This is a genomic window from Thermus tenuipuniceus, assembly GCF_002964845.1.
Taxonomy (GTDB): domain Bacteria; phylum Deinococcota; class Deinococci; order Deinococcales; family Thermaceae; genus Thermus; species Thermus tenuipuniceus.
The window spans coordinates 54781-108637 of the sequence record NZ_KZ672956.1; the positions used below are offsets into that span (position 1 = coordinate 54781).

The following is a 53857-nucleotide window of genomic DNA, read 5'->3' on the forward strand; positions in this document are numbered from 1 at the left end:
TTTGAAGGCCGTCCTGGGCCTCGTGCCCTTCCGGGGCGAAGTCAGGGTTTTTGGGCGTTCCTTGACAGAAACCGATCCCCTGTGGTTCGGCTACGTGCCCCAGATCAAGACCTTTGACCGCTCCTTCCCGGCGCTTTCCCTGGAGCTGGTGGCCACGGGTCTGAGGCGGCGCTGGCCCTTCCGCCTGTCCCCCCGGGAAAGGGAGGACGCCCTTTCCGCCTTAAGGCGGGTGGGGGCGGAGGCACTGGCCTTCCGCCCCTTGGGCTGGCTTTCTGGGGGGCAGCTCCAACGGGTCTACCTGGCCCGGGCCCTCATCCGTAGGCCCAGAATCCTCCTTTTGGACGAGCCCGCCACCGGGGTGGACCGGGTGGGGGAGGTGGACCTCTACCGGTACCTGGAGGCCTACCAGGAGGAATCGGGGGCCACGGTGCTCATGATCACCCACGACTGGGAGGCCGCCCACCATGCCAGCCACGTCCTGGTGATGAACCGCAGGGTGGTGGGGTTTGGTCCGCCGGAGCGGGCCCTCACCGAGGAGTGTCTGCGCCAGGCCTTTGGGCACCTGGGTCATGCCCACGGGCTGTACCTAGGGGGTGGGCATGCTTGACGCCCTGGGTTATCCCTTTTTCCAGAGGGCCCTCCTTGCAGGGCTTTTGGTGAGCCTTCTTTCCGGATTGCTCTCCCCCTTCGTGGTGCAAAGGCGGCTTTCCTTCCTGGGGGATGGGCTTGCCCACGCCGCCTTCGCCGGGGTGGCCTTGGGGCTTTTCCTAAGGGGGGAGCCCCTTTGGTTTGCCCTGCCCTTCACCTTTCTGGTGGCCATGGCCATCACCCTGGTGAAGGAGAAGACCGAGCTTTCCGAGGACACGGCCATTGGGGTCTTCTTCGCCCTCTCCGTGGCCCTGGGGGCGGTCTTCCTCTCCAAGGCCCGGGGGTACGTGGGGGACGCCATGGGCTACCTCTTCGGCTCCCTTCTGGCGGTGGGGCCCGCGGACCTTTGGGCCATGGCCCTCCTCCTCTTCCTGGCCCTTTTCCTCCTTCCCCTGTGGGGGCCCTTGGCCTACGCCACCTTTGACCGGGAACTGGCCCTTTCCGACCGGGTGCCGGTGGTTCTCCACGACTACCTCCTTTCCGGCTTCCTTGCCGTGAGCCTGGTGCTGGCGGTAAAGGTGGTGGGGATTATTCTGGTGGCGGCCTTTTTGGTGATCCCCGGGGCGGCGGCCAGGCTCTTGAGCCGCACCTTTGCCGGGCTCACCCTTCTTTCCCTCCTCCTGGCCTCCTTTTCCACGGTGCTTGGCCTTTTCCTCTCCTTCCTCCTGGACTGGCCCAGCGGGGCCAGTATCGTGCTCCTGCAGGCGGCTTTGTTTGGCCTGGCTTTCGTGAAAATCGTATTTTCCGTGAGGAAATAAAGCCTTTGCGCTATACTGGGGGCATGTGGGTGTCCACGAAGGCCCAATATGGCCTCAGGGCCCTGGTGGAGATCGGCCTCAAGGCCCCGGAGGCGGTGCCCCTTAAGGAGGTGGCGGAGGCTCAGGGCATCAGCCAGCACTACCTGGAGCAGATCGCGGCCCAGCTTAGGCGCTCTGGGTTCATCCGCTCCGTGCGGGGGGCCAGGGGGGGCTACCGCCTGGCCCGTCCCCCCGAGAGGGTGACGGCCCTCGAGGTGGTGGAGGCCCTCGAGGGCAGCCTGGCCCCGGTTTCCTGCATCGAGGACCCGGAGTCCTGCGCCAAGGTGGGGCAGTGCTCCACCGAGCTCCTCTGGAAGCGGGTGGATCTGGCCATGCGCCAGGTCCTGGGGAGCACTACCTTGAAGGACCTCATCGAGGAGCGGAAGCTCATCGAGGCCAAGCGCTTGATCCAGCTCCAGCCCGCAGGCTAGGCAAGGGGTCTTAGAAAGGGCTGCTAGGGCTTGCCCTTGGCAAAGGGAATGGAGGGCAAGGAGGAAACCTTGGCTTTGGTCTATCTGGACTACGCGGCCACCACGCCCCTGGACCTCGAGGTCCAGCAGGCCATGCGCGAAGTGGAGGGAATCTTCGGCAACCCCAATAGCATCCACCGCTTTGGCCAGGAAGCCAGAAGGGTGCTGGAGGGAGCCCGGGAGCGGATCGCAAGCCTCCTGGGGGTGCGCCCCAGGGAGGTGGTCTTTACCGGTTCGGGTTCCGAGGCCGATGCCCTGGCCCTCTTGGGGGTGGCCTTGGCCAAGGGGAAGGGGCATGTGGTGAGCACGGAGGTGGAGCACTCCGCGGTCCTGGGGGCCTTGCGGCTTCTTGAGCGCCTGGGTTTTGCCGTGACCCGGCTCAGGCCCGACCGCTTGGGCCTGGTTTACCCGGAGCAGGTGGAGGAGGCCCTGAGGCCCGATACCATCCTGGTGAGCGTCATGGCCGCCAACAACGAGCTTGGCACCCTCTACCCCATCCGGGAGATGGCCGGGATCGCCCACGCCCACGGGGCCCTTTTCCACACGGATGCCGTACAGGCCGTGGGCCAGGTGCCTTTCCGGGTGGATGAGGTGGGGGCGGACCTGGTCTCCTTGAGCGCCCACAAGTTCTATGGGCCGAAGGGGATTGGAGTCCTTTTGGTGCGCCAGGGGGTGGACCTCTTCCCCCTGGTGCCGGGCAAGCAGGAGGGAGGAAGACGGGGGGGCACGCAAAGCCCAGTCTTGGCCCATGGAATGGCGATAGCCCTGGAGAAGGCCTTAAGGCTCTTGCCGGAGGAGTCCTCCCGGCTTCTCGCCTTGAGGCGGCGCCTCGAGGCGGGCTTGCTTTCCGTGGAGGGGGTGGAGCTCAACGGCCATCCCGAGCGGCGCCTTCCCAAGCTGGTAAACGTGACGGTGAAGGGTGCGGATGGGGAGGCCTTGCTTCTCGCCATGGACCTCATGGGGGTGGCGGTTTCCTCGGGGTCGGCTTGCTCCGCGGGGAGCCTCGAGCCCTCCCATGTCCTCCTGGCCATCGGACGCTCTCCGAGGGATGCCCGGGCCTCCTTGCGCTTCTCCCTGGGACGCTACACCACGGAGGCCGAGGTGGACCGGGCGGTGGAGGTCTTCAGGGAGGCGGTGGCCCGGGCGCGGGCCTAAAGCTAAGGCTGCCTTTTGGCAAACTCTTCGCGGAGTTCCCGCCTGAGGATCTTCCCCACGCTGGTTTTGGGCAGGCTGTCCCGGAACTGGATGATGCGGGGAACCTTGTAGGCGGCGAGGTTTTGCCGGCAGAAGGCTTCGATGTCCTTTTCCGTGACCCTGCCCCTGTAGGCTTCCTTGAGGACGATGAAGGCGGCCACGGTTTCCCCGCGGTAGGGGTCGGGTACGCCCACCACGGCGGCTTCCTGGACGGCTTCGTGCTGGTAGAGGACCTCTTCCACCTCGCGGGGGTAGATGTTGTAGCCGCCGGCGATGATCATGTCCTTTTTGCGGTCCACGATGTAGAAGTAGCCGTCCTGGTCCATTCGGGCCATGTCGCCGGTATAGAGCCAGCCGTCCTTGAGGGCCTTTTGGGTTTCCTCGGGGCGGTTCCAGTAGCCCTTCATGATGTTGGGGCCTTTGACGACGAGTTCGCCCACCTCTCCCATGGGGACCTCCTGGCCCTCCTCGTCCACCACCTTGGCCTCCACGCTAGGCAGGGGCATGCCGATGGAGCCCTTTTTGATCTCCCCCTGGACAGGGTTGGAGTGGGTCACGGGGCTTGCCTCGGAGAGGCCGTAGCCCTCGATGAGCCGGGCCCCGGTGATCTCCTCAAAGCGCTTGGCCACCTCCACCGGCAGGGGAGCGGCTCCGGAGAGGCAGATGCGGATGCTCTTTACGTTTCGTTTCTCGATTCCCGGGAAGTGGTTAAAGGCCACGTACAAGGTGGGCACCCCGGGGAAGTGGGTGACCTGGTGCTTTTCTATAGCCTCCACGATGGCGTGGATCTCCGGCCTGGGCAGGAGGACGATCTTGTAGCCGGAGTAGATGCCGTAGTTCATGGCCACGGTCATGCCGTAGACGTGGAAGAAAGGCAAAGCCCCCAGCATCACCCCCTTTCCCACGAGCTCCCGGGCGGAGGAGTCCCAGGCGTCGATCTGCAGGACGTTGGCCACCAGGTTCCGGTGGGTGAGCATGGCGCCCTTGGAGATCCCCGTGGTGCCCCCCGTGTACTGCAAAAGGGCCAGGTCCTCGGGATCAGCGGGATGGGGGGTGGCGGGGGGATGCTTCAGGAGGTCCAAGAAGGCGTGGAATCCTTCCCGTTTGGGAAAGCCCAGGGGGAGCTTGTCCCGCTTCGCCTTTAGGGGATAAAGGAGGTTTTTGGGGAAGGGGAGGAAGTCCTTGATGCCCGTGACCACGGTGCGCTTCACCGGGGTTTCCCCCTCCACCTCTAAGAAGCGGGGTAGGAGGTGGTCCAGAATCACCAGGGTTTCCGCACCCGAGTCCTTGAGCTGGTGCCTTAGCTCCCTTGGGGTGTAGAGGGGGTTCACGTTGACCCCCACGCCCCCCGCCAGAAGGGTGCCAAAGAAGGCGATGACGAACTGGGGGGAGTTGGGGAGCATGATGGCCACCCGGTCGCCCGGCTTCACCCCCAGGGCCTTGAGCCCCTCGGCGAAGCGTCGGGATTTCTCCCATAGCTCCGCATAGGTAAGGGTTTTGCCCAGGAAATCCAGGGCCACATGGTGGGCGTAGCGGCTGGCGCTGTTTTCCAGGAAGCGCCACAAGGGGATGGGGGGAACCTCCACCTCTGGGGGAACCCCAGGATCGTAGTGGGTGAGCCAGGGTCTAGAGCCTACGTGGTCCATACTGACCTCCTTGGGGTCCAAGGTTACCAAAACTTTATACCGCGTTCAAGACCTTGGTCCAGTGTAGCATGAATGGGGAGGTTTCCTATGCGCTTCCGCGACCGCAGGCACGCTGGGGCTCTTCTGGTGGAGGCCCTGAAGCCCTTGGGTCTAGAACGCCCCGTGGTCTTGGGCATCCCTCGAGGCGGGGTGGTGGTGGCGGATGAGGTGGCCAAAGGCCTGGGGGGGGAGCTGGATGTGGTCCTGGTGCGCAAGGTGGGGGCCCCGGGAAACCCGGAGTTCGCCCTGGGGGCGGTGGGGGAAAAGGGGGGCATGGTCTTGAAACCCTATGCCCTCCAGTACGCCGACCAAAGCTACCTGGAGCGGGAAGCGGCCCGGCAGAAGGACGTGATCCGCAAGCGGGCCGAGCGCTACCGTAAGGTGAGGCCAAAGGTACCCCTTGCGGGCCGGGTTGTGGTGCTGGTGGACGACGGCATCGCCACCGGTTCCACCATGGAGGCAGCCTTAGCCGTGGTCCTCTCGGAAAAACCCCGGCGGGTGGTGGTGGCAGTGCCCGTGGCCAGCCTGGATGCGGTGGAGAGGCTGAAGGATCAAGCCGAGGTGGTGGTGCTCTCCACCCCACCGGACTTCGCCGCCGTGGGGGCCTACTTCATGGACTTCGGCGAGGTCACCGATGAGGAAGTGGAGGGGCTTTTGCTACAATGGTCGGCATGAAGCCCGTGGTCAAGCAGGGGGCCAGCGTGGAGGCCCGTCCCGTGGAACGGGGGGAGAAGGCCTTTATCCAGGTGCTCATCGGCCCTGAGGATGGAGCCCCCCACTTCATCACCCGCAAGTTCACCCTCCTTCCGGGGGGAAGGATTCCCAAGCACAAGCACCCCAGCATCGAGCACGAGCAGTACGTGCTCTCCGGGCGCATGAAGATCTATCTGGGCGACGAGGTGAGGGAGGTGGCGGCCGGGCAGGCGGTCTACATCCCCCCGGACACGCCCCATGCCTATGTGAATGAGGGGGATGAGCCGGTGGAGTTCCTGTGCGTCATCCCAAAGACCAACGCCTACGCCACCGAGTGGCTGGAGGACTAGGGTTTCTGGGGTCCCCGCTGGGGTGCTTAGCCCCAGCGGGGTTTTCTAGGCGCGCACCTCTTGCCGCTGGAAGGCCACGTAGGCCAGGGTGAAGAGGAGGATCACCAGGGCCATGAGCCCGGTGAGCTGGGGCCAGATCAGGAGGAGGCTTTGGGAGAGGGGAAGGGGGGTTCCCAGCACCGCTCCCTCCAGCTGGGTGATGAGGATGGGGCCCAAGGAGCGCACCGCTGGGTTAAGGACAGCGGTGAGGGTCTCCGCATAGAGGGTGTTGGGGGAGAGGCGGGAGATCCAGAGGGCCAGGCTCGCCTGCCTAAGCTGGCTTTCCGGGTCCAGGGGATCGGCCTGGAGAAGAAGTGCGTTTGCCGCCAGGTCGGTGAGGATGGGGAAGAAGACGGCGAAGAAGAGCCAGACCCCGATGGCGGCTAGGGCGGCGGTGGCCGGCTGGCGGAAGAGGACGGAGAAGAGAAGGCCCAAGGCCAGCCAGAAGCCCGCATAGGCCAAGGTAGCCAGGAGGAAGAGGAAGGCCCGGGCCATCTCCTCGCCTCCGGGGGGCACTCCCAGGGTGAAGAGGCCCAGGCCCACCACCAGGAGGAAGAGGGCGGTGAGGAGCACGGCCAGGGTGCCGAGCCCCGCCAGGAACTTGCCGAAGAGGAGGGCATCCCGGTAGATGGGCTGGGAGAGGATGCGGGAAAGCGTGCCTCTGGCGTACTCCCCGTTCACCGCATCGAAGGCCAGGGCGATGGCGGCCAGGGGTACGAAGAAGGAGAGGAAGCCCACGAAGGAGGGCAGGGGGTCCTGGGCGGTGGTGAGGAGCCTGAGGTACAGGTACGGGTCCTCCCCCACGGTCTGGCGCAGGGTCTGGGTGCCGGTGTACACGGCGGCCAGGGCAGAAAGGAGGATCAATCCCTCCAGAATGCGCATCCTCAAGCCCGTGAGATGGTCGGCCATCTCCTTGAAGAAAACCGCCCAAAGCCCGGTCCAGGGGGAGCCCTCACGCCGCATGGGCCACCTCCTTGAAGTAGTGGGCGTAGACCTCGTCCAGGCTGGGGCGGCGGAGGGAGAGGCTTAGAAGCTCCCCCTGTTCCACGGCTATCCGGGCCAGCTCCGGCCGGAGGTCCCGGCTGGAGAGAATCCGGTACCGCCCTCCCTCCGCTGCCACCCGGGCCACGCCTTCCAGGCGGCGGAAGGCCTCCTCGAGGCCCGGGCTGGCCTCCACCAGGATCTCGTACCCACCCCCTAAGACCCTTTGCGCCAACTCCTCCACGGTGCCTAAAAGGGCGAGGTGCCCTTTATGGAAAAGCCCCACCCGGTCGCAGACCTCCTGCACCTGGTGTAGGAGGTGGCTGGACAGGAGGATGGTGATGCCCTCCGCCCTCAGGCCCTTGATGAGCTCCAGAAACTCCCGGGCGGCCTCGGGGTCCAGGCCCAGGGTGGGCTCGTCCAGGATGGCCACCTTAGGCCTCTTCAGGAGCACCTCCGCCAGGCCCAGGCGCTGCCGCATCCCCCGGCTGAAGGCCGAGACCTTCCGGTCCCGCACCTCCCATAGGCCCATGCGCTTGAGCACCTCCTCTATGCGGGCCCTAGCCTCGGCCTCGGGGAGGCCCAAAAGGCGGGTGGTGTAGCGCAGGTTCTCCCAGGCGGTGAGCTCCCCGTAAAACCCCACCTGGTCGGGAAGGTAGCCCACTTGGCTCTTCACCTTTAGGGGCTCCCGCATGGGGTCCAGGCCCAGAACCCGGGCCTCACCCCGGGTGGGCTCGGTGAGGCCCAGGAGCATGAGGATGGTGGTGGTCTTCCCCGAGCCGTTGGGGCCCAGGAGGCCGAAGACCTCCCCCTCCTTAACCTCCAGGTTCAGATCCTCCACGGCCACCACCCGGCCGTAGCGCTTGGTGAGGCCATGGGTTTCGATGACCGCCATGCTACCTCCGGCCGAAGCGGTTCACGGCGAAGCCCAGGACCAGAAGGGCCACGGCCATGATGCCCACCCCCACCAGGCCCCAAAGGCTGGAGCGCACCACGGTGGCCCGGTAGTCCAGGCTCTCGGAAAGGCCATCGGACCCGGAAAGGCTGAGGGTCACCATATAGTCCCCCGTCACCGCCTTGGGGGAGGGCTTGATGCGGGCGGTTACCTCCTGCTCCTGGCCGGGGTCCAGGGCGTCCAGCTTATCCGGCTCAAACTTCACCTCCCAGCCCGAGGGCTCCATGGCGCTGAAGGACAGGTTCTTGGCCGGGGCGCTACCCTCGTTCTTCACCACAAGCTTCACCGCGTTTTCCCGGCCCGCCACCACCTGTCCGGAAAGCCGCCCCTCCTTGGTGGTGAAGCGCACCTCGGGCCGGCCCGTGACCTCGAGGGTCAAGGCCAGTTCCGCCTTGGCTTCCCCGGCGGCTGCCCTCAAGGTGAGGCCATAGGTGTCCGCCTTGGTGTCCTTGGGCAGGGAAACCTCCACATCCAGGTCCTTGTTTTCCCCGGCCTTGATGGGCAGGCTGGTCACCTGCTGGCTGGAGAAGGCGGGGGTGAAGGTCACCTGCCAACCCTTGGGGGCCTCGTACTCCAGGGAGACCAATAGGTCGCGGTCGGACTCGTTTTTCAGGGTCACCCGGTAGCGGAAGGAGCTGGTGGGGGGACCTTTGAGGATGGGGAGCTCCGCCTCGAGGCTGAGCCTCTGGGGCAGGCCCTGCCCCACCACCAGGCCGATGGGAAGGCTGGCGGTATGGCCCAGCCCCTCGGCCCGCACCAGGAAGCGGTAGGTGCCGGGTTTCACCTCCTTGGGGGGCTGGAGGCGGAGGCTAAGGGTAGCCTCCCCGTCGGGGGCCAGGTAGACCGCCCGCACCAGGCGACCCCCGCCGATGAGGCTGGCCTGCCAGCCTTGCGGGGCCTCGGCCACCTGGACCCGCACCACCCCGGGGGGAAGGCCATAGTTCTTGAGGGTGAGGGTCAGGTTGACGCTCTCCCCGGGTTGAACCCCGATCTCCGGATAGGAGGTACCTAGGGAAAGACCGCGAAAGCCCTGGGCTAGGGCCACGCCGAATCCCAGAAGAACCAGGGTGAGTAGCTTGCGCACCATACCTAAGCCTCCTCCTATAAGCTAGAGAGGAAGGATGAGTCCAAAATGAAAACCCCGGGGCAAGCCCGGGAAAGGGGGGCAGTTTTCCTAGCTCACCCGGGCCTCGAGGTACTCCCGCTCCCCCAGGACGATCTTCCGGGCCAGCTCGGGGTCCTTGGGAAACTCCTTGCCCCGGTTGATCATGTAGGTTTCGTAGCGGCCGATCTCGAAGACCGCGGTGAGCTTCCTCAGCACCTGGGCCATGTCAAAGGCCTTGCAGGAGAAGATGTCGATGGAAAGGAAGCGCTTTTTGGGGAAGGTGTGGATGGCGATGTGGCTTTCGGCGATGATCACCACCCCGGTCACCCCGTCCTCCCCCTCGGGGCCGTAGCTGTAGACGAAGGGGGGAAGCACCTTGGTCATCTCCATCTCCTCGGGGAGCTCGTCCAGGACACGGCGCACCAGCTCAGCGTCCCGGAGCTTCTCGGGATTGGCGTCGTAGCCGTCCACCATCAGATGCGGTCCGAATCCAAAGAGTTCCGTCCTGACCACCTCCTTCCCGTGCCCCCCGGGGTATCCTCCCGCGGCACGCCCCCCATTATGCCCCCCCTCCCCCCCCTGTCAATACCTTGTCCCCTGGCGGGAAAACCCCTTTTGCTTCCCCCGGGGGTGGCCCCGGGAAGGAGGAGGGGGGGAAGTGGGAAGAACCTCCCTTGTCTACGCCCATCATACGGGGATGGGGTATGTGGGGGCAGAGATAAGCTCCAGACGGTGGTTTCCTTAATAAAGGTGGTATGATATCCCCGGCAAGGAGGCGCCATGTACAGGGGAAGAGAAGGGCAGTGGGCGTTTTACCTGCACCGGATCTCGGGCCTGGGCATTCTGGTCTTTCTCATGCTCCACGTGGCCAACATCGCAAGCGCCATGTGGGGCCCGGAGGTGTCCAACGCTCTCATGAAGTTCTACCACCAACCGGTTTTCCAGATAGGGCTTCTCCTTCTCATCGCTGGGGTGCTTTACCACGGGTTCAACGGGCTCAGGATCATCCTCATGGACTTCACCGCCTGGGGGGTGCGCTACCAGCGGCAGCTTTGGTACGGGGTTTGGGTTCTTTTCGTAGTCTTCTACCTCCCCTTCCTTTTGAAGATCGGAGGGGGCATCCTGGGGGGTAGCCATGGCGATTAAGTCCAAGCGCTATGAGGAGGCGAGGCTCGAGGCCAGTACCAACCTGGAGCTTTACTGGTGGGTCTTCATGCGCATCTCCGGGGTGGTGTTGGTCTTCCTGCTCATTGGCCACATGTGGATGAACGCCGTCATCACCGACCTCAACAGCATTGACTACGAGTACGTGGCCAAGAGACTTTCCCAGACCACCTGGAAGATCTACGACCTTTTGATCCTAGCCTTGGGCCTCTTGCACGGGGCCAACGGGCTTAGGTACGTGCTGGACGACTGGATTCGCAACCCGTCCAGGCGCTTCTGGACCAAGGTGGTGCTCTACAGCCTGATCGGCTTTCTTTTCTTCCTGGGGAGCCTTTCCCTGTTCAACCACGATTTCGGGGTGAAGTGATATGGCGCACAGACACGAGGTCATCGTGGTAGGCGCAGGTGGGGCGGGCCTGGCTACGGCCCTTTATGCGGCCCGGGAAGGTGCGGACGTGGCGGTGGTCACCAAGCTCTACCCCACGCGAAGCCACACGGGGGCGGCCCAGGGAGGGATAGGGGCGGCCTTGGGCAACGTGGAGGAGGACCACTGGGAGTGGCACATGTTCGACACGGTGAAGGGAGGGGACTACCTCACCGACCAGGATGCCGCCGGGGTCTTCGCCAAGGAGGTGATCGAGGCGGTCCTGGAGCTGGAGCACATGGGCCTTCCCTTTGACCGGCTCCCCAACGGCAAGATCGCCCAGCGCCGCTTTGGCGGCCACACCAAGGACTGGGGCAAGGCCCCGGTGCACCGGGCGGCCCACGCCGCCGACCGCACCGGGCACATGATCCTCCAGACCCTTTACCAGCAGTGCGTGAAGCACAACATTACCTTCTACAACGAGTTCCACGTCACCGATGTCATCGTTGAGGACGGGGTGGCCAAGGGGCTGGTGGCCTACGAACTGGCCACGGGAGAACTGCACCTCTTCCAGGCCAAGGCCATCGTCATCGCCTCGGGGGGGTTTGGCCGCATCTACAAGGTGACCTCCAACGCCTACACCCTCACCGGAGACCTGCAGGCCATCCTCTACCGCAAGGGGCTTCCCCTCGAGGACATGGAGTTCTACCAGTTCCACCCCACGGGGCTTTACCCCCTGGGCATCCTCCTCACCGAGGGGGCCAGGGGGGAGGGGGGCATCCTGAGGAACGCCCTGGGGGAGCGCTTCATGGAGCGCTACGCCCCCACCATCAAGGACCTGGCCCCCAGGGACATGGTTTCCCGGGCCATGTACCTGGAGGTGCGGGAGGGCCGGGGGGTGGGTCCCAAGAAGGACCACGTGCTCTTGGACCTCACCCACCTGCCTCCCGAGGTCATCGAGAAGAAGCTTCCCGACATCACCGAGTTCAGCCGCATCTACCTGGGGGTGGACCCCTTGAAGGAGCCGGTGCCGGTGATGCCCACCGCCCACTACGCCATGGGGGGGATTCCCACCACCCTTTGGGGCCAGGTGATCCGGGACGAGAACAACACCGTGGTGCCCGGGCTTTACGCCGCCGGGGAAGCGGCTTGCGTAAGCCTGCACGGGGCCAACCGCCTGGGGACCAACTCCCTGGGGGATCTGGTGGTCTTTGGCCGGCGCGCGGGGATCCATGCCGCCCGCTTCGCCAAGGATGCCGACTACCACGAGCTCACCGAGGAGCACCTGGGCGAAAGCCGCGAGCGCATTGAGCGCATCAAAAACTCCACGGGTAGGGAGAAGGTGGCGGCGCTCCGGGCCGAGCTCCAGCAAACCATGATGGACAACGCCTCCGTTTTCCGCACCGGGGAGCTCTTGGCCAAGCAGGTGGAGATCCTGAAGGAGCTCATGGACCGCTACCGGAACATCTCCATTGACGACAAGGGGGATGCCTACAACACCGAGCTGGTGGAGGCCCTGGAGCTTGGGTATCTCCTCGAGGTTTCCGAGGCCCTGGTGCACTCCGCTTTGAACCGCACCGAGTCCCGCGGGGCCCATGCCCGGGAGGACTACCCCGAGCGGGACGATGCCAACTGGCTCAAGCACACCCTGGCCTACAAGGTGGCCGACGGCAAGGTGACCTTCCGCTACAAGCCCGTGGTCCTGGGCCGCTTTGAGCCCAAGGCCCGCACCTACTAGGAGGCGCCATGCAGGTGACCCTGAAGATCCTCCGCTTTGACCCCGCCAAGCACGAAAAGCCCACCTGGCACACCTACCAGGTGGAGGCCGAGCCTTGGGACCGGGTTTTGGACCTACTCCACAAGGTGAAGTGGGACCAGGACGGCACCCTGGCCTTCCGCCGCAGCTGCGGCCACGGGATCTGCGGCTCCGACGCCATGCTCATCAACGGCAGGAACCGCCTGGCCTGCAAGACCCTGGTGAAGGACCTGGGGAACGTGATCACCGTGGAACCCATCCGGGGTCTGCCGGTGGAGAAGGACCTCATCGTGGACATGGAGCCCTTCTTCGCCGCCTACCGGGCGGTGAAACCCTACCTCATCAACAACGAGCCCCCCCCGGCCCGGGAGCGCCTGCAAAGTCCTGAGGAACGGGAGCGGTTTGACCACGGCACCAAGTGCATCCTCTGCGCCAGCTGCACCACCAGCTGCCCTGTCTTCTGGGTAAACGGGACGTATCTGGGTCCTGCCGCCATTGTGCAGGCCCACCGCTTCATCTTCGACTCCCGCGACCGGGGAAAGCGGGAGCGGTTCAAGGCCCTGGGCTCGGGGAGCGGGGTATGGCGCTGCCGCACCGCCTACAACTGCACCGAGGCCTGCCCCCGGGATATCCCCGTAACCCAGCTCATAGAGGAGGTCAAGCGGGCCATCCTCTTTGACCGCTTCTAGAAGGAGTCCTCTCCTTGGGCTCCCACCCTGGCTTCGCCAGGGTGGGGTGGCTTCAGGGGGTGAGCCGGTGCCGGTCCCTGGGGAAGGCCCGGGCGTAGCGCACGTTGGGAAGGCCGAGAAGCTTTTGCGTGAGCCTTTCCGCCCCGATGGCGAAACCCCCGTGGGGGGGCATGCCGTACTTGAAGACCTCCAGGTAGCCCTTAAAGCCCTCGAGGTCCATACCCTTGGCCTTTAGGCTTTCCACCAGGTCCTGGTGGCGGTGGATGCGCTGGCCGCCCGAGGTGATCTCCAGGCCCCGGAAGAGGAGGTCAAAGCTCCGGGTGGTGCCGTCCTCCTGGGGGTAGGTGTAGAAGGGACGAAGGCTTCGGGGGTAATGGGTGATAAAGAGCCAGTCCGAGGCCCAGCGCTCCTTGGCATACTGGCCCAGGAGGCGCTCCGCTTCCTCGGAAAGGTCCTGGCCTACGGGGTAGCCCAGTTCTTCCTTGAGGATTCTCCTGGCCTCGGCGTGGGTCAGGCGGGGAATTTCCTTGGGGAAGGAGGGCCACTCGGCTTCCAAAAGCCGGATCTCGTTTCCGGCGCTGGAAAGGGCTTCCTCCAGCATCTCCTGAAGGAGGTTTTCCTCAAGCCGCATGAGGTCCTCCTCCCCCCCGATGAACCCCATTTCCACGTCCAGGGACAGGTACTCGTTCAGGTGGCGGCTGGTGTTGTGCTCCTCCATGCGCCAGACCGGGGCCACCTCGTACACCCGCTCAAACACCCCCACCATGATCTGCTTGTAAAGCTGGGGGGACTGGGCCAGGTAGGCCCGGTACTCAAAGTAGTCCACCCCGAAAAGCCCCGAGCCCCCCTCGGCCCCCGCCCGCACCACCTTGGGGGTGAAGATCTCCGTGAAGTCCTGCCGGTCTAGGTAGCGCCTAAAGCCCCGCACCAGGGCCGCCTGTACCCTAAGGGGGGCGCGGGCCTTCTCCCCCCTTAGGGTGACGTAGCGGTATTCCAGAAGGGTGTCGGGGCTTGCCCGCCATTCCTCCTTGGGGATCTCCACCGGGGTGGGCTCCAGGGCAGGGGAGAGGATCTCTATTTCCTTTGCCTGCACCTCGAGGCCCCCCGGGGCCTTGGGGTTTTCCACCACCTGGCCCCTTACCCGCAGGCTGCTTTCCGGCAAGGGGAGTTTCTGCCCCCCGGTCACCACCTGCACGATGCCGCTTCGGTCCCGTAGCAGTAGGAACTGCACCTTTCCCAGGTCCCGCCGCCAGTGGAGAAAGCCCAGCATCTCCACCTCTTCGCCCACATGCTTCCTCAAGTCCCTTGCCAGAACCCGCATGCTCCCTCCTCCTAAGGTTTGGCCCCCCCGGCCATGGGGGACCGGGGGGGCGGATGGCCTTGCCCCCCATCTAGGCGTCATTACCCTGGGGCAGACGCATATTGCCCTTGAGTTTAGGGGGTTTCTCCCCCTAGGTCAAGGCGCTCAAAGGCCAGGACCAGGCTGGGGAGGTCCTGAGGGTCCGCCACGGCGAAGAAGTTCTCCTCCACCTGGTACCGGGCCGCCCACTCCCCTGCCACCCCGGCCAGGTTTAGGGGCTTTGCCTCCTCCCTCAGGAAGCGGAGGCGTCTTAGGCGCACGTCCCCCGCCTCGGAGTAGAAGACCTGGTAGACCAGGCCCCCCAGGCGCTTCTCCCCGTAGAAGCCCCCTTCTATGGGGCTTATCTCGTAACCCAGGGCCTTAAGGGCTTCCATCCAGCACCTCGAGGGCCGAGGGATCCTCCAGGACGATCTCGTAGTAGCCGGCGTAAAGCACGATGCGCCCCCTGGCCCTGACCTTTTTCCCTAGGTAGCTCTGGGGGAAGGGTTGTTGGAAAAGGCCATAGCTCCTTGGGAAGACCACCAGCCTCAGGTCGCTTTCCCCAGGGCCAAACCGGAGGAAGGCCACGGTGCCCCGGTCTTCCACCTGCTGAATCACCCCTTCCACCGTGGCTATACGGCCAAAGTACTTAGGGGCCTCTTGCCAGGGAATGACCCCTTCCAGGGGCGGTAGGGCGAAGGGGTTTTCGGTAAGCCCTGCCTGGAAATCCCTTTCCATCACGGAAAGGAGCCGAGCGAAGGCCTCAGGTGCTTCTTGGCGGGTGAAGCGCACGGCAAGCTCCCGGTTGGCGTTTAAGGAGTTGGCGCTGAGGTTCAGGCTTCCCACAAGGGCCACCTCCCCGTCCACCACCAGGGCTTTGGCGTGCACGTAGGGATCGGGTAGGAAGCGAAGGTCCGCCCCGGCCTGCCTTAGCTCCTCCGCTCCCGCCAGGAAGTAGGTGTCCCCGGGCTCCTGGGGGCTTCCCACCAGGCGGACCCGGACCCCTCTGGCCAAGGCTTCCTTGAGGGCGGCCACCACCTCGGGATCGGCCATGGCCTGGTGTTCCAAGAAAACCTCCCTCTTGGCCCCGCGGATCAGGGCGAGGAGGGTTTCCCGGGCGTTGCCCTCCTTGACCCCGCTCAAAGTACGGCTTGGAGCCCAGACGAGGAGCGCCCGGGAGAGGTCCAGCCTTTTCCCCTCCCAGTCCGCTTCAAAGGCCTTGACCACCTCTGCCACCTGCCTGGGGTCGTCCAGGATGAGGGCGTATTCCCGGTTGGCGGTGAAGGAGCTTCCCGTGAGGTTCATGGTGCCCACCCAGGCCAGCTTCCGGTCCACTACCAGGCTCTTCTCGTGCACGAAGACGAAGCGGAAGGGGGTGGTGAGCCGGACCTCCACGCCCCGGTCTTTGAGGGCTTGGTAGACCGAGAGGTCCACCCTTCCTCCGGAAGGCTCCCGCTCCAGGAGGACCCGCACCTTCACCCCCCGGGCCACGGCCTCCCCCAGGGCCTCCACCACGTCCAGGCGGCTTGGGGTCCAGAGGTACATCTTCACCAGGATCTCCTTTTGGGCCGAGGCGATGAGGTCCAGTAGCGGCTTGACCCCATCCTCCGGCTCCACCACCAGCCTGGGGGCGGCCAGGGCGGTTAGGAGGAGGAAGGCGAGGGCTAAAAGGAGCTTTCTCATACCTCCCCCATTCTGCCTCAGGGGGATCAGGCAGGAGTCAGGAAGCCCGTAAGCGGAGGGCGGGCCCTACGTCCACCGGAAGCAGGTTACCGCGTTCTGGTCGGTGATGGACTCCATTTCCTCGAAGGCCATGCCCCGCACCTCCGCAAGCTTGTCCAGGGTGTGGCGCACGTAATGGGGAAGGTTGCGCTTTCCCCGGTGGGGCTCTGGGGGGAGGTAGGGGGTGTCGGTTTCCACCAAAAGCCGGTCTAGGGGAAGCCTTTGGGCGGCCTCCCGGAGGGCCTGGTTTTTTTTGTAGGTAAGGGGGCCTGCGAGGCTAAAGTAGGCATCCACCTTTAGGCCTGCGGCCTCGAGGGCCGGGTGCCCGCCAAAGGCATGGAGGACCACCCTTTTGGGTCGGTGGGCGAGGAGCCAGGCGGCCAGGTCTTCCTCCGCTTGCCCGTCCTTGCTCCGCACGTGGAGCACCAAGGGAAGCCCCAGCTCCTCCGCCAAGGCGGCTTGGAGATCCAGGGCCTTGAGCTGGGCAGGCTTGCTCTCGGGGGTCCAGTAATAGTCCAGGCCGCTTTCCCCGATGGCCCGCACCCGGGGGTGGCAGGCGTAGTGCCTCAGGGCCTCTTCCACTTCGGGGGAGAGGAGGTGGGCCGAGGTGGGGTGGAGGCCCACCGCGGCGTACACGTTGCCCTGGGCCAGGGCCAGGGTTCTTTCCCAGCGGCTTGGGTCCACCCCCAGGGTGAGGATGGCCCTAAGCTCCGGAAAGTGGGCCTTGGCCTCTTCCAGCTCGGTTTCTTCCAAGAAGTCTAAGTGGGCGTGGGTGTCGGTCATGGGCTCTTCACCTTTTCCCTGTCCGCACGAGCCAAAGGGCCATGTCGCCAATCTAACATGGGAAATGACCTACAGTGGGTGGAAGACCTGGCTGGGTAGATTGAAGTCATGCGGTGGCTTTGGTCCCTTACCCTCTTGCTGGCGGCTTGTGCTCCAGTCCTCATGGGGGTGGATCCCCAAAGGCTTCCTGACCCCAAGGACTGGGACCCCAAGCCGGCCCAGTTGGAATGGTGGTACGCCTCGGGCTGGGTGGAGCCTTTTGCCTTCCACTTTGCCTTCTTCAAGGCCTACGCCCCTCCTGCTTACCGCATCCTGGGCCTTCCGGGAAGCTGGTTTGGTGCTTTTCATGCCGCTCACCTGGCCTTGACCGACTTGCGCACGGGGGAAAGGGTGTTCTTAGAGGTTTCCGACCAGGACCTCTTTGCCCCCAGGGGCCGCGCGGAGCCGGGCCCCTACTTGGAGGTTTCCGGCTGGCGGTTTTACCGGGAAGGGGAGGGTTTTCGCCTCCTGGCGGGCCCGGTGGACCTCCGCTTCCATCCCCTGAAGCCCCCGGTAGTCCACCCTCCGGGCTTCTCGGGCACCGAGGAAACAGGGCGCATGTACTACCAGTCCTACACCCGGGCTGAGGCCTGGGGACGCATCCAGGGAGAGGAGGCCCGGGGAGAAACCTGGCTGGATCACCAGTGGGGGGAGCAACTTTCGGGGCTTGCGGCGACTTGGGACTGGATCAGCCTCCATCTTTCCGACGGCTCGGAGCTCATGGCCTACCAGGTGAAGGACGCCAAGGGTGAGGTGGTCCAGGTCTTGGGTAGCCGGGTGGACCCCTTAGGGCGGGTGGAGGGGGTGGACCTCCGCTTCCTTCCCCTGAACCGCTGGCAAAGCCCCTCGGACCGCACGTATACCCTGGCCTGGCGCCTCCAGGGGCCGGGGTTGGACCTGGAGGTGCGCCCCCTCTTTCCGGAGGGGGAGATCCTTTCCCGCACCACCCGGGTGGCCTACTGGGAGGGGCCGGTGGTGGGGGAAGGGGTCCTCGCAGGCTACCCCGTCCGGGCCCGGGGGATGGGGGAGTTCGTGGCGGGGCCTTGGCGGCCTTAGGATGCGTCTGCTATGCTAAAAGAGGTTTAGTGCTTGGGTGATATTTATGGGTTTACGCGTGCTCGGCGTCAACGCATCGGCACGGACGGATGGGTTTACAGCGGAGTTGTTGGACGAGGTTTTGGAGGCCGCTAGGCGCCAAGGGGCCACCACCGAGCGCCTGGACCTGGTGCGGTACCCCTTTCCCTTCTGCGTGGGGAACTACTCCCAAGACCCTACTTCCTGCGGCCCGGAAGCCTGCGTGCAAGGACCCTGGGACGGATTCGGCAAGGTGGCGGATAAGCTGATCCAAGCGGATGCGGTGGTTTTTGCCACGCCGGTCTACTGGTTTAGCGTATCTGCCCGGATGAAGGCCCTATTAGAGCGCATGACCTCCATGGAGAACCAGGGCCTCTTAAACCTGGGGAAGCCTATGGTCCTGTTGGCGGTGGCCGAGGAGGAGGGGGCCAGCCAGGCGCTTTCGCAAATGCTCCTGCCCCTTTCCTACATGGGGTTTGTCCTGGCGCCCCTGGGTTTGGTCTACGCCCATCACCGGGGGGCCGTGAGCCTAAAGGAGAACACCGAACTCATGGAGGATGCCCGCATTGCCGGGGAGAACCTGGTGCTGATGGCGGAAAAGCTTAGGGGCGCCTCTTTCCGGGAACCCCTTCCCAGCTATCAGTACCGTCTTCCGCGGCCCCCTCAGGTGGTCGCCGACTGAGGCCTCAGAGATAGAGGGGATCCACCCCCTCGCGGGCGAAGGGCCGGAGTTCGTAGAGGCCTCGAGGGTCCGGCGGGGGGTCCAGGAGGAGCCCCTCTTGGGGCAGGAGGGCCTCTTGGAGCTTTTGGGGAGGCATGAGTTCCTGGGGCCTGCCCTCCCGTTTGGCGTAGGTGGCCCCGTAGTAAAGGCGGTTACGGGCGGTGAAAAGGGGGGTGAGGGGAGGGCCGCCTTCCTCCAAAAAGGGCCAGCAGGCGGCGAGGAGGGAGCTTACCCCATAGACCCTGGCCCCCTGGGCCAGGGCGATGCCCAGCCCCGCGGCCAGGGCGATGCGAAGGCCGGTGTAGGACCCCGGGCCTTCCCCCAGGACCAGGGTGCCGATCTCCTCCCGCCTGGCGCCCACTTCCCCTAAGAGCTCATCCAGTAAGCCGAACAGGGCTTCCTCGTGCCTACGGCCCAGCCGCACCACCCTTCCCAGACCTTCCCCCTCGCGGAAGAGGCCCAAGGAGAGGTAGGGGGTGGCGGTGTCCAGGGTGAGGGTCCACACCCTTCCATCCTATATACTCCGGCACGGGATGCGGACCTTTCCCCTTCATGCCCTTCTGTCCTTGGGGGCGCTCCTTGCCCTGGGTGTGTACGCTTCCCGGCTTGGCTTTCTCCCGGGGGCCTGGGTGGGGGCGGGGCTTGGGCTTTACGCCCTTCTCATCCTGTGGGGGCTTCGTTTCGGTCGGCACCATGCCCTTTTGGGGCTTGGGCTTTTTGCGTACTGGTTCCCACCCCTGGCCTTTCTGGCTCCTCTCTTGTTCGCCCTCTTGTTTGGCCGGGGCCTGAGGGAAAAGGAGCAGGCAGCCCTCTACGGCTGGGCCTTGGTTTGGCCGGCCTTAGCCCTCCTTCTGGTCTGGCATGTTTTCCCCACCTTTTACGCCTTTTACCTGAGCCTCTTTGAACGGGTGAACTTCCTGCGCCCCGCGGCCTTCTCTGGCTTGGAGAACTACCGCATCCTCCTCCAGGACCCTCTTTTCTGGAAGGCCTTGGGGAACACCTTTTGGTACGTGGTCTTTACCGTGCCGGTGGGTCTTCTCCTGGCCACAGGGGTGGCCATCCTCCTGAACACCCAGGTGGCCTTCCTGGGGTTCTACCGCACCCTTTACTTTCTCCCCTACATCACCGCCCTCACGGCGGCGGCGGCGGTGTGGCGCTGGATCTACCACCCGGAGTTCGGTTTTCTCAACTGGCTTCTTCGCACCCCGGGCCTCGACTGGCTGAACACGCCCAAGGGTGTCTTCGCCCTTCTCCTCGAGCCCCTGGGAGTGCAGCTCCAGGGTTTTTGGGCGGGTCCCAGCCTGGCCTTTGTGGCCATCATGGTCATGAGCGTGTGGCACTTTCTGGGATACCAGGTGGTGATCCTCCTGGCCGGGCTTCAGGCCATTCCCAAGGAGTACTACGAGGCGGCGGAGCTGGATGGGGCGAGCTTTTGGCAGAAGCACCGGCTCATCACCTGGCCCCTTCTTTCCCCCACCACCTTTTTCCTCTTTACGTTAGGGCTTATCGGGGCCTTCCAGGTCTTTACCCAGGTCTACGTGCTTACCCCCACGGGCGGGGTGTTGCAGGATACCCTTACCCTGGCTTTCTACCTCTACAACAAGGGTTTCCGCGACTCGGATTTCTCCTACGCCAGCGCCATCGCCATGGTGACCTTTCTCCTCATCCTGCTCCTCACCCTGATTCAAAGGCGGGTTTTGGAGAGGCGGGTGAACTATGAGATTTAGGCCCGGTGTCCTGTTCGTGCACTTGCTCCTCCTCCTGGGGGGGCTCGTCATGGCCTTTCCCTTCTACTGGATGCTGGCCACCAGCCTGAAAAGCCCCCAGGAGGCCCTGCAGGCCAAGCCCGTCTGGGTTCCGGAGCGCATGAAGCCGGCCAACTGGCTCAAGGCGGCCCGGCTGGGGGATAGCCCCCTATGGGGAGGCTTGGCACCTGGAAGGAGCGTGGAGCTGGTTTTCCCTGGGAGGGAAGGGCATCCGCCCAGGGCCTTGGTACCCCGCACCCCGGGGGCCTTTTTTGACCCCCGGGCGGAGGGCACCCGGGTGGAGGTGGTGTATCGGAAGGGGGCTTGGCGGGTGCGGCTGACCAACACCACGGAGGAAGCCTTCCGCTTTTTGCCCCTGGTGGTGCTTTGGCCCAAGGAAGTCCCTCTGGAGGCACCCTTGCCCCCCGACGCCATCCGCTCCCAGGGGGAGTACTGGCGGCTGGAGTGGGTGAATGCGGTGCCCGGGGCCTTGGGCTACGTGTTCCACAACTACCTGGAAGCCTGGCATGCGGCTCCCTGGGGGCGCTACTTCTTCAATAGCTTCTTCACCGCCTTGACCCAGGTGGCGGTAGGGCTTTTCCTGGCGGCCCTGGCCGCCTTTGCCTTGGCCCGCATCCCCTTTCCCGGCAAGGAGGCGGTGTTTGTGCTCATCCTGGCCACCATGATGGTGCCGGGGGAGGTGCTCCTCATCCCCAACTACGTGCTCTTGGCCAGGCTGGGCTGGCTGGACACCTACTACGCCCTTATCGTTCCCTGGCTGGCCTCGGTGTTTGGCATCTTCCTCCTTAGGCAGTTTTACCTGTCCTTGCCCCAGGATCTCTTTGATGCCGCCCGTATAGACGGGGCTGGGTACCTGACCCAGCTTTTCCGCATCGCCTTGCCCTTGAGCCTTCCTGGGCTGGTATCTTATGGGATCTTCACCTTCCTGGGGGCCTACAACGCCCTCCTTTGGCCCTTGATCGTAACCCAAAGCCCGGAGATGCGCACGGTGCAGCTGGGCCTGCAGGCCTTTGTTTCCGAAGCGGGGTCGGATTACGGGGCCTTGATGGCTGCCAGCACCTTTGTGATCCTGCCGGTTATCCTGGGGTACTTCTTCGCCCAGCGCCAGTTCATCCAAGGCATCGCCCGCTCAGGGCTCAAGTGAGCCTGAAGATCTTCTGACAATAGACGCGGTATACTCCCCTTGGAGGTGTGAGGGCATGAAAAGAGTCCTGTTGCTGACCGCGGCCTTGGGCCTGGCCCTGGCCCAACAGGCTAAACCGGAGGACGTCATCAAGGAACAGTGCGCCAAGGCCAAGGTGGTGGCGGAGCTCTGGCACGGCTTCACTGGAGGGGCGCCCAAGGCCGCCTTGGAGAACCTGGTGGTGGAGTTCAACAAGGCCCAGCAAGGCCGGTGCGTGCGCCCCGTGCCCCAGGGGGGGTACCGGGACCTCTCCACCAAGATCAAGGCGGCCTTCGCCGCAGGGAAGGTGCCGGCCATGGCCCAGGCCTACGAGAACAACATCGCCTTGTACCTCGAGGCCAAGGCCCTTCTGCCCATTGAGTCCTTGGGGGTGAAGCTCCAGGGGGTGAACCTGGCCTTCCTGAACGCCGTGCGCTTTGGGGGAGTGGTCTACGGGGTGCCCTTCAACAAGAGCATCCAGGTCCTCTATTACAACAAGGACCTCCTGAGGAAGCACGGGGTTAAGGTGCCCACCACCCTGGAGGGGTTCGTGGCCGCCAGCAAAAAACTCTCCCAGGCCGAGGGCAGCCCCGTTTACTGGTTCCAACCGGACGCTTCCACCTTCGCCTACTTCTTCTTCAACCTGGGGGGGAGCTACCTGAAAAACGGCAAGCTGGTCCTGAATTCCAAGGAGGCGGTGGAGGCCCTTACCCTCCTGCAAAGCGGGGTGAAGGAGGGGTGGGCCAAGGCCATCACCTCCGGCTACATCAACCAGAACCTGGGCTCCGGCCCCTACGCCTTCAGCGTGGATACCTCCGCGGGCTACACCTACTACCGCCAGGGGGCCAAGTTTGACCTGGGGGTGGTCACCCTGCCGGGCCGCACCTCCGGCCAGGCGGGCTTCGGCCTGGTCCAGGGCACCAACCTGGTGGTCTTCCGCCAGGCCTCCAAGGAGGAGCAGGGGGTGGCCAAGGACTTCCTGCAGTTTGTCCTCTCCCCCAGGGCCCAGGCGGTCTTCGCCACCGCTACCGGGTACGTGCCGGTGACCGAGGGAGCCCTGAAGGATGCGGTCTACCAGACCTACGCTACCGAGAACCCCGACTTCGCCACCATCGTGCGCCAAAGCCGCTACGCCAAATTTGAGCCGGCTTTGGCGGAGTGGGAGCAGATCCGCTTTGACATCCTGGGCCAGGCCATCAAGGAGGCCATTTTGAACAAGGCGGATCCCAAGGCCGCCTTGGACAAGGCCCAGAAGCTGGCGGAGGACCTCCTCGCCGGCAAGACCCGCTGAAGGCCTATGCCCCCCGCCGGGGGTCTTCCCCTGGCGGGTTAGACTTTGGGTATGCCCAAGGGTTACCACGACCGCGTGGCCTTCGTGGACCTTTCCACGGGACGGATCTGGTATGAGAGCTACGGCGAGGCTTTCTGGCGCAGGTTTCTTGGGGGTAGGGCCCTTTCCGCTTACCTCCTTCTGAAGCATGTGCCCAAAGGAGCGGATCCCCTGGGCCCGGAAAACGCCCTTATCTTTGCCCCCGGCATCCTTACCGGCACCCCCATCTCGGGGTCGGGCCGCAACACCGTGGCCGCCAAAAGCCCCCTCACCGGGGGGTATGGGGACGCGGAGGGTGGGGGTTTCTTCGGGGCCGAGTTAAAGAACGCCGGCCTGGACGCCCTGGTGGTCCTGGGTCAGGCGGCGGAGCCCGTGTACCTGCACGTGGAAGGGAAAGAAGTGTCCCTCCATCCCGCCTTCCACCTTTGGGGCAAGGACCCTCTGGAGGTGGAGGCCCTCCTCAAGGAGGCCCATGGGGGCCAGACCCGCGTGGCCCAAATTGGGCTTGCCGGGGAGAACCAGGTCCTCACCGCCAACGTGATCCACGACCTGGCCCACTTCGCCGGGCGGGGGGGCTTGGGGGCGGTGATGGGGGCCAAGGGGCTCAAGGCGGTCTCCGCCCGGGCCAGAAGGGATACCCGTCCCACTTATCACGATCCCGCCCTCCTCTCCACCCTGGCCCGGCGTATGGCGGGGGAACGCATGGAAAGGGCCGCGGGCCTGGTCACCATGGGCACCGTGGGCACAGTGAAGCCCTTCAATCTCCGGGGGGTGCTCCCGAGCCACAACTTTCTGGATGGCTTCCTAGAAGGAGCCGAGGCCTTGGACGGCACCAGCTTGGACGCCCTGGGCATCCGCATCGGTCGGGATACCTGCTACGCCTGCGCTATCCGCTGCAAGCAGGTGGTGCGGATCGAGGGCACCGGCAAGTACGACGTGCGCCCGGAGTACGGGGGGCCGGAGTACGAGGGGCTTGGGGCTTTGGGTTCCACCTGCGGGGTCACGGATCCCTATGCGGTCACCAAGGCCAATACCCTCTGCAACCAGTACGGTCTGGACGTGATCGGGGTGGGGGTGACCATCGCCACGGCCATGGAGGCAGTGGAGCGGGGCTACCTGGACGACGAGGGTCTGGGGCTTCGGTTCGGCAACGGGGACGCCTTGATCGCTGCCATAGAGAAGCTGGCCCGGAGGGAAGGGCGGCTTGGGGAGCTCTTGGCCTTGGGGTCCAGGCGGCTTTCGGAGGCCATCGGCCATCCGGAGCTGGCCATGCAGGTGAAGGGCCAGGAGGTGCCCATGCATGACCCCCGGTACAAGCGGGCCCTGGGGGTGGGGTATGCGGTGAGCCCGACGGGAGCCGACCACAACCACAACCTGCACGACACCGCCTTCGCCAAGGAGGGGAAGGCCCTGAAGGAGCTCCGCTTCTATGGGGAAGACTTCCAGCCCCTGCCCCTGGAGGACTTTTCCGAAGCCAAGGTGCGCATGCTTTGGGCCAAAACCAGGGAGCGGGGCTTCGTGAACAGCCTGGTGATGTGCGACTTTGTGCCCTGGACCCCAGAGGAGTGGCAGGAGGCCATCTACGCCACCACAGGCTGGCGGCTTTCCCCTAAGGAGATGCTGGAGGTAGGGGAGAGGACGCTTCAGCTCACCCGGCTTTTCAACCTCCGGGAGGGGATCGGTCCGGAGGAGGACCGCCTGCCCGAGCGCTTCTTCCAGCCCTTCCGCAAGGGCAGTCCAGAGGCCTATTTGCATAGGGAGGCCTTCCAGGAGGGCGTGCGCACCTACTGGCGGCTTGCGGGGTGGGAGAAGGGGAGCGTGGACCCCGGAAGGCTAAGGGCCCTGGGGCTTGAGGAGTTTACCCAGGCGTACTAAAGGGGCTCCACCACTCCCTGGCGGAGGAGGGCGGTAAGGGGAGGTTCTCCCACCTTCAAGAGGGCGTAGCGGCCCCGGAGAAGGGCGAAGAGGCGGAGGGCTTTTAGGTGCCCCTCGAGGGCCTTTTGGTACGCCCTTACCTCCTCCGGCCCCACGGGGAGAGATACCCCGGTTTCCACGTCTTTGAGGAAGGCTTCCTCGAGGGGCGGGGCCAGCTCCAGGGGTGCCAGGACCTGGACCAAGACCAGCCGTTTCGGAAGGATCCTGGGCCAGGGCAAGGGGTCTAGCCCGTCGGTGATGAGGACCAGGGTGCCCCGGCCCGGGCGAAGGGCTTCCGGTCTGCCCCGTTCCAGCCGGGCCAGGGCGTCCTCCTGGCGAGCGATTCCCAGGAGGAGCCTCGCCACCTCCTCCCCGTAGGCCAGCTTGCCGAAGAGGCGCATGCTTTCGCTTTCGTCCAGGTAGATGCGGAAACGGCTTCGCTCGGGTGCGGTTTCCAGGCGGGTGTAGAGCCTTCCCGTCTTGGCGTAAGCCCGCCAGTGGACCCGCCTTATTTCGTCCCCAGGGGCATAGGGGCGGAGCTCGTAAAACTCGCCTCCCAGGCCCTTCCTGCGGGCCAGGCGTTCTCCCGGGTAGGGAAGGTAGGGCCGGGTGGCGATGCGGTAGCGGGTCATGCCGTCTGGCAGAAGGTGCAGACCCCCACCGGGGGTAGGGGTTCGATGACCTCCTCCCGGCTTCCCTCCCGGAAGACGGTGATGCCCTTGCACCCCTCCTTCCAGGCGGTGAGGAAGAGGTTTTCCACCACCTCCTTGGGGGTTTCCCGGGGGAGGTTCACCGTGGAGGAGATGCTTTGGTCCACGTGGCGTTGCAAGGCGGCCTGAAGGCGTACCCTCTGGAAAGGATCCACGATATGGGCCGTGGGCCAGTCCGGCACCTCGCCTCCTCGTTCCCTGCGGTACCGCTTCAAGAGGGGATGTTCCGCCAAAAACACCTGTCCCCCGGCGTGGCGCAGGTAGGTGAGGGCGAAGATGGGTTCTATGCCGCTCGTTACCCCCGCCAGGATGGAGATGGAGCCGGTGGGGGCGATGGAGAGAAGGGCGGCGTTCCTCAGGCCCTTTTCCACCGCCTGGATGAGGGCTTTGGGCAGGGACTGGATGAAGGGGCTTTTTATGTGCTCCTTTGGGTCAAAGGCTGGGAAGGAGCCCCTTTGCCTTGCCAGGCGGGTGCTTTCCCAGTAGGCGGCTTCCTTGATGCGGCGCATGACCTCTTCCGCAAACTTTAAGCTTTCCTCCGCACCATAGGGCAGTCCCAGCATGGCCAGGGTGTCCGCCAGGCCCATGATCCCAAGGCCAACGCGCCGGCTTCTTAAGGAGGCTTCCCGTTGGGCCCTCAGGGGGTGGCGGTTCTTTCCCAGGTCCACCACCGCATCCAAAAAACGCACGGCCAAACGGGTGGCCTCCTCGAGGCCCGCCCAGTCCAGCCGGGCCTTGTCCGTAAAGGGCTCCTGTACGAAGGCCGCCAGGTTGAGGCTTCCCAGGTTGCAGGCCCCATAGGGTTCCATGGGAACCTCCCCGCAAACGTTGACCCCTTCCACCTCCATCCCCCCGTACTGGGCCGTGGCCCAGCTTCTCACCCGGTCCCAGAAGAGGAGGCCGGGTTCGGCGCTTTGCCAGGCGGCCTCCACCAGGAGGTTCCAGGCTTCCTTGGCCCGGATGGTGCGGGTTATGTGCTCCCGGGGTGTGGTGAAGGAAAGCGCCCAGGGTTCGTCGGCCAAGGCGGCTTGTAAAAAAGCGTCCGTGGCCCTTAGGGAGAGGTTGGCGTGGCGCACCCGGCTGCGCTCGGGGTCGGTTTTGACCTGGAGGAAGTCCAGGAGGTCGGGATGGGTGTCGGAGAAGGTAAGCATCAAGGCACCCCGCCGGCCCCCGCTGGCCCCCATGACCCCCGCCAGGGTGGAGAAGAGCTCCATGAAGCTCACCGCCCCCGAGCTTTCCATGCCCGCATTCCCCACCTTGGCCCCTTTAGGCCTGAGAACATCGGCGTTGGTGCCCACCCCACCCCCGTAGGCGAAGGTGCGGGCGGCCTCGTCCAGGAAGCGGGTAATCCCCTTCACCGAGTCCTTCCGGATGGGGATGTAGTAGCAGTTGAACAGGGTGGACCGGCGCCAGTTTCCCAGGCCGAAGAGGATCCGTCCCCCGGGGACAAAGCGAAAGTCGGAGAAGAGCCAGGAGAACTCCTGCGTGGCTCCCTTTTCCACCCGGGTGACTCCTTGGACGAGCCGCTGCCACATCTCCTCCGGGGTGGCCTCCAGGAGCCTGCCTTCCGGGTCCTTTAGGGCGTAGCGGTGGAGGAACACGGAGGCCCTAAGCTCATCGCCCTGGAAGAAATCCAGGGCAAGCCTTAGGGCTTCTTCCTGGGCGTACCAGCGGGGCACGCCCTTAGTCTAAACCCGAATGGTCACCCGGGCTCCGGTTTCAAAAAGATGAATGGAGTCTATGAACCGAACGGTGCGGGTGGCGTGGCCCAGAACGATGGAATGAGTCCTGGCCCCGCCCCCGAAGAAGCGCACCCCCTGGAGGATATCCCCGTCGGTGATGCCGGTGGCAGCGAAGACGATCTCCTTTCCCGGGGCCAGGTCCTCGGTGCGGTAGATGCGGTTCTCATCCCCGCCCATGGCCCTGAGCCGAGCCCGCTCCTCCTCGTTTTGCGGGGTGAAGCGGGCCTGGATCTCCCCGCCCAGGCACTTTAAAGCGGCGGCGGCCAAAACGCCTTCAGGGGCTCCGCCAATCCCCATCACCGCGTGCACCCCCGTGCCCCGGATGGCGGCGGCCAAGGCGGCGATCACATCCCCGTCGGAGATCAGCTTCACCCGGGCCCCCGCTTCCCGGATCTCCCGGATGAGGCGTTCGTGGCGGGGGCGGTCCAGGACCACCACCACCAGGTCCTCCACGGAGCGCTGCAGGGCCAGGGCCAAGGCCTTCAGGTTGGCGGAAACCGGCCAGGAAAGATCCACAAGCCCCGCGGCCGGGGGGGGAACGATGAGCTTTTCCATGTACATGTCGGGGGCGTGGAAGAGGCCGCCCTTCTCGCTGAGGGCGATCACGGTCACGGCGTTGGGCAGGCCCTTGGCGGCGGTGGTGGTGCCCTCCACGGGGTCCACGGCGATATCCACCTCCACCCCCCCTTGGCCCAGGACCTCCCCGATGTAGAGCATGGGGGCCTCGTCCATCTCCCCTTCGCCGATGACCACCGTGCCCTTGATGGGAAGCTCGTTCAGGACCCGACGCATGGCCTGGGTTCCCGCCTCGTCCACGGCTTCCTTGTCGCCTTTGCCCGCCAGGCGGCTTGCCGCCAGGGCGGCCTGTTCGGTGACCCGCACCACCTCGAGGACCAACCGGCGCTCGATTTCCATGTTTCCATCATAAGGGGTTGGGCTAAGCTGGAAGCATAACCGCCTTGGTGCCCGACGGTCCCTGGTTTTACCGAAAGGCCACCCGAAAGCGCTTCCTCCGCCTATAGGGTGGCCCCGCCTTCTCGGGAGGGCGGTCCTTCTGGAAGGAAGGCTCTGGCTGAGCGCTCCCGCCCAGGGGAGGCGGCGCTAAGGCCAGGGGGAAAGGGGATGCTTAGCTGGGGGCAGGGCCGCCTGGGGGCCGGTGCCGATCCCAGAGGGTCCTGGCCAGGTCCTCCGGGGTGAGCCCCAGTTCCGCCAGCACGATGAGGAGGTGGAAGAGAAGGTCCGTGGCTTCCCAGCGCACCTCCTCAGGGCTTTGGTTCTTGGCGGCGATGATGACTTCCCCGGCCTCCTCCCCAATCTTCTTCAGGATCCGGTCCAGGCCCGCCTGGTGGAGTTTGGCCACGTAGCTTCCCTCGGGAAGGGTTTTAAGCCGCTCCTGGATGGTGGCGTAGACCTGGGAAAGGACAAAGCCCAGGCTGGGTTCTCCGGAAAGGAGGGGGCGGTGGAAGCAGCTTCGCTCCCCCGTGTGGCAGGCGGGGCCGTGGGGAAGGACCCGGTAGACCACCGCGTCCCCATCACAGTCCAGGAGGACCTCCACCACCTCCTGGATGTTCCCCGAGGTCTCCCCCTTGCGCCACAGGGTCTTTCGGCTTCGGCTGTAGAAGGTGCTCCGCCTGGTCCTTAGGGTTTCCTCCAGGGCTTCCCGGTTGGCGTAGGCCAGGGTCAGGACCTCGCCTGTTTTGGCATCCTGCACCACCACAGGCACCAGGCCCTGTTCATCAAACTTCACCAGGGACAGGTCCATCTAGGCGCACCTCCAAGCCCTGTTTGGCCAGGAATCGCTTGAGTTCGGGTATGGGGATCTCCCCGAAGTGGAAGACGCTGGCGGCCAAAGCGGCGTCGGCCCCGGCCAGGAAGGCCTCGAGGAAATGCTCCATTCTCCCCGCCCCTCCGCTGGCGATCACCGGCACGCTCACCGCCTCGGCCACCATGCGGGTGAGCCTGAGGTCGTAGCCCTCCTTGGTGCCATCCCGGTCCATGCTGGTGAGGAGGATCTCACCGGCGCCAAGCCCTACCCCCCTAAGGGCCCATTCCACCGCGTGAAGCCCCGTGGGGATGCGTCCGCCGGCGATGTAGACCTCGGGGAAGTCCCCGTTCCAGCGGGCGTCAATGGCCAGGACCACCGCCTGGGAGCCGAAGTGGTCGGAAAGCTCCTGGATGAGCTCCGGGCGCTTCACCGCGGCCGAGTTCACGCTCACCTTGTCGGCCCCGGCCAGAAGAAGCCTCCGGGCATCCTCCAAGGAGCGGACCCCTCCCCCCACGGTTAAGGGGATGAAGACCCTTTCTGCCACCTGGGCCACCACCTCCAGGAGGATGGCCCGCTCCTCGTGGGTGGCGGAGATGTCCAGGAAGACCAGCTCGTCGGCGCCGGCCTCATCGTAGGCCTGGGCGGCTTCCACGGGGTCGCCCGCATCGCGGAGGTTTACGAAGTTGACCCCCTTCACCACGCGGCCCGCGTGGACATCCAGGCAGGGGATGATGCGCTTGGCCAGGCTCATAGGGAATCCACCTTAAACCGGTGCCGCACCGCCATAGGGTCATTCTACCCGCCCTCGCCCTTTTCCCAAACCAGCCCGGGTGGTACCATCTAAAGGATGGAACGGGTGACGGTGGTGGGTGGAGGCCTGGCGGGCAGCGAGGCCGCCTGGACCCTGGCGCGGCTTGGGGTTCCCGTGCGCCTTTATGAGATGCGCCCCAAGCGCATGACCCCGGCCCACGCCACAGAAAAGCTGGCGGAGATCGTCTGTTCCAACTCCTTGGGGGGCGAGGGGTCCGCCAACGCCAAGGGGCTATTGCAGGCGGAGATGCGCCGGGCGGGAAGCCTGGTCATGGAGGCAGCCTTCAGGGCCCGGGTGCCCGCGGGAGGGGCCTTGGCCGTGGACCGGGAGGAGTTCAGCCAGTACATCACGGAGAGGCTTTCCCGGCACCCTCTGGTGGAGGTGGTGCGGGAGGAGGTGCAGGAGATCCCCGGGGGCCTGGCCATCCTGGCCACGGGTCCCCTTACCTCCGACGCCCTCTCCCAGGCCATACGGCGCCGCTTTGGCGACCACTTCCTGAGCTACTTTGATGCGGCAAGCCCCATCGTCCTTTACGAGAGCATCGACCTGGAAAAGTGCTTCCGCGCCGGGCGCTACGGGCAGGAGGCGGACTACCTCAACTGCCCCCTGACCGAGGAGGAGTACCGGCGGTTCTACCAGGCCCTCCTCGAGGCGGAGGAGCACACCCCCCACGAGTGGGAGAAGCGGGAGTTTTTTGAGGCCTGCGTGCCCGTGGAGGAGCTGGCCCGAAGGGGCTACCAAACCCTCCTCTTTGGCCCCATGAAGCCCGTGGGGCTCAAGGACCCAAGGACCGGCAAGGAACCCTTCGCCGTGGTGCAGCTTCGCCAGGAGGACAAGGCGGGGCGGATGTGGAGCCTGGTGGGGTTCCAGACCGGTCTTAAGTGGCCCGAGCAAAGGCGGCTCATCCAGATGATCCCGGGCCTGGAAAACGCCGAGATCGTGCGCTACGGGGTGATGCACCGGAACACCTACCTAAACGCTCCCCTCCTACTCCGGGATACCCTGGAGTTTAAGGAGCAGGAAGGGCTTTTCGCCGCGGGGGTGCTGGCCGGGGTGGAGGGCTACCTGGAAAGCGCCGCCACAGGATTCCTGGCAGGCCTGAACGCCGCCCGGCGCTACCAGGGGTTAAAACCCGTGGCCCCGCCGGAGGAGAGCATGCTGGGGGGGCTGGTCCGCTTCCTGGCCACCGCCAACCCCCAGGGCTTCCAGCCCATGTACGCCAACTGGGGGCTGCTCCCTCCGGTGGAGGGAAGGATGGCCAAGAAGGAGAAGCGGGAAGCCATGTACCATAGGGGGCTTAGGGCCTTTGAGGAATGGGTGGCCTCCCTAGGGAGGCTCGCCTCCGCCTAGGCCCAGGGCCTTAAGGCCCTCCAGGGCCACCGCCTTCTCGTCCCAGGGCAGGGCCAAAGTGCCCCTTTCCAAGGTGCGCTCGTGCCCCTTGCCGGCAAGGAGCACGGTATCCCCTTCCTGGGCCTCGGAAAGGGCGCGGAAGATGGCTTCCTTGCGGTCGGGGATGAGCTCGAAAAGGCCCCCCTCCTCCCTGGCGGCCTTGGCCAGGGCCTCGAGGATGGCCTGGAGGTCCTCCGTGCGGTGGTCCTCCTCGGTGAAAAAGGTCTTGTCGGCAAGCCTTGCCGCCACCCGTCCGACATCCTCCCGCCTCCTCGGGTCCCGTTCCCCGGCAGCCCCCACCACCAGAAGAAGCCTTCCCCGGGTGGTGGCCCGCAAGGTCTGTAGGGCCTCCTCCAGGCTTTTTCCCGTGTGGGCGAAGTCGATGACCACCCGGAAGGGCTTTCTCCGCACCACCTCCATCCGCCCCGGCACCCCCCTAAAGGTGGCGAGGCCCTGAAGCACCTTTTCCAGGGAAAATCCATAGGCCAAGGCGGCGGCGCTAGCGGCCAGGGCGTTATCCAGGTTGTACCTCCCCAGCATGGGCAAAAAGGCTTCCCCCGAGCCCCAGGGGGTATGCAGGGTAAAGCGGAGGCCCTCCTCCCCTTCCCGCAAGCCCTCCCCCCACACCTCCCCACCCAGTCCGAAGAGAAGATGGGGCCTGAGAAGAAGGCGCTTCAGATGGGGCAGTCGGGTGTTTAAAACAGCGAGGTGGGAGCGCTCCACCAAAAGGGCCTTGGCGGCAAAGTAGGCCTCGGCGGAGCCGTGCAGGTCCAGGTGGTCGTCGGGGTAGAAGCTCACGAAGATCCCGATGCGATAGGTAAGCCCTTCCACCCGCTTCAGGGCCAGGGCGTGGCTGGAAACCTCCAGCACCGCAGCCTCCAGCCCCCTCTCCACGGCTTCCCGCAAAAACCCGTACACCTCGGGGGCCTCGGGGGTGGTGAAATGGCCGAGGTTAGGGCGGGCCTCCTCTCCTAGGCGGAGGCCCACGGTGGAAAGGAGGGCGGCGGGTTTTTCGCTGGCTTGCAGGAGGTGGTGAAGGAGGCTTGCCGTGGTGCTCTTCCCCTTGGAACCGGTGATGCCCAAGAGGGCCAGTTTCTGGTCGGGTTCGCCGAAGAAATGGCGGGCCAGGCGGGCCAAGGCCTCCCGGGCGTCCCCCACCCGCAGGTAGGGCACGGGAAGGCTTAACTCCCTTTCCCCCACCACGGCGATGGCCCCCTTGGCCAAGGCTTCGGGGATAAAGTCGTGCCCGTCCAAGGGCTTGCGGTGGGGAAGGGGCACCCCGGGCACGGCCACGAAGACATAACCGGGTTTCACCCGCCTCGAGTCCAGGGTGAGGCCTAAGACCCTAAGGGACGGGGCCTTGTTGCTTCCCGAAGGGAACACCGGGAGGCCAAAGGGGGCGAAGAGTTCCTCGAGGGTCATGGCTGGATCCACAGGCGGAGGGCGGCAAGAAGGCTATCGCGGTCCTCCGCCTTTTCCACGAAGTCTATCCGGTCCGCCTCCACCACGTACACGGGGGAGAGGTCCCAGGAGGCGATGAGTTCCTCGTAGAGGGCGTTGAGCCCGAGAAGGTAGCGGTCGGGGAGGTTTTGCTCAAAGGGCCTTCCCCGCTTTTTTATCCGCTTCCTTAGGGTGGGGAGGCTTGCCCGGAGGTAGATGAGAAGATCGGGCTTCCTAAGGGCTGGGGACACGCTCTGGAAGAGGTCCAGGTAGGTCCGCCAGTCCCGCTCCTTCAAGTGGCCTTCCCGGTAAAGGTTCTGGGCGAAGACCAGGGCGTCCTCATAGACCGTGCGGTCCTGGACCACGGCCCTCGCCCCGTTCACCTCCAGAAGGTGCTGGCGCACCCTTCTCGCCAGGAAGAAGACCTGGGAGTGGAAGGCGTAGGCCCCCATATCCCGGTAGAAGTCCTCCAGGTAGGGGTTTTCGCTCACCGCCTCGTACACCGGCTTCAGCCCGAAGGCCTCTGAGAGCAAGGCGGTGAGGGAGCTCTTGCCGCTACCGATGTTGCCGGCGATGGCCAGATACATGCTGGACCCTTCTTTAGGCGGTCCTGCCGTCCTGGGCAAGGTGGGTCTTCACCAGGGCCACCACCCGGTCTTGGTCGGGGCCGGGTTGGCTGTAGTCCAGCTGGTCCGCCTCGAGGACCAAGAGGGGATGGGCGTAGCGGGTAAAGTGGCGCTCGTAGGCTTCGGAGAGGGCCTCGAGGTAGGCGGGGTCCATCCCCTCCTCAAAGGGTCTACCCCGTTTCCGGATGCGTTCCAATAGCACTGGCACCGGGGCCCTGAGGTAGACCGTGAGGTCGGGCGGGGGGAGCTTCAGGGAAAGCTCCCGGTAAAGGTCCAAGTAAAGGTCCCACTCGGGGCCCTCCAGGTTGAGGCTCGCGAAGATGGCGTCCTTGTCAAAAAGGTAGTCGGCCACCACCCCGCCGAAGAGGGGTCTTTCCCGAAGGCGGGAAAGCTGCCGGTAGCGGGAAAGGAGGAAGAAGACCTGGGTCTTGAAGGCGTAGCGCTTTCGGTCCTGGTAGAAAAGGGGCAGGAAGGGATTTTCCTCCACCACCTCCAGAAGGGGCTCGGCCCCAAACCTTTGCGCAAGGAGCCGGGCCAGGGTGGTTTTACCTGCGCCGATGGGGCCTTCTATGGCGATGTACACGCTTACCTCCGCAAGGTAGCCTAACGGCTGGCAGGCCGGGCCACCATGGTGAGGGTGACCTCGAGCCTCCGTCCTTCCCGCCAAAGCGTTAGCCGCACCCGGTCCCCAGGGCGGTAGCGGGCGATGAGGCGGACCACCTCCGCCTTGCCCTTGACCGCTTTGCCGTTCACCGCCAGGATCACATCCCCAAGGGCGAGAAGCCTCCCCTGGGCGTCCCGCTGGGCTCCCCTTAGGCCGGCCCGGGCTGCGGGGCTTCCGGGGTCCACCCGGTCCACCATGGCCCCCTGGGTGGTGGTGAGGCCCACCGCCCTGAGGAGCACCGGCGGAAGTTCATCCAGGCTGACCAGGCTGGCCCCCAGCCAGCCCCGCTGGGGGATGCCGAACCGCTCCAGGTCCTGTACGCTTTGGGCCACCATATCCGCCGGGATGGCCACCCCGATTCCTCCCACCCCCGAGGGTCCTCCCACCACGTCCGCCACCACTCCCACCACCTCCCCTTGCAGGTTCAGAAGGGGGCTTCCCGAGTTGCCCACGGTGAGGGGGGCATCGGTGAAGAGGTATTCCCCCACCTCGGCTCCCACGCTGGGGTCGGGGGAGGGAACCTCGAGGGGGCCTATGCCGGAGAGGATCCCGTAGGAGGCCAGGGGTCCCTGGCCGAAGGGAAACCCCGTCAGCACTACCCCCATGCCCAAGGGAAGGCTGGTGCTGGGGGTCTTGCTAAAGGCCAGCACCCGGGGAGCCTGGAGGCCGCGTACCGTGAGAAGGGCGATATCGATCCCGGGGTCCACGGCGAAGCGCTCCGCGGGGAAGGTGCGTCCGTCCGCCAGGCGCACGGTGAGGTCGGCCAAGTCTTGGACCACGTGGTAGTTGGTGACCACCCGGAAGGGACTCACGAAGAACCCCGTACCCACCACCTGGTTCTCCCCAGGGGCGGTGGGGGAGCCCTGGACCCGGACCACGGCGGGCAGGGCCTTTTGGATCACTTGGTTTCGGGCTACCTCCTCGGGGGAGACCAGGCGCTGGCCCAGGGCCAAGAGGGAAAGGAGGAGGACGGCGAGGACGAGGCGCATGCCCTTACATTACCTCAGGGGCGGGGATGCCCAGGAGGGAAAGCCCCGTCTTCAGGGTTTCTTGCAAGCTCCTCACCAGGCCGAGGCGGAGTTCCCTCAGGCCCGGGGGTGCCGTGAGCACCGGGGTGGCGGGCCTCCCGTCCTCCTTGGCGTTGTAGTAGGCGTTCCAGCTGGCGGAAAGGTCCAGCAGGTACTGGGCTAGAACATGGGGGGTCTTCTCCTCAGCAGCTTCCAGCACCGCTTCCTCAAAGTCCAGTAGAGCCAGGGCCAGTTCCCGCTCGTACGGGGTGGCCTGGGCTAGGTCGATCTCCCCCCCCTCCCCGGCCTTGCGCAGGATGCTGTGGGCCCTGGCGTGGGCGTACTGGACGTAGGGGCCCGTATCCCCTTCAAAGGAAAGGGCCTCGGCGTAGCGGAAATCGATCTGTTTCCTGGGCTCGGTCTTCACCATGGCAAAGCGGATGGCCCCCAGGGCCACCATCCTGGCCGCCTCCTCCTTGGCGGGGTGGTCGGGGTTTTTCTCCTCTATCACGGCAAGGGCCCGCTTTTCCGCTTCCTCCAGGACCTCATCCACGCTCACCACCAGGCCCTTGCGCCCGGACATCTGCTTGCCTTCCAGCAGTACGGTTTCATAGGCCAGGTGGAAGGCACCCTCCGCCAACTCGGGGTGCCCCGCCAGGGCCAAGGCCGCCCGCACCAGGGCCTGGGGGTGGCTTTGGCGCACGTCGATGACGTTGATGGTTTCCCGGGCCCTGGGGGTGTAGGGTTCCCCCTCGGGGGCGCTGGTTCTCAGGGTTGGGTAGTAGGGGTTCTCGTAGGGCTGGAAGTACAACCCCTCCAAAAGGCCCATCTTCCAGAACTGGAAGGCGATGTCCTTGGCGTAGTAGGTGGCGGCTCCCCCGGAGCGCACCAGGACGAAGTAGGGGTCTTCCAGCCCGGGGATGAAGGGGCTTGCGTCCATGACCAAGGCCCCCGCATACTTGCCCTCCGTAAAGCGGAAGACGTGGGGACTCTGCTCCAGGATCTTCAGGGCCTTTTCCAGAAGCCCCGCCCGAACGATGTCGGATTCCCAGACCAGAAGGTCGTAATGAGCGTTCAGGGCCTTCATGGTGGCCATCTGGGCCAGGAGGATGCGGTTGACATCTTCCCTAAGCTCCCCCCGCTCCAGGGCGTGAAGGATTTCCTCTATGCCCCCCTGCAGGTTGGGGTACTCGGGATCCTGATGAAGGCGCACGTAGGCCTTGCCGGCGAAGTGGTCGTACTTCTCCTTCCCGTCCCAGGGGAGGCCGTAGTGCCTTAGGGCGAAAAGGGTTTCCGCCGCCTGGCGGCCCGTGTCGTCAATGTAGTTCAGGACCAGGACCCTCCGCCCCGCATAGTCCAGGATGCGGGCCAGGCTGTCCCCGAGGGCGATATTCCGCAGGTGGCCCACGTGGAGCTCCTTGTTGGGGTTCACCGAGGTGTGCTCGATGAGCACCAGGCCTTCCCTCTTGGGAAAAGGCTCCTTAGGCCTCAGGGCCTCCTTTAGGAGATCATCCGTGCGGATGCGGAAGTTCAGGTATCCCCCCACGGGGATAACTTCCTCCACGAAAAGAGGAAGGTCCAGGCGGGCCTTGAGCTCCTCGGCGATAACCTGGGGGGGTTTTCGTAGCTCCTTGGCCAAGGCGAAGAGGGGAACCCCGTAGTCCCCAGGCTTGTCCTTGGGGGCCTTGGCCACCTTGAGACGGAGGTCCAGCCCCATCTCCTTGAGGGCTTGGTGAATGGCCTCTTCCAGGGCGCGGCGCACCATCAGGGGGTTATCTTACCCCAGGGCCCCTTCCAAAGCGGCCTTCAGGGCCTCCGCCGCCTTGCGGTTCATCCCGGGGAGGCTGGCCAGCTCTTCCAAGGGCGCTTCCTTGAGGGCTTTGAGCCCCCCGTAGCGCTCCAGGAGGAGGCGTTTGCGGGTTTCCCCAATGCCGGGGATGCCCTTTAGCACCTGGAAAAGCTCCTGGCTCCTTCGCTTTTGGTGGTAGCGGAGCCCGTTTTGGTGGGCCTCGTCCCGAAGGTGGATGAGGAGCTGAAGGGCAGGGTGGGTTAGGGGCAGGCGGATCTCCCGGCCCTCTTGGGTGATGAGGACCTCCTCCTTCTTGGCCAGGCCCACCAGGGGGAGGCTCAGGCCGGCTCTTTCCAAAGCCCGGGCTGCCGCCCGCACCTGGCCGAGCCCGCCATCGATCAGGAGGAGATCGGGGAGGGGCAGGTCCTTTAGGCTTCCCGTGAAGCGCCGGTATACCCCCTCCTCCATGGCAGCGTAGTCGTCGTTTCCCGCCTTCAGGCGCATCCTGCGGTACTCCGCCCTCTTGGGCCTACCCCCCTCCAGGACGGCCATGGAAAAGACCCGGGCCTCCCCCTGGAGGTGGCTTACGTCGTACCCCTCGAGGCGATAGGGCCTTTGGGATAGCCCCAGGATCTCCTGGAGGGCCTTTAGGGCGGGGTGGTCCCCCCGCCTTTCCCTTTGCTTGAGCTCAGTTTCCAGGGCCAGGCGGGCGTTCTTCTCCGCCAGCTCAAGAAGCCTTACCTTCTCCCCCTTTTTGGGCACCCTTAGCTCCACCCTCCGCCCGGCGCGGCGGTGAAGGAGGGCTGCTAGGCTTTCCAGGTCCTCCAGGGGGAAGGGCAGCAGGATCAGGGGGGGTAGGGGGGAAGCCTCCAGGTAGTGGTCCCGCAGGAAGGCCCAGAGGATTTCCTCGGGGCTCGCTTCCTCCTTTTCCACCACCCGGCTGATGCGGCCCAGGATCCGCCCTGAGCGCACCTGGTAGAGCTGCACCACCGCCAAAGGCCCTGCCTGGGCCAAGCCCAGGAAGTCCAGATCCCCCATCTCCGGGTCAAAGGCTTGCTGGGCGGTGGAGAAGAAGGCCCTTAGGGCCTCCATCTGGTCGCGGAGCTCCGCGGCCCGTTCAAACTCCAGCCTCTTGGCCGCCTCGCGCATCTTGGTCTCTAACTCCTTGAGGAGCCCGTCCACCTTTCCCTCCAGCACCGCCTCCACCTGGCGCACCACCTCCCCATAGGCCTTGGGGTCCGCCAGGCCCACACAAGGGGCCAGGCAGCGGCCCATGCTGTGGTTCAGGCAGGGGTAGCGCCTTCGCTTCATGGGGTAGCCCGAGTTCTTGCGCAAGGAGAAAAGGCGGTCGATCAGGGTCTTGATGCGCCTGAGGGCGCCCGCCTCGGGGAAAGGCCCATAGTACTTGGCCCCGTCCGCCTCCACCCGGCGCACCACCAGGAGGGTGGGGAAGGGTTCCTGGGTGAGCTTTAAGAAGGGGTAGTGCTTGTCGTCCTTGAGGAGGACGTTGTAGGGGGGGCGGTGGGCCTTGATGAGGTTGGCCTCGAGGAGGAGGGCCTCCACCTCGTCCCGGGTGGCGATGAAGTCCAGGGCGGTGGCTTCCTGGGCGATGCGGGCTGCCTTGCCCTCCGCATGGAAGTAGCTCCGCACCCGGGCCCTCAGGTTCTTGGCCTTGCCCACGTAGAGGACCTCTTCCCCCTGCTTCCAGAGGTAGACCCCGGGGGTTTCCGGGAGGGGAGGCAGCTCGGAAGGCCGCACGCCCTTCATTGTAGAGTTTGGCCATGGACGCCGTCATGGTGGACGCTCACCTGGACCTGGCCTGGAACGCTAGGGCCCTAGGGCGGGACCTCACCCTCCCCTTGGACCGCCTCCGGGAGGTGGATCCCCATCCCGAAACCCCCTTGGTGACCCTGGAAAGCCTTAGGGAGGCCAGGGTGGCGGTGGCCTTCGCCACCTTGTTCGTGGATCCCAGGGAAGGGGGCCTCGAGGACTGGCAGGAGGAGGTGTACGCCCAACTGGCCCTCTACGAGGCCTGGGAGGCCAAGGGATGGGTGAGGATCCTCCGTCACGGAAGGGATCTGAAGGCGCACCTCCCCCGCCACCGGGAGGACCGCATCCCGGGCCTGGTGCTTCTCCTGGAAGGCGCCCATGCCCTCGCCTCCCCTGAGGAGTTGGCTCCTTTGCGGCAAAGGGGCCTCAGGATGCTTTCCCTTACCTGGGCCACCCGGAATGCCTACGCGGGGGGCAACGCCGAGGAGGCTCCCCTGACCGACTTGGGAAAAGCCCTTTTGCGGGAAATGGAGGGCCTGGGAATGGCCCTGGACCTCTCCCACCTGGCGGAGGAGGCGGCTTGGCAGGCCCTCGAGGCCTTCTCGGGCCCGGTGTGCGCCACCCATGCCAACGCCCGGGCCCTGGTGCCTTCCCCCCGCCACCTCTCCGACCGCCTCCTGGAGGCCTTGGGGGAGCGGGGTGGGGTCTTGGGCCTGGTGCCCTTCAACGCCTTCTTGGACCCCGGCTGGAAGCGGGGCGATCCCAGGCTTCCCCTCGAGGTCTTTTTCCGCCACAAGGCCCATGCCGAAGCCATCCTGGGCCCCACGGGGGTGGGCCTGGGCACGGACTGGGATGGGGGATTCGGCCTCGAGGCGGTTCCCCTGGGGCTGGACCGCCACCGAGACCTTTGGTCCTTAGGGGACGAGGCGTTCCTGGGGGAGAACTGGCTTCGCTGGCTACGTTCCTGGTTCTAGGGGCACCACCGCCAGGGTGCACCGGCTGGCCGCCACCAGTTTTTCCTCCTCGTCGTAGACCTTGACCTCCCACACCTGGGTGGTGCGGCCCACGTGCAGGGGCCTGCCCACGGCCCGGATGGTGCCCTGGCTTTTCCTGCGGATGTGGTTGCAGTTGATCTCCAGGCCGAAGGCGGCGTGCCCCGGCGGGCAGTTGAAGAATCCCCCCACGCTGGCCACGCTTTCCGCCAGGGCCACCGTGGCTCCCCCGTGGAGGAAGCCAAAGGGCTGGTGCACCCTGGGGGTCACCTCCAGCTCGGCCACCACCTCCTCCTTTTCCAGCTTCAGGTAGCGCACCCCTAAGGTGGCGTCCAGGGTTTCCCGGCTTGCAAGGAGGTCCCCTTCCATGCCCCAGAGTATAAAGGGGGTGTGGGCGAGATACGCCTCTTTCCCGGGTTGTTGGCGCCTCCTGCGGGTCTGGACGCCTTTCAGGATCTGCCCTCGGAGGAGGGGCTTCACCTTGTCGCTTTTGCGGAAGGGGCCCTTGCCGCCTTAAGGGCTGCCTTCCAGGAAGGGGCGAGGAGCCTGGTGCTCCTTTCCCCCATCCTGCGGCGGGACGCGCTCCTTTCCGCGAAGCTTGCCGCTCTGCGCTTGGGCCTCGAGACCCAGGGGGTGGAGGGGTTCGCCCAGGTGGGCCGGGCCCTTTTCTTCGGGCCGAAGGCGGTGGCCAGCGAGGAGATCTTCGCCGCCTGGCAGGAGGGCCTTTCCCAGGCGAGGGTGCGCTCCTGGCTGGACCTTGTGCAGGGGCTTGCCGACGAGCGCCGCTGGCTTAGGGGAACGGAGGCCCGGGTCCTGGTGGTCCAGGGGGCCTGGGATGCCTTCACCCCTCCCTTTTACGGCAAGGAGGTGGCGGACTTCGCCAAGGGGGAGGCCTTGCGCTTCAGCGTGGAGGAGGCGGGGCATCTGGTTCCCTGGGAGGCCCCGGAGGAGGTCTTGGACCTGGTGGCGGATTTCCTCAGCGGTGAGGCCTTTCGTCCCTTGCCCGGAGGCCTGGCCCTATGAGGCGGACCGGGTACCTCCACCTCTACGGGTTGAACCTGGTCTTTGACCGGGTGGGGAGGGGGCCTGCGGTCCTCCTTCTGGCGGAGGAGGCGGACATGTGGCCGGAGGAGCTTCCCCAGGGCTACACCTTCTACCTCCTGGACCTGCCCGGCTACGGCCGCACCGGAGGGCCCTCCATGGCCCCGGAGGAGCTCGCTGAGTACGTGGTGGGCTTTCTGGTCATGCTCAACCTGGGTTCCCCTCCCATCCTGGTCCGGGGAGTAGGTGAGGCGGTGGGTGAAGTGCTTAGGGATAGGGGGTATAAGGTGTTCTCTGGAGCTTACCTAGGGGAAAGCTTGCAAAGGGTCATGGATATGGGGTAGCATGCACAGGGGAGGTATTGGTATGCGGAGGATTCTGGGTGTTTTGGTGGTGGCCTTCGGCCTAGGTTTGGCGCAGTTTTCGGTGGAGAACTTAAAGCCCTCCCTGGCGGTGGTGGGGGGCACCCAGGGTTTTGGCCTCGAGGCCTCCTGGCACTGCCAGCTCTTCCAGCCCCCTGTGGGGGAAGTGCGGCCGGCTTTGGATCTCGCCTATAACGTGAACGGAAACTGGAACGGGGCCTTCCTCTTCCGCTACCTCTACCCCTTGGCCGAGGGGCTAAAGGGCGGGGTGGGGCTTGGGGTGGCCATCCCTGGCTTCCTGTTCAGCAACACCAGCCTTTACTTCCGGGCGGATGCCGAGTACGACCTGAAGGCTACCTTGGGAGCGCCCCTTTTCCTGGGTGGGGACCTGGGTGTGGCTGCCGGCAAGCTGGCGGCCCAGCTCAAGGTGGGCTACCGCTTCTAGGGACTACCCAAGGCTGGGGGAGGGTTTAGCCCTCCCCCAGGGTTTCTTCCTCTTCCGGAGCATCCACCTCCACCTTCATCACCTCCCTTAGGAGGCTGGTGGCGTAGCTGCCCTTGGGCAGGAAGAAGGTTAGCCAAAGCCCTTCTGGGGTTTCCTCCAGGGTCCACTCCGTAAGGGGGATGCGGATGGGCCTCCTTGCCCCCCGGCGGGCGTGGAACTCCTCCCGCTTCAGGTCATAGCGGGCCAGGATCTCGTCCTCGAGGGCCCTGGCCTCCCCTTGGGCCTCCGGGTACTTTTTGCCGAAGAGGGGCCCGGTGGCGCTGATTTCCAGCCTTAAAGCCCTTTCCGCCTCCTCCTCCCGTTCCACCAGAAACTCCCCCCCGGTGGCGTGCTTCTTGGCCCAGTCCCCGGGGATGACCCGGTTGTAAAGCCCCCTTTCCATCCTTAGGGCCACCCAGTCGTTGAAGAGAAGGCTTTGCAGGCTTCCAATCAGGAAGCGCTTAAGCCAGGGGTTTCCCCTTCCCTTACCCTTCTTCACCAGCTGGTAGCCCTTTACCGGGTTCTGCCCCCCGAGGCCAAAGCGCTGGGGGCCGTAGTAGTTGGGAATGCCCTTGGCCTTTAGGACCTCCAGGATGGCCCGGGCCTTCTCCCCATCCTGGGCCCCGCGAATGAGAATGCGGAAGCGGTTTCCCTTGAGGTGGCCCGTGCGCAGCTTGTTGGTGTGCAGGTTGGCTTCCAGAAGCCGAGTTCCCTTAAGGTTTTCCAGCAAGCAGAAGGCATCCTCGTGTTTGCGGGGGATGGAGAACCATTGGCGGGTTTTGGCGCGCTTGTCCTTTAGCCCGGCTACCCCGATCTCCTTTTCCGGCACCCCCACCTCGTCCCGCAGAAACTCCACCACCTGGCGGGTGGTTAGGCCTTCCTTCTCCAGGAGGAAGTAGAGGTGTTCCCCTTCCCCGCTGGGCAGGTAGGCGGGCACCTCCTCCACCTGGAAGTCCTGGGGAAGGAGGCGGATCGTACCCCCCACGCCGGGAAGGTCCTGGGTGAGGTAGGGGTAGCGCTCGGGGCGAAAGACGAGGTCCATCCCCTTATTGTCCCCTAGGGGAGGGCCTCAAGCCAAGACTCCAGGACGCCAAAGCCGTAGCGGAAGAAGGCTTCCGAGGCTAGGTCCACCCCGGCCCTGGCCAGGATTTCCTTGGGGCTTTGGCTTTCCCCCGCCTCGAGGACCTCCAGGTACCTGGGCACGAAGGCCTTGCCCTCCTCCCGGTACTTGCCGTAGAGGGCCAGGACCACCAGGTAGCCCAGGGCGTAGCTGTAGGTGTAGAAGCGGTAGTGGACGAAGTGGGGAATGCCGGCCCAGGCCGCTTGGTCCAGCTCCGTCCACTCCACGGCATCCCCGTAAAGCCTCGCTTGCTCCTCCTGCCAGATCCCGTGGAAGGCCTCAGGGGAAAGGGCGGCTTCCCGGCGGGCCTCGAGGCTCCGCCTTTCAAAGAAGGTGTACATCACCTGGCGGAAGAGGGTGTTTACCGCGTCCTCCACCCTTTCTGCCAGAAGGAGGGTCCTTTCCTCCTCGGAAAGCTTTTCCAGGAGAAGGTCGTCCAGAAGGATCTCCGCGAAGACGCTGGCGGTTTCCGCCAGGGGGGTGGAGGCCCCGAAGTTCAGGAGACGTTGCTTCCTGGCCAGGTAGAAGTGCACCCCGTGCCCAAGCTCGTGGGCCAGGGTGTGGGCGGCGTCCAGGTCGTCCGTGTGGTTGAGGAAGACGTAGGGGTGGGTGGAGGGAAGCCCCCCACTGCAGAAGGCCCCACCCCGCTTGCCGGGGCGGGGGTAGACATCGATCCAGCGCTTCTCAAAGAACTCCCGGGCGATCCTTTCCACCTCGGGGGAGAAGCGGCGGAAGGCCTCCAGGACCAGCGCCCTGGCCTCCTCGAAGGGCACTTTGGGCTTTTCCCGGGTGAGGGGGGCGAGGAGGTCGGGGCTCGCCACTTTTTTCCCGCCCAAGCGCTGGGCCTTCCAGCGATAATAGGCCTCCACCAGGCCGTAGTGGGCCTGGGTGGCCTCCAGGAGAGCCTCTATGTCCCGCACCTCCACCTCGTCCCGGAGGGCCACGGGCTCGAGGGGGTGGCGGTAACCCCTCAGATCCAGGTCCTGCAGGTAGTCCAGGTAGACCGCGTTGAAGACGGCGCCTAGGGTGGGGGCCTCGGCCAGGAGCTTGCCGTAAAGCTCCCGGTGGGCCTCCCGGCGCACCCCAGGGTCGGGGTCCCGCCTGAGGGCCTGCACCTCCATCTCCGTAAGTTCCCTTTCCTCCACCCGGAAGCGGAAGCGGCCCGTGTACTCCGTGTAGAACTGGCCCCAGGCGCTCCTGCCCACCAGGCCCTTCAGGTTTAGGAGTTCCTCCTCCCGCTCGGAGAGGGTGTGGGGGGCGTAGGCCCTTTGCCTTTCCAGGAAGTGGCGGAAGTCGGCGAGGCCGGGGTGGTCCAGGAGGGCCTGAAAGGCTTCCTCGGGGAGCTTGCGCAGGGTCACCTCCAGGGGCAAGAGGCGGTTTCGCACCTCGGTGTAGCGGTTCCGTATCCGGTCCAGAAGGGCTTTCGCCACCGGGTCCTGGGTGCGGGTGGCGAAGAAGAGCGAGGCATAGTTCAAGGGCTTGTAGGCCTTTTCCAGGGCCCGCTCATAGCGGCGGAAGAGGTCTTCCGCCCGCTTGGGGTCCAGGAGGTCCTTGGGGTCCAGCTCCTCCGCCAGGTGCGAGGCTTCGGCTAGGTCCCCTTCCAGGTCTGGGCTCTCGGGGCCCGAGTAGAGGTCAGAAAGGTCCCACTCCACGCCGCCCACTATACCGCCCCCCGTTTAAGGGATACGTAAGGTCTTGTTCCTATCCTGAAGGGTGAGGTGGGGGGTGAAGGGAAGGGGTAGGTCGGTTGCCCCGCCCTTGGGTTTGAATCCGGGGTGGGGTTCTGGGTGCAGGTATGGGAACAGCTGAGCGGAAGAGGGGGCTTTCAAAGGGGGCAAGGCCATGAAAAATAGAATTTATATCAAAAAAGTGGCGGGACTTTTAGCCACACTGGCTTGGGTGTGGGCGCAAATGGGCCCGCCTGGTTTTCCTGCAGTGCCAGGAGGTAGCCCTCAGATGCCAGGCATGGGGGGGCAAGTGTACCAGAACCCAGCTTTGGGTATGTCGTTCTCTATCCCCCACGGGTTCCAGCTGGCACAAGAGGTGCCCTTCCCGGGTGGTCTAACGGTGGTATTTCTGCATTCCGCGGGGGCAGAACTGTATGCCACCTCCATGGACCTAGTTCAGCCCATGGATCTCCAGGGGTTCCACCAGTTCAACCTCCAGCGCTTGGCCCAGCAAGACCAGGGCTTGCGGCAACAGGGGATCCAAGTGCAACGGCAACCCCTTTCCGGCCTTTCCCTGGGCGGCAGGCCTGCCATGGGGGTGCTGAGCCAGATCCTTTTCCAGGGGCAAAGCTACACGGACCTTTCCGTTTACACCGTGCAGGGTGGCCGGGCGTACGGCTTTCAGCTCACCGCTCCTGCTCAAGTTTTTCCCCAAGTTCAACCCCTTTTCCAGCAACTGTTAGCCCAGGTGCAGTTGATGGGGATGGGTGGGGGCTTTTCCCCGACCCCTCCGGGGATGCCTGAGTCCCCACCCCGTGGTCCCAGCCCGCCCGGGTTACCCGGTTACCCTAGTCCTGGGCCGGGCCAGCCGGGGCCTTTACCCCCGTATCCGGGTCTGCCTTCCCAGCCCGCACCCCCTGGCGGGGCGGCCCAGGTGCCTTCCCTCCCCCAAGGACAAGCGGCTTTTACCCCTCCAGCCAACCGGGTGGTGGAGCTCAGGTACAATAAGGAGGTAGGGGATGGCAAGCGGTTCGCCGTGGTCCTAGGGGGGCTCCACTACCGCATCGAGCCCGCGGGAGCTGGCCGTTGGCGGGTGACCGAAGTGGTGAAGGACGCAGAGGGACAAACGCAGGCAACCTTTCTTTTGGATGGATTAGGACTTCAAGGAGGGAGGGAGGTGCTTCTGCCACCCGTGTGGCACACGGGTAGAACGGAAATAGGGGGCAATAGGTTTACCCGCACCCTTCAAGGCAATCTGGTTCTCTACCGCTTCCAGGACAACCAACGACGGATAGAGTTGGCTTACCGTCAAGACGGTTGGCTGGCCTATTTCGTATACTGCGACTTTAGCACGCAACGCAATCCCTGCACCCGCTACGCCTTGAAGGAGGTTCGCTAGGAATCCGAGGTGAACCATGAAGGGGTTCCGCTGGACTGGCTGGTTTGGGGGGCTGTGGCTTCTTTGGGCCCTGGCCCAACAGATTGTTTACCCCCCGGACTTCGGGCCCTACGAGGCCTTGCGGCAGAAAGCCCATGCGCAGTGCCAGGCTTACCAAGCCCAGGGGGCAGATGCCTATTTGCTGTGCTTGCAGCAGGTCTCGGTGGCCATGTGCATGGGGCCTACCGCTCCGAGGATGGACTTTATGACGGGGGTTGCTTGCGGTTTGGCTGCTTCCGCGGGATACCCTCAGCCCGGAAGGGCTGTGCTGACAAAACCCTCCTACCGTGTGGAGTTGGCGGCTGGGATCCATAGGGAGCGGGACCCGAGAACTGGCCAGATTATCCGCGAGATTCCCGAATCTCCTGCTCCTCGGCTCTTGTTTACCTTGGAGCGAACTCCCCAAGGCCCTTACATGGGGACATGGTATACCCCTGAGGGACGGGCTGCTGAAAAGAGGTGGGTTAGTCCCGCCTGTGAGCTGCTGGGGGGCGATGGGCGTCCGGCTATGGATCTGACGCGGTGCCCTGTCTTTTCCCAAAAGTCCTACTTGCTCGATCTCCTGCCATCGCCCATGGCGGGTTTGCCTCCCAGTGCGAGGTACTTTAAGGCCGGGCGCCTGGCGGATGACTTTGATGGGGATGGGATAGTGGAAAACGGTTACATGACCACCGGGGGTTCGGGCGGACGCCAGTTTGACTCGGGTTATGTGGAGGCCGTGGGCTATGACCCGAAGACTGGCCTGCTGAAGTATGGGTACTCCATGTTGGTGAGGGAGTCGCAAAACCCGTACACCACTTTTATTCTCGAAGCTTTTGCGTTCTACCGGGTGAGGTGAGGCATGGGGGTTCTCGCTTATCCTCCTTGGCAAAAGCGGGCAGCCTTTGTGCGGCTAAGTGCCCGTGCACGAAGGGTGCTCCATTGGCAAAAGCAGAAGCGGCTTGCCCGTGGTCTTTTTGGGGCTCCCCCCCCNTTTGACTGGTTGCAGGTTCTGTGGCCGAGGGGGAATAGGTGGTGGCGCTGCTCCTTGGGATCTTTGCCCTTTTCCTGGGGCTTTCCCTCTACACTTCTGCCCTGGGGCCCCTTTTGCGCTCGGTATTCCAGGTGGTTTTAGAGCCGGAGGGGATTCGGGTGGCCGGAAGGCTTTACCCGAAGGATCGTTTGGCGTGGGCGGAGGGGCCCTTTCCTGGGGGAGGCACCGAGGCCCAGTGGCAGAGGTTGATGCAAGTGGGCCGCTTGTCCACAGGCCCCCTTTTCCACCTGGTCGTGGGAGGGGAAAGAGTGCCCCTTTGGCTGGATCTTCCGGGCTGGGACCGGATGCTGACCCACATGGGTGTGGATTGGAAGGAGCAACCGGGCCTGGTGCGGTACCTCCACTCGGTGCGCGGTCTGGCCTGGTTGAACGGGCTTTTATACCCTCCCGCGGAGGTGGGGGAGGAGTGGGAAAGGGCTCGCAGGCGCTACCAAAGGCTTTTTGCCTGGCTCTGGATCGGGGTGGGGATGGCGGGAGCGGCCTTTAGCCTCGAGGGCCAGCTTCCCGAAAGCGCTAGCCTTGTCCTTCTCGGGGTGGGGGTGGCCCTCGGCGGCTATGCCTTCCTCGCCCTTTTCGGCGGAAAGTCTCCCCGGGACGGTTGGGCCGAGGCATACAACCCCTTCAGGCAAAAGGAGGCCGGGGGAATAAGGGAGTAGGTATGGCAGCGGAAGGACAGGACATCCAGGAAAGACCAAAGGTGAAGCTTCTTTGGCCGCGCACGGGACGGGACTGGCTTCTTCTCCTTTTGGCCACGGTCCTGGTGTTGGGCATCGTGGGGAACCTCCTTCCCGAGGGGCCTAAGGAGGTGCAGGTGGGCCAGGTGCGCCTAAAGGTGCCCCAGGGGTGGGAGGCCAAGGAGGTCCAGGGGGGTTGGGCCCTTTTGAGCCCCTTGGAGGGCCCTAGGGACACCTTCCGAGAAAACCTGACCCTTTTAGTGGAGCCCCTTCCCCAGCCCATAAACGCCTTCCAGTACGCCCAGGTGGTGGCCTGGAGGAACGCCCAAGGGGTGGAAGGGTTCACCCCAGGGCCGGTCCAGGCGGTGCCCTTGGGTGGGACGGAGGCGGTGGCCTTTGCCGGGCGCGGTCGGCATGGGGGAAGGGCCCTGGAGTTTTGGGTCTGGGCTTTCGTGGTGGGCCAGGAGGGGTATCAGCTCACCCTCACGGGGGAGGTGGGCAAGCTGGCCCAGGTGCGCCCCCAGGTGGAGGGCGTCCTGGCTTCCCTGGAGGTGGGGGGAGGTGTGCCGGGGGCCTGGCCCGGGGCGGGTCCAGGGGTCGGGCAGGGGTATCCCCCTTTGCCCAGTGGGCCTGCCGCGCCTGGGGGGACCCCCATGGGTGGGGAATCCTCCTTACCCGCTCCTGGAGGGAGTGTTTCCGAACCTTACGGGTACGGTCCCGGGGACGTTTCAGGAGGAGAGTCCCCCCCGGACCTTTCTGGCGGGGGTTGGGGCGCCTCGGGTGGCTTTGACGAGAGCCTGCAAGAGCATCGGGACTTTAACACCTGGATGGCCGAGGAGTGGAGCCAGCTGCTTTCTGGAGAAACGCCAGAGCCCACCCACCAGGACGAGGCGGGGAACCTGTATTGGGAGGGTCCCTCGGGTCTTCTTCACGAGTGGGGGGACTACGGTGGGGAGTAAGGGGGGTTTCTGGCCTACGGGCCTTGGCAAAGGCGGGGGCCTTCCCTCCGGTTTCGGGCCGTTCCTCCGGCTTGCCATGCGGACTTGGCTTCCGCCTTGCGTTCGCCCTCGAGGGCGGTTCCGCCAAGGGGGCGTGGGGGGCGGTTGCATCCCAGGGAGCGGTTTTCCGGGGTGGACGGGCCCTTTGGAAGCGGCGGCCTTGGTGGCTACATGCGGCTCCTTTGGGTGATAGCGGTGGTCCTGTCGGGATGGGGCCTGGGACAAGACCTGATCAAAGACGTGTCCCCGATGGAGGTGGAAGCCATCCTAAAGGATATGGGGGTGCCTTTCGCTAGGAAAGGTGATTACCGTTTCCGGCTGGAGCTCAGCGGTTTGGAGCCGGTCTGGCTGGAGCTGGACGGGTGTGAAAAGGGGAGGTGTAGCATCCTCGCCCTTTCGGCAGGGTTTGCGAAGAAGGTCCGCCTCGAGGAGCTCAACGAATGGAACAGAGGCCGCCGCTTTAGCCGGGCCTATCTGGACAAAGAGGGGGATCCCTGGGTGGAGTGGGAGCTGGACCTCGCCGGTGGGGTGACCAGGGAGACGTTGAGGAGGTTTTTCCGCATGTTCTCCCAGGCGGTGCTCCCCCTTTTCATAGAGCACATCGGATTTGAACCCTAGGGTATCCTTGGGGGCGTGGCTGCGCTGGTGGTGTACAAGGGCAGGCCCGCCTTGGCGGAAGAGAAAGGGGATAGGCTGGAACTCACCCTTCCCGGAGGGGAACGGGTCAGGGTGCGCCCCAAGGATGTCCTTTGGCTTCATCCAGGACCGGCTTTCCTGGACCTAAAGGTGCCCGAAGGGGAGGAGGAGGCTGCTTGGGAGCTCCTCCAGGGCCAGGCGGTGAGCCTGAGGGAGCTGGCCGAACTGGTCTACGGCGCCTATACGCCCGGGGCGGCGTACGGGGCCTACCTCCTGGCCCAAAAGGGGGAGCGGTTTGTCCTCGAGGGGGAGAGGGTACGGGCCCGCACCCCGGAGGGGCTTGCCGCCCTAGAGCGGGCCCGGCGGGAGCGGGAGGAACGGGAGCGGGTCTTTCAGGAGGCAGTGGGGAGGCTCAAGGAGGGCAGGTGGCTCCCCGAGGACCGCCCCCTCCTGGCCGAGGCCGAGGCCCTGGCCTTTGGGGAACGGCGGGAGAGCCGCCTGGTGCGGGCCTTGGCCCTCCCGGAAACCCCAGAGGCTGCCCACGCCCTCCTCCTGCGCCTCGGCCTCTGGCGATGGGAAAACCCGCATCCCCGGAGGCTCGGGCTCCCCCTTGCCCCTCCCGATCTGCCCCTGCCCCCCCTGCCGGAGGAGGAGCGGCGGGACCTAACCTCCCTCCCGGCTTTCGCCGTGGACGACGAGGGGAGCCAGGACCCGGACGATGCTGTCTATGCCGAGCAGGTGCCGGGGGGCTTCCACCTCCTGGTCCACGTGGCGGACGTGGCCGCCTTGGTGCCCTCGGGGAGCCCTCTGGATCTGGAGGCCCTCCGCCGCGGGGCCAACCTGTACCTACCCGAGGGCACGGTGCCCATGCTGCCCCAGGCCGTCACCGAGCGCCTGGGCCTTGGCCTTCAGGAGGTTTCCCCTGCCCTCACCTTTGAGCTTTGGGTTTCCGAGGAGGGGGAGCTTCTGGAGGAGCGGCTTTACCCCTCCTGGGTGCGGGTGCGAAGGCTCACCTACCGGGAGGCCCTAGAGGAGCCCGCCCTGGAGCCCCTGGCCGCCCTGGCCCAGGCCTTTCACCGGAAGCGCCTTTCCCAGGGGGCCTTGGACCTCAGCCTTCCCGAGGTAAAGGTGCGCCTGGAGGAAGGGCGGGTGCACCTTACCCCCCTATTCCCTTACGAGAGCCGCCTCTGGGTGCGGGAGGCCATGCTCCTGGCGGGCTACGCTGCCGCCCACCTGGCCCTCAGGGAGGGCCTGCCCTTCCCCTACGCCACCCAGGAGGCGCCAAGCCGCAGGGTGGAGGGTGAGGGCCTTGCCGCCATGTGGGAGCAGCGGAAGGCCCTCAAAAGGGCCCAGCTCAAGGCGGTGCCTGCGCCCCACAAGGGCCTGGGTCTTCCCTTGTACGCTCAGGTGACGAGCCCCTTGCGGCGCTACCTGGACCTGGTGGCCCACCAGCAGCTAAGGGCTTGGTTGAAAGGGGAGAGGCCCCTTTCCCAGGAGGAGCTCTTGCAGCGGGTGGGGGCGGCGGAGGCCATGGCCGATCTGGTGCGGGAGGCGGAGCGCAGGAGCAAGCTCCACTGGATCCTGGTTTACCTGATGGAGAAGGGGTACGAGGGAAGGGGAATCCTGGTTGAGAAAAGGGGAGGGCAGGGGATTTTCCTCCTGCCGGAGCTGGGCCTGACTGCCCAGGTGGCCCTCAGCAAGCCCCTGCCCCTGGATGCTGAGGTCCGCCTCCGTTTTCTGGAGGCGGACCTCCCTCGCCTCGAGGCCCGCTTCGGGATGACCTAAGGCCTCAGTTTTCCCCTTGGGCCTTGGTGAAACCGGGCTCCCCGTCAAACTCCTGGAGCTTTTCCAGGTGCATCCAGCGAAGTTGGGAGCCCACCCGGCCCACCAGCTCCAGGATCTCCCCGTCGCTGGGTTCCCCTTCCCCGGTGTAGAGGAAGCGGCAGCGGTGGTGATCCACCAGGTCGGTGAGCCCCCCGGTGGGGGGGTAGACCTGGGTGCCGCGGTTGGAGATCATCTTGAGGCGGAAGGGGAGGCCTTGGGCGAGCTCCTCCAGGAGGTGGCCCAGGGGCTCGGGGTAGAGCTCGCTCTCCACGAAGACGTCCACCCCCACCACCCGGCGGCTCTTGGGTCGCACCGCCACCGGGTCCGGGGTGTAGGGGGGCAGGCGGATGGGCCGGTAGTCCCGCACCTTGGCGGTCTTGGGCCGTTGGCCCAGGTTGGCGATGATGGCCTCGGCGTACTCCGTGGTCTTGGCTCCCCGGTCGTAGCCCACCACGTCCCCGGTGAGGACCTTGCCCTCCTCGAGGGTGTAGAGGATGGCGTTCTCGATGAGGTCGGCGACGGCGAACTCCTCCAGGTAGCGGAGCATCATCACCGCGGAGAGCAGGACCGCGGTGGGGTTGATGACGTTCTTACCCGCGTACTTGGGGGCGGAGCCGTGGACCGCCTCGAAGATGGCCACCTCGTGGCCGATGTTGGCCGAGGGGGCGAAGCCCAGGCCCCCGATGAGCCCCGAGGTGAGGTCGGAGAGGATGTCCCCGTTCATGTTGGTGGTGACAATCACCTCGAACTGCTCGGGGCGCTTCACCAGCTGGTGGGCGGTGTTGTCCACGATGATGTGGTGGGCTTCGATGTCCGGGTACTCCCGCGCCACCTCCTCGAAGACCCGCTTCATGGTGCCCTCGGTGAACTTCATGATGTTGGACTTGGTGGCGCAGTGGACCTTCCTGCGCCCCTCGGAGCGGGCCAGCTCAAAGGCGAAGCGCAGGATCTTCTCTGCCCCTTTGCGGGAGATGAGCTTCAGAGTCTGAGCCACTCCCGGGGTCTGCATGTGCTCGATGGCCGCGTAGAGGTCCTCCACGTTCTCCCGCACCACCACCAGGTCGATCCCCCGGCCAGAATAGGGGGTGGGGACATTGGGGAACTCCCGCACCGGGCGGACGTTGGCGTAGGTTTCGAAGAGCTTGCGCAGGGTCACGTTGGCGCTCTTCTCCCCATAGCCTACCGGGGTCTCCAGGGGGCCCTTGAGGACCACCCGGGTTTTGCGCACCGATTCGATGGTCTCGGGGGGCACCCCGGACTCCAGGCCTCGCCGGAAGACCGCGGCCCCCGCTTCTCGCACCTCGTACTCCAGGGGGGCTTTGGCCGCCTCTAGGACCTTGAGGGTGGCCTCCACGCACTCGGGGCCGATCCCATCCCCGGGGATCACGGTGATGAGCTTTTTTCCCTCGGGGGTCAGGTACATCTTCTTCCCGCTTTCCGTGGTGATCAGGGACATTCCCCACCTCCTTGGGGGCCTTCCGGCCCTTCGCCCCAAGTTTACACTACACCCATGAGGCCGGATGTCCTGGTGGTGGGGGCGGGGATCGTGGGGGCAGCCTCGGCCTTCCGCTTGGCGGAAACGGGGCTAAAGGTCTTGGTCCTGGAGAAGGAGGCCGCCTTTGCTCAAGGGTCCACAGGAAGGAGCGCTGCCGGGGTCAGGGTGCAGTTCTCTGAGCCCTTGAACGTGCTTCTTTCCTACCATTCCATCCTGGAATACCAGAACATCCCCGAGGCTGCCTACCGGCCCATCGGCTACCTCTTCCTGGTACCCGAGGCTTTGAGGGAAGCCCAGGATGAAGCCTTGGCCACCCAGCGGGCCCTGGGGGTGCCTGTGGAGAAGCTCTCCCTCGGGGAGGCCCGTTCCCTCATCCCCTTCCGGGAGGAGGTCCTGGCCTACGCCACCTATGGCCCCATGGATGGGGTGATTGACCCCCATGGGGTTACCGCCTACTACCTTAGGGAGGCCAGGCGGCTCGGGGCGGAGGTGCGCTTTTCCGAGGCCCTGCGTTCCGCCCGCCGGGAAGGAGGGGTCTGGCGGGTAGAGACCCCAGGAGGGCGGTACGAAGCCCCTTTTCTTTTGCTCTGCACCGGGGCCTGGACGGGGGAGGTGGGGGAAAGGCTTGGCCTGGAGATCCCTATCTACCCCGTACGGCGCATGGTCTATGCCACGGCGCCCACTCCTTTTCCCCACGCCTTCCCCCTCACCATCGACCTGGCCACGGGTTTCTACCTGCGCTCGGAAGGCCCCAGGGTGCTCCTGGGCCGCTCCAACCCGCAGGAGCCCCCCGGGTTTTCCGAGGGCATGGACTGGGGCTGGCTTGGGCCCACCCTCGAGGCGGGCCTTTCCCGGTTTCCCTTTCTGGAAGGGCTTGCCCTGGACCGGAGGGCCAGCTGGTGGGGCTACTACGAGATGACCCCGGACGCCAACCCCATCCTGGGTTTTGTGGAGGAGGGGCTTCTGGTGGCGGCGGGCTTCTCTGGCCACGGGGTGCAGCAGGCGGCCATGGTGGGGAGGCTCATGGCGGAGGAGGTGGTCCATGGGGAGGCGAGGAGCCTGGACATAACCCCGTTCCGCTTGGATCGCTTCCGGCAGGGGCGTTTCCTGAAGGAGAAGGGGATCGTGTAGGCTAGGGGTGTCCTGCAAGGTAGCCTACGGGCCCACCGGGACGGAAAAGGGGTTTTATGAGGATATGGCTGGCGGGATTGTTGTTTTGGGGATTGGCCTTGGGGCAGGCCCTGGTCAAGGGCTTGACCCCGGCCGAGGTGGAAGGGATTCTCAAGCAGGCGGGTTTTGCCTACGAAAAGACGGATGCCCAGGAGTTCCGTCTGGAGATGGCTGGCTTGACTAAGGTCTGGCTCTACCTGGACTACTGCCAGGAGGGGCGGTGCGGGGTCCTGACCCTAAGCGCCGGATTCACCCTGGACGAGGTGCCGGACCTCGAGGCCGTGAACGCCTGGAACCGGGACCGCCGCTTTAGCCGGGCCTTTTTGGACGAGGAGGGAACCGTGTGGGTGGAATCGGACCTGGACCTCACGGGAGGGGTGAGCTTAGGGGCGGTAAGGGCCTTCTTGGACCTTTTCGCCGAAGAGATCCTCCCCGGCTTCATGGATCACATCGGGTTTGAACCTTGACCG

Annotated in this window: 54 protein-coding genes (1 of these 54 cut by a window edge); 29 read left to right on the plus strand and 25 right to left on the minus strand. The window is 65.2% G+C overall.

The features are described from left to right. The 4 genes in view from C2847_RS00290 to C2847_RS00305 are tightly spaced (at most 48 nt apart) and all read left to right on the plus strand, a layout consistent with a single transcriptional unit that may run on beyond the window. Positions 1 to 607 carry the 3' portion of a metal ABC transporter ATP-binding protein gene (locus C2847_RS00290; RefSeq protein WP_425275067.1) on the plus strand. It extends 152 nt beyond the left edge of the window, so the window shows 607 of its 759 coding nt (coding positions 153-759); its start codon lies beyond the left edge, outside the window; it ends in the stop codon at positions 605 to 607. Next, positions 600 to 1406: a metal ABC transporter permease gene (locus tag C2847_RS00295; RefSeq protein WP_105316493.1), complete on the plus strand. Its 807-nt coding sequence runs from the start codon at positions 600 to 602 to the stop codon at positions 1404 to 1406. Before C2847_RS00290 ends, C2847_RS00295 begins: the two co-directional genes overlap by 8 nt. 23 nt (positions 1407 to 1429) lie before the next feature. After that, positions 1430 to 1876: an RrF2 family transcriptional regulator gene (locus tag C2847_RS00300; protein ID WP_038041747.1), complete on the plus strand. Its 447-nt coding sequence runs from the start codon at positions 1430 to 1432 to the stop codon at positions 1874 to 1876. 48 nt (positions 1877 to 1924) lie between these two features. After that, positions 1925 to 3070, plus strand: a complete 1146-nt coding sequence (locus C2847_RS00305; RefSeq protein ID WP_208619914.1) for a cysteine desulfurase family protein — start codon at positions 1925 to 1927, stop codon at positions 3068 to 3070. 2 nt (positions 3071 to 3072) lie between these two features. Here C2847_RS00305 and C2847_RS00310 read toward each other — a convergent pair whose 3' ends face one another. After that, positions 3073 to 4755: a long-chain-fatty-acid--CoA ligase gene (locus tag C2847_RS00310; protein WP_105316494.1), complete on the minus strand. Its 1683-nt coding sequence runs from the start codon at positions 4753 to 4755 to the stop codon at positions 3073 to 3075. 87 nt (positions 4756 to 4842) lie between these two features. Here C2847_RS00310 and C2847_RS00315 point away from each other — a divergent pair, with 87 nt between their 5' ends. Both C2847_RS00315 and C2847_RS00320 read left to right on the plus strand, forming a co-directional pair. After that, complete coding sequence (locus tag C2847_RS00315; RefSeq protein WP_105316495.1) at positions 4843 to 5469, plus strand: phosphoribosyltransferase; 627 nt, start codon at positions 4843 to 4845, stop codon at positions 5467 to 5469. Then, positions 5457 to 5837: a cupin domain-containing protein gene (locus C2847_RS00320; protein ID WP_105316496.1), complete on the plus strand. Its 381-nt coding sequence runs from the start codon at positions 5457 to 5459 to the stop codon at positions 5835 to 5837. The genes C2847_RS00315 and C2847_RS00320 overlap by 13 nt, the downstream gene beginning before the upstream one ends. A 45-nt stretch (positions 5838 to 5882) precedes the next feature. Here C2847_RS00320 and C2847_RS00325 read toward each other — a convergent pair whose 3' ends face one another. From C2847_RS00325 to speD, 4 genes are all read right to left on the minus strand, one after another. Then, entirely contained in the window at positions 5883 to 6839 is a 957-nt protein-coding gene (locus tag C2847_RS00325; protein WP_105316497.1) for an ABC transporter permease, read from the minus strand. After that, positions 6829 to 7752 carry an ABC transporter ATP-binding protein gene (locus C2847_RS00330; protein ID WP_105316498.1) on the minus strand — a complete coding sequence of 308 codons (924 nt, stop codon included), beginning with the start codon at positions 7750 to 7752 and terminating at the stop codon, positions 6829 to 6831. Before C2847_RS00330 ends, C2847_RS00325 begins: the two co-directional genes overlap by 11 nt. Before the next feature lies 1 nt (position 7753). After that, on the minus strand, positions 7754 to 8899 hold the full coding sequence (locus C2847_RS00335) for an NEW3 domain-containing protein (RefSeq protein WP_105316499.1): 1146 nt from the start codon (positions 8897 to 8899) through the stop codon (positions 7754 to 7756). Positions 8900 to 8986: 87 nt separating this feature from the next. Continuing rightward, positions 8987 to 9391: an S-adenosylmethionine decarboxylase gene (speD, locus tag C2847_RS00340; protein ID WP_126252474.1), complete on the minus strand. Its 405-nt coding sequence runs from the start codon at positions 9389 to 9391 to the stop codon at positions 8987 to 8989. A gap of 306 nt (positions 9392 to 9697) precedes the next feature. On the opposite strand from speD, the gene sdhC reads away from it, so the two are divergent. The 4 genes from sdhC to C2847_RS00360 are packed head-to-tail and all read left to right on the plus strand — an operon-like array spanning position 9698 to position 12890. Next, positions 9698 to 10063 (plus strand): succinate dehydrogenase, cytochrome b556 subunit, encoded by a 366-nt coding sequence (gene sdhC, locus C2847_RS00345; protein ID WP_105316501.1) that lies wholly within the window; start codon positions 9698 to 9700, stop codon positions 10061 to 10063. After that, the gene (locus C2847_RS00350) at positions 10053 to 10448 is read left to right on the plus strand and encodes a succinate dehydrogenase hydrophobic membrane anchor subunit (protein WP_105316502.1); all 396 of its coding nucleotides are present in this window, start codon (positions 10053 to 10055) and stop codon (positions 10446 to 10448) included. The genes sdhC and C2847_RS00350 overlap by 11 nt, the downstream gene beginning before the upstream one ends. Position 10449: 1 nt before the next feature. Continuing rightward, positions 10450 to 12183, plus strand: a complete 1734-nt coding sequence (gene sdhA, locus C2847_RS00355) for a succinate dehydrogenase flavoprotein subunit (protein WP_105316503.1) — start codon at positions 10450 to 10452, stop codon at positions 12181 to 12183. Between the two features lie 8 nt (positions 12184 to 12191). Next, positions 12192 to 12890, plus strand: a complete 699-nt coding sequence (locus C2847_RS00360) for a succinate dehydrogenase iron-sulfur subunit (protein WP_105316504.1) — start codon at positions 12192 to 12194, stop codon at positions 12888 to 12890. 52 nt (positions 12891 to 12942) lie between these two features. Here the strand turns inward: C2847_RS00360 and aspS are convergent, their stop codons facing one another. The 4 genes from aspS to C2847_RS00380 all read right to left on the minus strand — a co-directional run bounded on the left by aspS (position 12943) and on the right by C2847_RS00380 (position 16734). Next, the gene (aspS, locus tag C2847_RS00365) at positions 12943 to 14211 is read right to left on the minus strand and encodes an aspartate--tRNA(Asn) ligase (RefSeq protein WP_105316505.1); all 1269 of its coding nucleotides are present in this window, start codon (positions 14209 to 14211) and stop codon (positions 12943 to 12945) included. Between the two features lie 113 nt (positions 14212 to 14324). Next, on the minus strand, positions 14325 to 14624 hold the full coding sequence (locus tag C2847_RS00370; RefSeq protein WP_105316506.1) for a hypothetical protein: 300 nt from the start codon (positions 14622 to 14624) through the stop codon (positions 14325 to 14327). Continuing rightward, positions 14611 to 15912 carry a phospholipase D-like domain-containing protein gene (locus C2847_RS00375; RefSeq protein ID WP_105316507.1) on the minus strand — a complete coding sequence of 434 codons (1302 nt, stop codon included), beginning with the start codon at positions 15910 to 15912 and terminating at the stop codon, positions 14611 to 14613. Before C2847_RS00375 ends, C2847_RS00370 begins: the two co-directional genes overlap by 14 nt. Before the next feature lie 66 nt (positions 15913 to 15978). Further along, the gene (locus tag C2847_RS00380) at positions 15979 to 16734 is read right to left on the minus strand and encodes a TatD family hydrolase (protein WP_105316508.1); all 756 of its coding nucleotides are present in this window, start codon (positions 16732 to 16734) and stop codon (positions 15979 to 15981) included. A gap of 108 nt (positions 16735 to 16842) precedes the next feature. Between C2847_RS00380 and C2847_RS00385 the strand changes: the two genes are divergently transcribed. Further along, the gene (locus C2847_RS00385) at positions 16843 to 17829 is read left to right on the plus strand and encodes a lipocalin family protein (protein ID WP_105316509.1); all 987 of its coding nucleotides are present in this window, start codon (positions 16843 to 16845) and stop codon (positions 17827 to 17829) included. A gap of 46 nt (positions 17830 to 17875) precedes the next feature. Further along, positions 17876 to 18529: a flavodoxin family protein gene (locus C2847_RS00390; RefSeq protein ID WP_105316510.1), complete on the plus strand. Its 654-nt coding sequence runs from the start codon at positions 17876 to 17878 to the stop codon at positions 18527 to 18529. Positions 18530 to 18533: 4 nt separating this feature from the next. Here C2847_RS00390 and tsaB read toward each other — a convergent pair whose 3' ends face one another. Then, positions 18534 to 19073 (minus strand): tRNA (adenosine(37)-N6)-threonylcarbamoyltransferase complex dimerization subunit type 1 TsaB, encoded by a 540-nt coding sequence (tsaB, locus tag C2847_RS00395; RefSeq protein ID WP_105316511.1) that lies wholly within the window; start codon positions 19071 to 19073, stop codon positions 18534 to 18536. 28 nt (positions 19074 to 19101) lie between these two features. On the opposite strand from tsaB, the gene C2847_RS00400 reads away from it, so the two are divergent. From C2847_RS00400 to C2847_RS00415, 4 genes are read left to right on the plus strand one after another with little or no spacing between them, the layout of a single operon-like run. After that, positions 19102 to 20295, plus strand: a complete 1194-nt coding sequence (locus C2847_RS00400) for a carbohydrate ABC transporter permease (protein ID WP_105316512.1) — start codon at positions 19102 to 19104, stop codon at positions 20293 to 20295. Next, positions 20285 to 21478, plus strand: coding sequence for a carbohydrate ABC transporter permease (locus C2847_RS00405; RefSeq protein ID WP_105316513.1), 1194 nt, complete (start codon positions 20285 to 20287; stop codon positions 21476 to 21478). Before C2847_RS00400 ends, C2847_RS00405 begins: the two co-directional genes overlap by 11 nt. Positions 21479 to 21533: 55 nt before the next feature. Continuing rightward, positions 21534 to 22787 (plus strand): ABC transporter substrate-binding protein, encoded by a 1254-nt coding sequence (locus tag C2847_RS00410; RefSeq protein WP_105316514.1) that lies wholly within the window; start codon positions 21534 to 21536, stop codon positions 22785 to 22787. 51 nt (positions 22788 to 22838) lie between these two features. Further along, complete coding sequence (locus C2847_RS00415; RefSeq protein WP_105316515.1) at positions 22839 to 24701, plus strand: aldehyde ferredoxin oxidoreductase family protein; 1863 nt, start codon at positions 22839 to 22841, stop codon at positions 24699 to 24701. Here C2847_RS00415 and C2847_RS00420 read toward each other — a convergent pair. The 5 genes from C2847_RS00420 to hisF all read right to left on the minus strand — a co-directional run bounded on the left by C2847_RS00420 (position 24698) and on the right by hisF (position 29708). Beyond that, positions 24698 to 25372, minus strand: coding sequence for a DUF58 domain-containing protein (locus C2847_RS00420; protein ID WP_105316516.1), 675 nt, complete (start codon positions 25370 to 25372; stop codon positions 24698 to 24700). The two genes, C2847_RS00415 and C2847_RS00420, sit on opposite strands and share 4 nt — an antisense overlap. Further along, positions 25369 to 27129 carry an adenosylcobalamin-dependent ribonucleoside-diphosphate reductase gene (locus C2847_RS00425; RefSeq protein WP_105316517.1) on the minus strand — a complete coding sequence of 587 codons (1761 nt, stop codon included), beginning with the start codon at positions 27127 to 27129 and terminating at the stop codon, positions 25369 to 25371. Before C2847_RS00425 ends, C2847_RS00420 begins: the two co-directional genes overlap by 4 nt. Before the next feature lie 9 nt (positions 27130 to 27138). Beyond that, entirely contained in the window at positions 27139 to 28107 is a 969-nt protein-coding gene (gene glpX / locus C2847_RS00430) for a class II fructose-bisphosphatase (protein WP_105316518.1), read from the minus strand. Positions 28108 to 28318: 211 nt separating this feature from the next. Then, positions 28319 to 28954, minus strand: a complete 636-nt coding sequence (gene hisIE, locus C2847_RS00435) for a bifunctional phosphoribosyl-AMP cyclohydrolase/phosphoribosyl-ATP diphosphatase HisIE (protein ID WP_105316519.1) — start codon at positions 28952 to 28954, stop codon at positions 28319 to 28321. After that, the gene (gene hisF / locus C2847_RS00440; RefSeq protein ID WP_105316520.1) at positions 28929 to 29708 is read right to left on the minus strand and encodes an imidazole glycerol phosphate synthase subunit HisF; all 780 of its coding nucleotides are present in this window, start codon (positions 29706 to 29708) and stop codon (positions 28929 to 28931) included. Before hisF ends, hisIE begins: the two co-directional genes overlap by 26 nt. A 96-nt stretch (positions 29709 to 29804) precedes the next feature. Here hisF and trmFO point away from each other — a divergent pair, with 96 nt between their 5' ends. Continuing rightward, positions 29805 to 31118, plus strand: coding sequence for a methylenetetrahydrofolate--tRNA-(uracil(54)-C(5))-methyltransferase (FADH(2)-oxidizing) TrmFO (gene trmFO, locus C2847_RS00445; RefSeq protein WP_105316521.1), 1314 nt, complete (start codon positions 29805 to 29807; stop codon positions 31116 to 31118). On the opposite strand, the gene C2847_RS00450 is transcribed toward trmFO, so the two are convergent. From C2847_RS00450 to uvrC, 6 genes are read right to left on the minus strand one after another with little or no spacing between them, the layout of a single operon-like run. Further along, on the minus strand, positions 31095 to 32579 hold the full coding sequence (locus C2847_RS00450; protein WP_105316522.1) for a Mur ligase family protein: 1485 nt from the start codon (positions 32577 to 32579) through the stop codon (positions 31095 to 31097). The two genes, trmFO and C2847_RS00450, sit on opposite strands and share 24 nt — an antisense overlap. Further along, the gene (locus C2847_RS00455) at positions 32576 to 33184 is read right to left on the minus strand and encodes a deoxynucleoside kinase (RefSeq protein ID WP_105316523.1); all 609 of its coding nucleotides are present in this window, start codon (positions 33182 to 33184) and stop codon (positions 32576 to 32578) included. The genes C2847_RS00450 and C2847_RS00455 overlap by 4 nt, the downstream gene beginning before the upstream one ends. A gap of 13 nt (positions 33185 to 33197) precedes the next feature. Further along, positions 33198 to 33806: a deoxynucleoside kinase gene (locus C2847_RS00460; RefSeq protein WP_105316524.1), complete on the minus strand. Its 609-nt coding sequence runs from the start codon at positions 33804 to 33806 to the stop codon at positions 33198 to 33200. A gap of 20 nt (positions 33807 to 33826) precedes the next feature. Beyond that, on the minus strand, positions 33827 to 34876 hold the full coding sequence (locus tag C2847_RS00465) for a S1C family serine protease (protein WP_105316525.1): 1050 nt from the start codon (positions 34874 to 34876) through the stop codon (positions 33827 to 33829). Between the two features lie 4 nt (positions 34877 to 34880). Then, positions 34881 to 36659: an arginine--tRNA ligase gene (locus C2847_RS00470; RefSeq protein WP_105316526.1), complete on the minus strand. Its 1779-nt coding sequence runs from the start codon at positions 36657 to 36659 to the stop codon at positions 34881 to 34883. A gap of 12 nt (positions 36660 to 36671) precedes the next feature. Next, complete coding sequence (gene uvrC, locus C2847_RS00475) at positions 36672 to 38450, minus strand: excinuclease ABC subunit UvrC (protein WP_164835589.1); 1779 nt, start codon at positions 38448 to 38450, stop codon at positions 36672 to 36674. A gap of 14 nt (positions 38451 to 38464) precedes the next feature. On the opposite strand from uvrC, the gene C2847_RS00480 reads away from it, so the two are divergent. Next, positions 38465 to 39427 carry a dipeptidase gene (locus C2847_RS00480; protein WP_105316528.1) on the plus strand — a complete coding sequence of 321 codons (963 nt, stop codon included), beginning with the start codon at positions 38465 to 38467 and terminating at the stop codon, positions 39425 to 39427. On the opposite strand, the gene C2847_RS00485 is transcribed toward C2847_RS00480, so the two are convergent. Next, positions 39410 to 39814, minus strand: coding sequence for a PaaI family thioesterase (locus tag C2847_RS00485; protein WP_105316529.1), 405 nt, complete (start codon positions 39812 to 39814; stop codon positions 39410 to 39412). The two genes, C2847_RS00480 and C2847_RS00485, sit on opposite strands and share 18 nt — an antisense overlap. A 21-nt stretch (positions 39815 to 39835) precedes the next feature. Between C2847_RS00485 and C2847_RS00490 the strand changes: the two genes are divergently transcribed. The 3 genes from C2847_RS00490 to C2847_RS00500 are packed head-to-tail and all read left to right on the plus strand — an operon-like array spanning position 39836 to position 41293. Then, positions 39836 to 40468: an alpha/beta fold hydrolase gene (locus tag C2847_RS00490; protein ID WP_164835590.1), complete on the plus strand. Its 633-nt coding sequence runs from the start codon at positions 39836 to 39838 to the stop codon at positions 40466 to 40468. Continuing rightward, the gene (locus C2847_RS00495; protein WP_105316530.1) at positions 40465 to 40830 is read left to right on the plus strand and encodes an alpha/beta fold hydrolase; all 366 of its coding nucleotides are present in this window, start codon (positions 40465 to 40467) and stop codon (positions 40828 to 40830) included. Before C2847_RS00490 ends, C2847_RS00495 begins: the two co-directional genes overlap by 4 nt. Before the next feature lie 22 nt (positions 40831 to 40852). Beyond that, complete coding sequence (locus tag C2847_RS00500; protein ID WP_105316531.1) at positions 40853 to 41293, plus strand: hypothetical protein; 441 nt, start codon at positions 40853 to 40855, stop codon at positions 41291 to 41293. Between the two features lie 25 nt (positions 41294 to 41318). Here the strand turns inward: C2847_RS00500 and truD are convergent, their stop codons facing one another. Beyond that, positions 41319 to 42374 carry a tRNA pseudouridine(13) synthase TruD gene (truD, locus tag C2847_RS00505; protein ID WP_105316532.1) on the minus strand — a complete coding sequence of 352 codons (1056 nt, stop codon included), beginning with the start codon at positions 42372 to 42374 and terminating at the stop codon, positions 41319 to 41321. A 14-nt stretch (positions 42375 to 42388) separates the two neighbouring features. After that, a complete protein-coding gene (locus C2847_RS00510) occupies positions 42389 to 44104 on the minus strand; it encodes a M3 family oligoendopeptidase (RefSeq protein ID WP_105316533.1) in 1716 nt (571 codons plus the stop codon). A gap of 460 nt (positions 44105 to 44564) precedes the next feature. Here C2847_RS00510 and C2847_RS00515 point away from each other — a divergent pair, with 460 nt between their 5' ends. From C2847_RS00515 to C2847_RS00540, 6 genes are all read left to right on the plus strand, one after another. Continuing rightward, positions 44565 to 45518: a hypothetical protein gene (locus C2847_RS00515; RefSeq protein ID WP_244187323.1), complete on the plus strand. Its 954-nt coding sequence runs from the start codon at positions 44565 to 44567 to the stop codon at positions 45516 to 45518. 547 nt (positions 45519 to 46065) lie between these two features. Next, positions 46066 to 46395 carry a hypothetical protein gene (locus C2847_RS12450; RefSeq protein ID WP_244187324.1) on the plus strand — a complete coding sequence of 110 codons (330 nt, stop codon included), beginning with the start codon at positions 46066 to 46068 and terminating at the stop codon, positions 46393 to 46395. Between the two features lie 176 nt (positions 46396 to 46571). Continuing rightward, positions 46572 to 47246 carry a hypothetical protein gene (locus C2847_RS00525; RefSeq protein ID WP_128415145.1) on the plus strand — a complete coding sequence of 225 codons (675 nt, stop codon included), beginning with the start codon at positions 46572 to 46574 and terminating at the stop codon, positions 47244 to 47246. Between the two features lie 2 nt (positions 47247 to 47248). Beyond that, positions 47249 to 48223, plus strand: coding sequence for a hypothetical protein (locus tag C2847_RS12225; RefSeq protein ID WP_164835591.1), 975 nt, complete (start codon positions 47249 to 47251; stop codon positions 48221 to 48223). A gap of 210 nt (positions 48224 to 48433) precedes the next feature. Then, positions 48434 to 48880, plus strand: a complete 447-nt coding sequence (locus C2847_RS00535) for a YbjN domain-containing protein (protein ID WP_128415146.1) — start codon at positions 48434 to 48436, stop codon at positions 48878 to 48880. Between the two features lie 15 nt (positions 48881 to 48895). Next, positions 48896 to 50683, plus strand: coding sequence for a ribonuclease catalytic domain-containing protein (locus C2847_RS00540; protein ID WP_105316538.1), 1788 nt, complete (start codon positions 48896 to 48898; stop codon positions 50681 to 50683). 4 nt (positions 50684 to 50687) lie between these two features. On the opposite strand, the gene C2847_RS00545 is transcribed toward C2847_RS00540, so the two are convergent. Further along, positions 50688 to 52178 (minus strand): NADP-dependent isocitrate dehydrogenase, encoded by a 1491-nt coding sequence (locus C2847_RS00545; protein WP_105316539.1) that lies wholly within the window; start codon positions 52176 to 52178, stop codon positions 50688 to 50690. 54 nt (positions 52179 to 52232) lie between these two features. On the opposite strand from C2847_RS00545, the gene C2847_RS00550 reads away from it, so the two are divergent. Continuing rightward, a complete protein-coding gene (locus tag C2847_RS00550; protein WP_105316540.1) occupies positions 52233 to 53348 on the plus strand; it encodes an NAD(P)/FAD-dependent oxidoreductase in 1116 nt (371 codons plus the stop codon). 56 nt (positions 53349 to 53404) lie between these two features. Beyond that, on the plus strand, positions 53405 to 53854 hold the full coding sequence (locus C2847_RS00555; RefSeq protein WP_105316541.1) for a YbjN domain-containing protein: 450 nt from the start codon (positions 53405 to 53407) through the stop codon (positions 53852 to 53854). Positions 53855 to 53857 lie beyond the last annotated feature (3 nt).

Coding starts and splice junctions, on each gene's coding strand:
- C2847_RS00295 (WP_105316493.1), top strand. CDS start 600: ATGCTTGACGCCCTGGGTTATCCCTTTTTCCAGAGGGCCCTCCTTGCA.
- C2847_RS00300 (WP_038041747.1), top strand. CDS start 1,430: ATGTGGGTGTCCACGAAGGCCCAATATGGCCTCAGGGCCCTGGTGGAG.
- C2847_RS00305 (WP_208619914.1), top strand. CDS start 1,925: ATGGAGGGCAAGGAGGAAACCTTGGCTTTGGTCTATCTGGACTACGCG.
- C2847_RS00310 (WP_105316494.1), bottom strand. CDS start 4,755: ATGGACCACGTAGGCTCTAGACCCTGGCTCACCCACTACGATCCTGGG.
- C2847_RS00315 (WP_105316495.1), top strand. CDS start 4,843: ATGCGCTTCCGCGACCGCAGGCACGCTGGGGCTCTTCTGGTGGAGGCC.
- C2847_RS00320 (WP_105316496.1), top strand. CDS start 5,457: ATGGTCGGCATGAAGCCCGTGGTCAAGCAGGGGGCCAGCGTGGAGGCC.
- C2847_RS00325 (WP_105316497.1), bottom strand. CDS start 6,839: ATGCGGCGTGAGGGCTCCCCCTGGACCGGGCTTTGGGCGGTTTTCTTC.
- C2847_RS00330 (WP_105316498.1), bottom strand. CDS start 7,752: ATGGCGGTCATCGAAACCCATGGCCTCACCAAGCGCTACGGCCGGGTG.
- C2847_RS00335 (WP_105316499.1), bottom strand. CDS start 8,899: ATGGTGCGCAAGCTACTCACCCTGGTTCTTCTGGGATTCGGCGTGGCC.
- speD (WP_126252474.1), bottom strand. CDS start 9,391: ATGGTGGACGGCTACGACGCCAATCCCGAGAAGCTCCGGGACGCTGAG.
- sdhC (WP_105316501.1), top strand. CDS start 9,698: ATGTACAGGGGAAGAGAAGGGCAGTGGGCGTTTTACCTGCACCGGATC.
- C2847_RS00350 (WP_105316502.1), top strand. CDS start 10,053: ATGGCGATTAAGTCCAAGCGCTATGAGGAGGCGAGGCTCGAGGCCAGT.
- sdhA (WP_105316503.1), top strand. CDS start 10,450: ATGGCGCACAGACACGAGGTCATCGTGGTAGGCGCAGGTGGGGCGGGC.
- C2847_RS00360 (WP_105316504.1), top strand. CDS start 12,192: ATGCAGGTGACCCTGAAGATCCTCCGCTTTGACCCCGCCAAGCACGAA.
- aspS (WP_105316505.1), bottom strand. CDS start 14,211: ATGCGGGTTCTGGCAAGGGACTTGAGGAAGCATGTGGGCGAAGAGGTG.
- C2847_RS00370 (WP_105316506.1), bottom strand. CDS start 14,624: ATGGAAGCCCTTAAGGCCCTGGGTTACGAGATAAGCCCCATAGAAGGG.
- C2847_RS00375 (WP_105316507.1), bottom strand. CDS start 15,912: ATGAGAAAGCTCCTTTTAGCCCTCGCCTTCCTCCTCCTAACCGCCCTG.
- C2847_RS00380 (WP_105316508.1), bottom strand. CDS start 16,734: ATGACCGACACCCACGCCCACTTAGACTTCTTGGAAGAAACCGAGCTG.
- C2847_RS00385 (WP_105316509.1), top strand. CDS start 16,843: ATGCGGTGGCTTTGGTCCCTTACCCTCTTGCTGGCGGCTTGTGCTCCA.
- C2847_RS00390 (WP_105316510.1), top strand. CDS start 17,876: ATGGGTTTACGCGTGCTCGGCGTCAACGCATCGGCACGGACGGATGGG.
- C2847_RS00400 (WP_105316512.1), top strand. CDS start 19,102: ATGCGGACCTTTCCCCTTCATGCCCTTCTGTCCTTGGGGGCGCTCCTT.
- C2847_RS00405 (WP_105316513.1), top strand. CDS start 20,285: ATGAGATTTAGGCCCGGTGTCCTGTTCGTGCACTTGCTCCTCCTCCTG.
- C2847_RS00410 (WP_105316514.1), top strand. CDS start 21,534: ATGAAAAGAGTCCTGTTGCTGACCGCGGCCTTGGGCCTGGCCCTGGCC.
- C2847_RS00415 (WP_105316515.1), top strand. CDS start 22,839: ATGCCCAAGGGTTACCACGACCGCGTGGCCTTCGTGGACCTTTCCACG.
- C2847_RS00420 (WP_105316516.1), bottom strand. CDS start 25,372: ATGACCCGCTACCGCATCGCCACCCGGCCCTACCTTCCCTACCCGGGA.
- glpX (WP_105316518.1), bottom strand. CDS start 28,107: ATGGAAATCGAGCGCCGGTTGGTCCTCGAGGTGGTGCGGGTCACCGAA.
- hisIE (WP_105316519.1), bottom strand. CDS start 28,954: ATGGACCTGTCCCTGGTGAAGTTTGATGAACAGGGCCTGGTGCCTGTG.
- hisF (WP_105316520.1), bottom strand. CDS start 29,708: ATGAGCCTGGCCAAGCGCATCATCCCCTGCCTGGATGTCCACGCGGGC.
- trmFO (WP_105316521.1), top strand. CDS start 29,805: ATGGAACGGGTGACGGTGGTGGGTGGAGGCCTGGCGGGCAGCGAGGCC.
- C2847_RS00450 (WP_105316522.1), bottom strand. CDS start 32,579: ATGACCCTCGAGGAACTCTTCGCCCCCTTTGGCCTCCCGGTGTTCCCT.
- C2847_RS00455 (WP_105316523.1), bottom strand. CDS start 33,184: ATGTATCTGGCCATCGCCGGCAACATCGGTAGCGGCAAGAGCTCCCTC.
- C2847_RS00465 (WP_105316525.1), bottom strand. CDS start 34,876: ATGCGCCTCGTCCTCGCCGTCCTCCTCCTTTCCCTCTTGGCCCTGGGC.
- C2847_RS00470 (WP_105316526.1), bottom strand. CDS start 36,659: ATGGTGCGCCGCGCCCTGGAAGAGGCCATTCACCAAGCCCTCAAGGAG.
- uvrC (WP_164835589.1), bottom strand. CDS start 38,450: ATGAAGGGCGTGCGGCCTTCCGAGCTGCCTCCCCTCCCGGAAACCCCC.
- C2847_RS00480 (WP_105316528.1), top strand. CDS start 38,465: ATGGACGCCGTCATGGTGGACGCTCACCTGGACCTGGCCTGGAACGCT.
- C2847_RS00485 (WP_105316529.1), bottom strand. CDS start 39,814: ATGGAAGGGGACCTCCTTGCAAGCCGGGAAACCCTGGACGCCACCTTA.
- C2847_RS00495 (WP_105316530.1), top strand. CDS start 40,465: ATGAGGCGGACCGGGTACCTCCACCTCTACGGGTTGAACCTGGTCTTT.
- C2847_RS00500 (WP_105316531.1), top strand. CDS start 40,853: ATGCGGAGGATTCTGGGTGTTTTGGTGGTGGCCTTCGGCCTAGGTTTG.
- truD (WP_105316532.1), bottom strand. CDS start 42,374: ATGGACCTCGTCTTTCGCCCCGAGCGCTACCCCTACCTCACCCAGGAC.
- C2847_RS00515 (WP_244187323.1), top strand. CDS start 44,565: ATGGACCTAGTTCAGCCCATGGATCTCCAGGGGTTCCACCAGTTCAAC.
- C2847_RS12450 (WP_244187324.1), top strand. CDS start 46,066: ATGGATCTGACGCGGTGCCCTGTCTTTTCCCAAAAGTCCTACTTGCTC.
- C2847_RS12225 (WP_164835591.1), top strand. CDS start 47,249: ATGGCAGCGGAAGGACAGGACATCCAGGAAAGACCAAAGGTGAAGCTT.
- C2847_RS00535 (WP_128415146.1), top strand. CDS start 48,434: ATGCGGCTCCTTTGGGTGATAGCGGTGGTCCTGTCGGGATGGGGCCTG.
- C2847_RS00545 (WP_105316539.1), bottom strand. CDS start 52,178: ATGTCCCTGATCACCACGGAAAGCGGGAAGAAGATGTACCTGACCCCC.
- C2847_RS00550 (WP_105316540.1), top strand. CDS start 52,233: ATGAGGCCGGATGTCCTGGTGGTGGGGGCGGGGATCGTGGGGGCAGCC.
- C2847_RS00555 (WP_105316541.1), top strand. CDS start 53,405: ATGAGGATATGGCTGGCGGGATTGTTGTTTTGGGGATTGGCCTTGGGG.